This is a genomic window from Candidatus Lokiarchaeota archaeon, from assembly GCA_014730275.1.
GTDB lineage: Archaea > Asgardarchaeota > Thorarchaeia > Thorarchaeales > Thorarchaeaceae > WJIL01.
This window is the reverse complement of record WJIL01000132.1, coordinates 1-57,671: the sequence shown is the minus strand read 5'-3', so window position 1 is coordinate 57,671 and position 57,671 is coordinate 1. Positions and strand designations below refer to the sequence as shown.

Sequence of the window (57,671 nt, the reverse complement as noted above, 5' to 3'; positions counted from 1 at the left end):
TTTCCAGCCCCAGTTGCACCAAAAATACCAACATGCATTGGCAAATATTTTGCATCCATGTTAACTGGTACTTGAAGGGTAGATTCCCCAACTTGCAAATCTCCACAATAGATTTCGCCGCCTGTTTGGGATGCAAGCATATCTCGAACCAAGGGGTCTGATTTGCCCGATATAGGACGATAGACATCAGCAAGATGATCAGGTAGTCGTCGAGGGGAATTAAAGACCCATTTGCCTCCACGCTGTTCTGCATATCCTAGTAGTCTACCTTCAACAGAAAGAAGCATGTTTCGTTCAATACCTGACAAATATGAATCGCCCTCGACCATGAGTGTCCCCGCTACTTTGGAGAGGTTCTCAACTTGTCTTAGGTAGTTTTCTAGCCCCAGCACACGGAAGAAGAAAATGCGTTCGTTATTATCACGGGAAGAATACACCATGAAAATCTCACCAACGGCAATGTCTCGGTTTGTTCCCATAATTCCCAAATGTGTCTGGTTGCCTGTGCCAACCTTACCAAAATGTTCACCCAGTTTCGTTTTGTCCAATTTCATTATCTCGCACCATCAATAGCTACAGATTATAGTCATCTCGCATTGGAGAAGTCTTCTCTGAACCCAACTCCATTTCATGCCGTACTTCCCTGCATACCTCTTGAGCAAGCTTCACATCTTCATAGCGAAGTTTGCATTTCTCATGGGCTAGGGCAAGTGGCACGGGGTACCCATACCAGCGGGCGTCCCGGGACATAAACTCGATTTCTCTGAAGAGTTCCTTCTCATTCTTTCGGGTAGTGACAGGATCACCTTTGACAAATATGTTCTCTAACCACCACATTCTATCGAAATCGATCCGAGAGGGGCGATTCTCGGTAGAGAAGCTGTATAGATAGGGAACGCCCAATCGTGGTGGGATATATGTTCTGTCAGTGTAGATGTGCAAACCACCACCAGGATCTTCCTCGCTAGGAAGACGACAGAACCATTTTGCATTTGGTCCATACTCCTTTCTGGCAATCATAGCTATACGATGCGCAAAGGGAATGGTATGATGTTTGCTCACGGCACCCAAAATAACACCCTTCTTCCTTGCAAGTTCGCAGAGTTCTCGCAACATGAAACCACTTGGCATAGAAGGGAATCGCTTTCGAGGGTGCATATAGACGTACAATGCCCCGTCCAGCAACAAGAATTTTGGTGAAATTTCGCTGGTCAAAACATGTCTTGCGGCGGCATACTCAGAAGACTTGCGCAATTCGTCGTGCACAAAAGAATTCGAAAACCCACGTTCTCCAGAAATGAGAGCATGCATATTTCGCAAATCTGGCAGGTATTCAGCGTATTGTGTTCCTCTTAGGTCAGAAACCGACTGAATGTTTTCATCATAGTAGTCCCTAAAAAAGGGTAAGACCAATCCGCTCATGAATTTACTAGGATAAATGTCTTCAAGTTTTTCGGCCATCTTCTTTTTGGCATCACCGCGAATGCCTGAATGCCAGTGCGGATCTAGATGCGGTTGATCTCCCAATTGCGGTTCGATTGTCTCGGAATCAAGAGGCTCAAAAGGCTTGCCACTTAAAGTGTTTGTATTAACAACCACCGTCGCAGTACTGAGCAGATGGATTCGAACATCATCTAGTTGCATGAGACTATCTGTTCCCGAGCCGTCAACAGCTGCAACATAGTAATCTTCATCCAACTCTGTGGCGGAGGGAAAAGTTTCGATGACATCAAGTAGTTCCTCTCTTATTCTTTCTTCGTCATGAGCGAATTCCTGCTCGTCACGACGATCCAGTTGATTCTGAATATCTGTAAAGAGGGTTCTAAGCGTCCGTTTGAAGCCATCGGTAAGTATTTTCTCAAGCATCTGGTAATCCCCTGCTATGAAGTGATTTGCTCGCTTGCCCCACACCGTGTATTCGGTGCTCAATCATAAAAAGATAGCACTCGGAATCCGCGAGTAAATACCCACCGAACTAGTTCAGATTAAGTATCAATCAAATGGGTTCATTTGAATTTGTTCGGTTACAATGTATTTGCGAAGGTAAATTGCTACGGCGATAATGATTATACCTAGTCCTGTTCCAGTAACGATAACCAAGAGCGTTGAAGATTCAAAAGGGATATCGTAAGGACCCACTTCAAAGGCATAAATGGCCAATTTCTCTCGCTGACTTGACGAAAATGGTATGTATGCCAATCCGGTGCTGCTTGACTGGATTGTTGGTCTAGGATGCCAATCAGGGGCCCAAGTTTCATCTTCGATCATCTTGTCCCAAAGGAAATGACCTTCACAATTGAACTTAACTAGATGATAGTTATTGTCAGAATGTAACCCCTTCAGCATTACAACTGTACTTCGATTTCGTCCAATAGCCATGTCTCTGCATTCAAAAGACCAATAGGTTCCATGCTCAAACTCTTGAGAGAAGCTTGAGTTCCATACCTGAGTTCCATGGGAATCCCATTTACTAATTACAAGCTCAGCCTTCTCTGTCTGATTCTTTGAGCGCGTTTTCGCCAAATAGATGTTCCCTGTGTCGTCAACTTCCCTGACATTCGAGTGAAAACTGATGTTCCAGAGTGGTTCGCAGGACAAATCACGTTTTTCGACAATTTCGGTATGTGTATACATGGAATCGTTCCGTATTACAAATTCACCCCGCGAAGCATGAGACTGGATAGTGCTTGTCTTGTTCCACAACAAAGAACCAGATGAATCAAACTTCAAGAAAATCGAATTGTAGGGAAGGGGACAACGTAGGTTGAAATACGTCAACCAAACATAAACGCTATCGTCGGGAGCAATTGCTATCGCTGGTGGTTGACGAACAAGTATCTGAGACAAAACAGATTGCCATATTCTCTCTCCCCTCAATGCCCACTTTGAAACAACCAGAGCAATGGTAGAAGCACCGTTTGATATATGGGTCCCGTATTTCGCAGTATAGATGAATCCATTGTGAATGGTCATCATACTGGGACCGGTTTGGTTGTCAGTTATTTGGGTCCAGATAAGACGCAGCTGTGCATCGTATTTGAGCAGTAACTGATATGAGAAATATTTTCCTTCGGCTTTGTAATACTCATAGCTTGAGGATACATCACACAGGACATATACAAAACCATCAGCATCAGTTTTCAAGTCCCGAAACATTATTGTGGCATTCTCGAATTCAGGTGGAACATCAGGAAAAACGTTGCGCACCGAATATCTCCAGGTAGTATCATAGAGTGGTTTCAGGGACTCTGATGAATCATTGCTCGTTATTGCCATATTCAAGCCATCCACCAAAAGTAGTTGAGTAGAAGCAAGCAATATTGCGATACTGATAACTAGCTGAGTGCAGTCCCGTGACATTGTAGTAACCCTCAAGCAAGTGAAATTCGAAGCCTTTCAATCGTCTTTTGCAAACATAATCGTATTCTCTATTCAAGTGGCTTTTGTTCTACGCCGAAAACCAATTTGTTGTGTACATGGGAAAATCACTGAAAATCTGGTTGAGAAGGAAATGGTGAACGTAGCTGTACTAAAAGCAACAGCATTCAACAATTCAAGAATAGGCAAATTTTACAAAAATCCTAAAAAATCGGAGTGAAAAAGTGTAAGATTTGTATAAAACTTCTTGAAAGCACTATTTTCACGTCGAACGAGGGGACCTTATTAGGCCCAGTACGGAACCCGGTTCAGTAGGACTAGGCAAGTGGGCTAGTGCTCTGACACGACGCGCGCGGCCGAAAGCTGCAAGGAAGACCCGTTCCACTAAGCAGAAGTCCCCACTCTCCCGCAACGGGTCTCCATCAGACCGGGGAGAGTCCGCGGCTGTTCACCTCGCCTGTAATGGGCCTCCTTGGCGGCGGTGACAATGTTGAGGTGGGTAATCATGACCACGCCGTGGTAAGAACTGTGGAAGACCTCACTGTCGCCGGAGTGATGATTCGGAGTAACGACAGGAGACAGAAGCCAGGACCGCGGGAGGAATTCTATTCCGGTGAATGCGGACAAAGCCCCTGCTGACTCACGGGCCTACAGGTATCGTGGGGGCGGCAACGCTGGCAGGGGAAGGGTGGAACACAGAAGTTTCATGCAGTTCCTAGAACTGTAAGAAATGGGTTATCAAGAATCTGCATTCATGCTGTTCCATCCTTAGCTCAACTGTAAAAAAGGTACATTCTCTATAGATGGTTAGATGACGTTGATTGACTGTTTGGCTTGAGGGTTTTGATAGGAATGTTGTCCACAAGGGCCTCTTGCAGAGAGAACGTAATGGTACCGCTCGGTGCCTAACCTGTGGACATCAATGCATAATACAGGAAGGAGAACGTGGATTCTGTAATACCAGAGGGAATTCCAATGGATCAATCTATACCTTCGTTTACGGTAGTATCTCATCGATTAGCAACAACCGCATTGAGAAAAAGCCAATCTATCATTTTGCCCCAGGTACTAGGGCACTAACCGTGGGCAGCTGGAGCTGCAATGCAACTTGCGGATTCTGTCAGAACTACAGGATATCCAAAACAGAACCCACACCAGAGAATAAGAATTTCATGGCTCCCAAGGATTTTGTTAAGGAAGCGGAAAGACGAGGTTCACAGGGAACATCGGTCTCTCTAAATGAAGCTGCAACTCTTATGTTAGAATGGAACATAGAGATGTTTGATGCTGCAAGAAAGGAGGGGTTATACAATACGATTGTGACTAACGGCTACATGAGCAAAAAGGCAATCGAGTTGATGATAGATGCAGGACTTGATGCAGCCAACATCGATATCAAAGGCTGTGAAGGAGTAAAGGAAGAATGTGGAATCGACGTAGAACTGGTGTGGCAGAATGCGATACGGATGAAACAGAAAGGCGTTCATGTTGAACTCACCACCCTGATGGTCCCAGGATTGAGTGACAACTTCTCCTGCATTGAGAAAATTGCGAAAAGAATTCACAATGATTTGGGAGCCTCTACGCCTTGGCATATCAGCCGGTATTTTCCTGCTTTTAAATACGATAAGCCACCCACCAGAATCCAAGATTTACTTGCTGCGAAGGAGATAGGTAAGGAACATGGACTCGATTACGTGTATGTTGGGAACGTGCACTCACGAGACCTGCAGAATACAGTTTGTCCATCATGTGGTAGCCTATGCTATGAGCGATCCAGTATGAAATCCATAAACAAGGGAGTAGCTAAGGGCGGTTGTTGTGCCTCTTGCGGTACGGACCTTAATTTCTCAGGACTTCACGGTAAGTGGAAACGCAAGTAATTCGTGGAGGAATAGTGAGGGTTTCAGTGATTAGGTCTCGTCTTCCAGCTCTTCTAGTTCTTGCCGAGTTGCTTCAAGTTCGGCATCTATGTCATCCAACGGAATGTATTCGTCTTCATCGTCTGCTCGATGTGTATCTAGTGTATACATGACATTGAAGCCTGACAATGTCTTGTGAAGGGCATCGCTAGTTTCCAGAATAGCTTTGGTTATATCATCCTGCACATCTTCGTGGTGGCTGTACACAAAATCGTAAGCCCCGCGTACAGGTGTAAATCCCAGTTCCAGTAGCTTATGAATAACTTCACTTGGAGCTGCACCTTCGCTATTGAACCAAATGCTTACTTTCGTAATGAATTTCTCAGACATTTCCTAACACTCCGGCTTTTCTGAACAGGACCAAGCTCTCTGCTCATCCTATAAGCATTTGCTACACAACCTACTCTAATGAGCAATGAATGAGATCAACCATCAGTATTGATTCATGATTCATCGGCCATGAATAAGCAACGAAAGCTCTTCATGTTCAAGAGAATGCATCCAAGAATGCTGACAATCGCAATCAAGAGTAGCCAGTGATTGAGCATCTTGAGTCAATGAAAATTTGCTAATCGCCTTTGAGAAAGCATCGTCACACATTCCACAATTATGCGGGCCTCTTCGCTTTCCAGGAGCGACAGGATCGCAGATTATTCGTACATCAGGACTTACATCCTGTCTTGCACGTCTCAATACTTCGGAGACAGTCCAGAGCCATGGCGGTCGATAATCTCGCCGATACCAGAGCCTCTCAACCACCGTGTCTTTCTGAACTGCTACCGGATTGACTGAGACAGTATTTGACCCCAAATCAGCGGCATCTTTGATACTCTGAATACCGTCCAATAGCGCCTGTTTCTCTGTGAGAAATGGCGGCTTAATCAAGACATAGGATCGGATGTCAAGACCAACCGAAAGTACAAGGTCGACGGCAGCTTTGAAATCCTGAAAAGTGAACCCCTTGTTGATATAGACTTCTCGTATAACATCACTACTGCTTTCAAGACCAATTGCTATCTCGATAGTCCTCTCACCAAGCTTCGTCTTGATTTCCTCAAGAGTAGAGAGTTGGATAAACTCTGGCCGTGTTTCAATAACAACTTCTTGCACTCGGTCATCGTCTGAGATTATGTCAAGTATTTTCACTCTGGCGTCCGGAGGGATTTCTTCCGTATCAAGAAAACTGCCACTCGTGTAAATCTTCACAGACAGAGGCGGTTCCTTGTGTTCTAGCCTCGACATGGCTTTTCTAAACTGCTTCACAATGTTGCTGGAGCTTATCTGCTCTGCAGCTCCGTCGAGCAAATAGCTGCACATGGTACATCCGCCATAGGGCCCTCGTGCATGAGAACAACCAACGGTCGCGAGAACAACAGAAAGCGCATATCCGAGTTCTTCTTCAATTCTAGCTTTCGTAACCCATGCTGCAGAAGGTTCAGTCGGATTTGAATGCCGTCTCTTCGATAATGATCGTTCCCGCTCTTCCAATGCGGCTCGCGTCACAAGTTCATGCATCTTATCCAATGGTTTCGTCATTGTTCTCAGCTCCTCTTATGTCTCAAATGCACCGCCAACCCATTTTCAAACTCGCACATCTCACGGCCCGACATTTCGCTTTTTCCGACAGCGATGACTCGTTGATCAGGGTCAAGAACTATGACTTCATCACCTAGGCGGATTGCATCGTCAGCTTCCTCGATGCCAACAGCAAAGAGCGAGCTTCCTCGCAACTTGGAACCATCAAAGCCGATTCTGACCCAGTAAGCGTCCAGTTCCGAGAGTCTTCTTCCACCAGCATTAGTTAGAGAGAGGGACCCATTTGAGCCAACAAAGGTACAAACCTGCTCGCCTTCCACTTCACAAACAACTGTACGATACAATCTACCTCGAAAATCAGCATTATCAGGGACAAGTAGTTCTCCAGCACCAGCCCCAAACTGATAATCAGCTGTCGCACGAAGAGTATCTCTGAACTCGGTTTGTTCACGAAACTCGATATTTAGAACCTCATGCATATCATGTAGCGTCTCACTCAGGGCATTGAGAGAATCCCGTCTTGTGGGATGGGCATCGGAAATGGAGTAGATTATACTTTGCGAAATCTTAGACTCAGCTGCTTTCACTGCATCAGCATATCCGCCAGAGACATGCGCAACTACAACTACTGAATCGTCATATTTCTCAAGAATCGCAGTAAGCGCATCTGCAGCAATATCAAGCTCTTCTTGGTCCCAGTCACCTGTCACAGGAATATCATACTCTGCAACAGGATATGCTCGTTCAAGCTCACGAGGAATAACACCCAAAGGAGACGTTAGAATGATCTCAGAAAGTGCACCTCTATTCCTTCCCAAACCTGCTTGTATGGCTCGCTGAAACCTTCTGTGAGATCTAGACTCCGAATAAGGCTTCCTAGCAGAACAAGGCAATAGGAGCGCCAATTGTTTTCCGTCTGGTGGGAAATAGCGTGAAATGATAAACTCCCTGAAACGTTGGACTGTGGGAGCGTAATACGATTCTGAACCAATTAGATTCAGCGTCGCATCCCCTGCAGTCGGGGTAAATTCTTCAAGATAGTTGTAGAGTTTCTTGTTGGCCCGTCTAAGCGTAGCTGCATAAGCAGGACTTGAATGTGTAAAAGACTCGACAAGCCACCTGAGCTTCTCTCTGTGAAGTGCATCAACAGCCTTTGACATTGTCTTTCGGTAGGTGTTGAGGTTGTGTCTCAGAAGCATATCCTCGAGCTGAGAGTCACTCATGTTGTTAAAACCCGTAATTCCGCTACAGCCATCACATGGACAGAATCGTAACGGAATATGTTCTTCGATTTCTTCGGCAGCCATTTCCCAGAGCCGGGTTTTCTCCAGTGCAGCTTGATGTGCATACCCAATGTCGAAAACGTCTATTCCGAAGTAATAGAGAAGAGGTACTAGCCAAGGTTGGATTTTTCCAAGACCAATTGTGAACCAGCAAGAAGGCATTTCAGCTCGAAAGCGTAGTGCATTGAAATCCCTCGGACCCAGATTCCCGTTGAATAGGAATGCTGCAGACCGTATACCTTCTTCATGAAGATCCTCAACTACAGCCAAGAGGCCAGCAGTGCTCGCATCTGGAGGTATTCGAAGAATAAGACGACCCGGGTCGATTTTTCTACTCCAGTCCATTGCTAAAGCCTTTTGACGCTCTAGCAGGGATTGAGCCATACCAGAAATTGAATCGGATGAGTATGGCACAGAGGGAAGCAAGATCATATGCTCGTGCTCTTCGAGAGATTCCACATCGATTTCTTTGTGAAACGGTAATGATAGAATCCCTGAATCCACAGATTTCACATTTTCTTCTGAATAACTAACATGATGGAAACCTTGTATCTCACTATTTCTGGAAGTAAGAAGGGCTGGGAGTTCAACACGGTTTTTTCCAGCTTGGAATTCGCCAATTCTAGCGGGCCCATCATGGCCTTCGCCAATAAGGAACTTATTCACCTCTCTAGCCTCCGATTAATTAGACCAAGGGTTCGTATCCACGATAGCCCTCGGTATCCACTTGTGTATCGGTTCCAGCAAGTATCTGCCGAACGCTTTGCAAAGCCCCCTGTTTGAACAGTGGACTGTTATTGTTACCACATTGATATGAATAGGTACAGAGGGGGCATCCATCGATAGTATCACAATCACACTTGTTCAAGATGGTTTCAGACCGCTTTAAGGCCTCTTGAAGTCTTGTAAACAACAGCTTTGAGGCACCATTTCCTCCAGGGCAACCGTCATAGACGAATATGATGCCACTGTCACCCATCGATACGCCACCAATCTCTCTTGTACTGCCGCCAGTCAACATATCACTTGATTCTATCACTACATGTTCCAATGCATGGAAAGCTCCACCGTAAAGGTCTGCAGGTCCCATTCTGGGACCTTCGGCATTTCGAAACTCCCCTGAGAGGTACTTATCTACTGCGATATCAGGTTCTGGTGCCGCAAAAGCAAAGCCCTTGGTTTTATAGGTGTAATCCAAGGGATTTTGCAACTGGGTCATATCGAGAATGTCACCGCTCCCGGTCTCCTTTTTTACATAACCATCCACAGTCTGTTTCATTTCAAGATCGCAGTATACTACATCCATTCCAAGTAAGTCTTGATTCTCGTTTATCTTAACAATCCGAGGCATTGTAACATATAGCGGTTTAGTGTAAACATTCTTCTCATCAATTTGTACTACTCTGGCTCTGCCCAAACCCGAGGTGTAAGCGAATTCCACTGACTTGTAGTTATCCCCTCCATGAAGATATATGGCTCCCGGATGTAGCTCTTGTGCCGCCATCGGCATTGAGCGACGGCCAATAGTCTTCTTTCCAGACTTTATTTGGACTGTGTCGCCAATTCCGCGTATGCTATAGCCCCTCCACTCCTTCCTCGCTCGCTCATAGTCAGCAACTCGTACTTCACCATTCTCAGTCACAGATAAAATGCCTTCCCGCTCCAACTGATTGAGGATATCCTTCTGGCCAGGAAAATGTGAAGTATGCAATTTGCCACTCATAGCTGCAGCAATGAGCTGAAAATAGCCTACGACCTCATTTTCTGGCTCCATGTAGGCTGCATCAATATCAGTGAAGTACTTCTCAGGTTGATGCCTATAGAATGACGAAATCGGATCATTATCACGGAGAGCCAGAACCGCAACACTCTCTTGGCCTTGCCTTCCCGCCCGTCCAATTCTTTGAGTCAATCTCGTAATTGAGGTAATCATGCTAACAACAGAATCAAGGTCCCCAATATCTACACCAAGTTCAAGAGTTGGGGTGGACACGATAATAGGAAGGTCACCTGATTTGAAATCCTCCTCGACATCATTTCGGTATTTTTTAGACAAGCCTGCTCTATGAACCATCGACTTGTGTCCGCTATCGTTAATCATCATATTGAGAAGCTCAGCTTCAGTATGCGTGTTGCCAAATACAAGCGTCTTGAAATCTCCTTGTTGGAGCTTATCGACAATATCAACAATCATGCTGTATTTGCTTCGCTCTCCGGGATAATACATCAAGAAATGTATTGGGCCGCGTTTGGCACGCTCTGACGCAACCAGTTTTACATCTGTATCGAATATGAGTTCAGCAAATTCTTTGGGATTCGCGATTGTTGCTGAAGCACCAATTTTCTGGAAATCACCACAGGCAAGTGCAAGTCGTTTCAGGATGTAGAAGAGGTTCGCGCCCATAGAGCCAGAGTATAGATGGATTTCATCCAGTACGACAAAATCAACTGTCTCCAAAAGCGGTACCAGTCTAGATCTTTTCCATCCCAAGTGGTAATGAAGTATGTCAGGATTTGTCAGCATAATGTCCGGGGGATTGGAATATATTTTCCTTCGTTTGTGTTGTGAGACATCACCATCAAAGATAGCTGCTGTTAAACTGCATGCATCACACATTGCGGATATTTTCTCGTACTGGTCTCTTGCAAGGGCTTTCGTAGGATAAACAAGTAATGTTCGTACACCGGGATTCATGACAGAATCACGGATATTGATTAGCAGTTTCTTCATAATTGGAAGAATGAAACCTTCCGTTTTGCCCTGCGCAGTAGGAGCAGAGATAACAACATCATGTCCGTCCATGATGAGATTGTAGCAAATCTCCTGAAATTTGTAGAGCCGTTCTATCCCTTTTTCTCTCAAGAGCTCCTTGAGACGGGAAGGCAATTTGATATCCCCAATATACGATCCATACTCAGCATCTGTTTCCTCCATGTGCCTGTAAGTCACAAGATAGTCATTTCCACGACGGGCAAGGTCTTCTAGCCCCCCAGGCAGTTCATCAATTTCGGCTCCACCTTCCTCGATTAGCCTCTGAACTTCCTTGAGAGACTGTACTCGCTCCTTACCGGTCTTCTTTCTTCGTTGGGAAGAGCGGGAGCGAGATTTTCTCTTCCAAGACTTCCGTTTTGGTGTGGAACTACCTATTTTACCACTCTTTATTGCCTCTGAGTATGCCTCATATGCGTCAAAGAGGTCACCACCTTTCCGCTTCAGCTCAGCATTGCAATGGTTACAACAAACCGTCCAAATACGCCCTTTTTGAGTGATATCCAGCTTCGAGCCGCATTTGAGACAGTGAAGTACAGGCATTGGACTCTACGAAACCTCTTGAAAAGGCTGATTTACGCCGCTTATCAAATTTTGGCAGTAGTCCTACAAGAAATCATAGGAATGCGATATTCTTTTTTGCCGCTTGCGGAAGCTTATAAACGGTTGTGCATTTAATCTTCACAACCGATTCGGTGGTTAAACCGGAGATATTACTCATGGTCGAAGACATTAACGCAGATCAAATCCCAGAAATAGTTGAAAACAATCAAGTTGTATTCGTTGACTGCCATGCCGTCTGGTGTCAACCATGCAGAACACTTGGTCCAATGCTTGAGGAAATCCATGAAAAATACAATAGCAAAGGACTACGAGTGGTGAAGTTAGATGTGGACAAGAACCGCGAATTTAGCACCAAGAACCAAATCACCGGAGTACCCAGTGTACTAGTGTATGCTAACGGACAGCGTGTTGTATTTGACGATGGCAATGGCAACAAGATGGATAGACTGGTTGGCGTAATGCCAATGGAGGTCTATGACACTATAGCGAATGAATTACTTGGCGAAGCATCCTAGAAGAAAGACAATTAACAAGCTTGATTAAGGACAGAAAACTGTACCTTGCAAAGGAGAAAGCAAATTGGTCAGCGATGTAACCCCACAGGAAGTTGAGCAGGCCAAGAATAACGCCAGTATTGTCCTTGTGGATTGCTGGGCGCCGTGGTGTGGTCCCTGCAAAGCTTTGAGTCCAATCCTCGAAGAGCTAGAAGAGAAATACGGGGATAATTCAGCTGTTAAGTTCTTCAAAGTCAATACTGATGAACACAGGCAGTTTGCCTTGGAGAACCGCCTTACAGCGATTCCCTGTGTTCTGGTCTACAAGGATGGGGAACTAGCAACCTACGAAGATCCGCATAGAGGAGGGAAAACGGATCGCCTTATTGGATTACGCCCGGCAGAACAGTATGAACAGGTAATAGATGCCCTTCTAGAATAGACTTTTTTCGGGTTCATAGGTTATGGGTTTATTAGATACAAGGCCAATTCCCAGAACAATCAACTTGTAGGGGTATGAATATTGCCGATACTGCCCTTTGGAGATACAAAGCCGGATATCGATCCAGAAGCCTATATCAGCACACAAGCAACCATTGTAGGTGATGTTACGATTGGTGAAGGTGTGAGTGTTTGGCCTGGAGCTGTAATCCGTGGAGACCGCGCTTCAGTTAGTATTGAAAAGAACTCGTGTGTACAAGATAGTGTTGTTATCCATGCACATAACGAGGACAACCCAGCCATGATTGGGAGTCATACGGTAATCGGCTCAAGCTCGGTCTTACATGGTGTATATTTAGGCGATTCACTTGATATCGGAGATGCATGTGTGGTCTTTGACGGTGCAACCTTAGGAGAAGGAGTAAAACTTGCACCGGGTTCGATAGTGCCTGAAAATGTTGTCATCCCGCCGAGAAGCGTCAACTCGGGTTCACCAGCTAGTCAAATACGAGAACTATCACAGAAAGAAGTAGAACGTCAGAAGGCCAACGCAGAAGTCATAAGCCAAGTATTCCAGAAGCTTCGGAAATGGCAGTTTCAACCATAGTCATAATGTCTCTCGTGTCATATCTGTAAGGCGAGAAGAGCCGTTCTCAGTAACGAGGAGCATATCGGCTATTTTAGCGGTTCCCACTTTTTCATCGTAGAAAGTAGGATGAATGGAAAAAACCATTCCTTCGCGTAGAGAATAGGTACTATTCGACTGTATCTGTGGAGGCTCTCGCAAATCTAATCCAATTGATGAACCTAAAACTCTCCGCTTCTTTGTGTTTGGTATTCCCTCAATGGATTTTTCTGCAAGTTTGGAAATGCGCATGTGAGGAGCCATTAGATTCTCTAGATTCATTGATACGTTCAAAACACTATCAAACAATGATTTTTCGTTCCTATCTGGGCTTCCCGTATGTAGTGTTCGTGATATCTCAGCAAAATAGCCATCATGACTTACCGTTATGTCAATGAGAGCTAGTTCATCATCACCAATTCGTTCTGCACTAGGTTGAACGAAAGGAAAACTTCCGTACCGCTCAGACAATACAGCTGCCCGGATGCCTCTCTGTTGTCCACCAGATCCTCGCATTGCCGCTTCGATTTCAACTGAAGCTTCTTCTTCTGTCTTACCAGGAACCACGATTTCTAATGCGGTTCTCAAGCCTATCTCAGCTATTTTGGTGGCGGCCTTAATAGTTTCAATCTCAGAAGGATCTTTTATCTGGCGTAATCGCCATAGGTTCTTAGAAAAATCACAGAACCCAGCTTTAGGAAGAGCCTTTTTTAGAACATCGAATTCCAATACTGAGACCCAGTCTTGCTGGAATCCAATCATACCACTCTCCGCCCCCATATTTCGAATTTCTCCGATGGCAGATTTCCACATCTGAGGACTATGAGCCAAAAACCATTCTGGGGAACCAATCTCGGGAAAAGTAACAACCTTTGCCATTACTAAATCCAGAGATAATGCTTTGCTTTGTGTTTCAGAGACAATCAAATGAGGCTGATGGCCGTCAACAACAACACATGCAACAGGAAGGTCACGCAGTGGAGGTTGGTAGCCAGTGAGGTATTGAACATCAGGCTTCCGAGTAACAATGATAGCATCGATTTCTTCGGCTCTCATTGAACGATGGACTTTCTCTAGCCGTTGGGGGGTGAATTGCATGATTGAAACCTCCGAAAACAGCCTACTTGCTTCGAGAAGCGGTCTTCGTGATGATTGTAGTATTTCCCCTTCTACGATGATTTAAGACTATAGATAATGCCTTTGAGACACCCAGCTGAAGGATAGAAGAGTGCATGTGAAACGCCATCTAATCACCGAATTTCAATCAGGCAGTACTACATGGATTAAGAATTGAATATGGCGGGACCGCCCGGATTCGAACCGGGGATTACCAACTCCGCAGGCTGGTGCCTTATGTACCTCTTCCAGAAGATTGTCCTCTGAAAGCCCAGGCTAGACTACGGCCCCTAATTGAATCCACCTAGAGTTTCTTATAGACCCTTCGCTGGCGAATGAATAAAATCAGTAAGTGGCAGGAGGAAAAGGTAATTACGGAACAGGGATTTCAACCAAGGCTACCTCGGCCCGTCCATTGCGCTTTGTGACCCGAAGCAAGTAGTCCGATGTGTCAATCAGGAAGCTTTCACCCTCGTTTAGATACTCAAGAACCGAATCTCCGGGACTGCTATTCAATTTCTTTTCATATTTAGAGATGACTTCTTCCAATTTAGAACCCATTAAGGTCAACCGCCCATATTGCTAGTTAGTTGCATTTCAAAGATATAAAGTCCTCGAAAAAGAAACACGAATTAGAATTGGATAATATTGGCGGGACCGCCCGGATTTGAACCGGGGGAGCCCAGCTCCGGAGGCTGGTGCCTTATCCAGACTAGACTACGGCCCCACCGCTTCACGTTCTTGCAACCTTAAAGCATTTGCCACCTATTGAGTGAGTTTGGTATTGCAAATGAGCCACCAAGCCCCTTGCTTCCCGTTCCGCAGTCCCTTCTCATATTCCAAAACTTGGGACCCCACTACATCTTCTGCCGATTCATTCAATCTATGAATTCTGTCCAAAATAGTACGACGCTTGGATTCACTTCCGAGCAACTCTTCAGCAAGTTCGGGTGTAGTTGCACCCTCATGCTGAACGAAGTATGTCAGTATCTTCCGGTCCAATTCATCGCGGCATATTTTCTGCTTGGTTACTGAGCTTAATTGGTTTCTATACATACTCGTTGATTGTTGTGCTTCAAGATATTCCACCCGGGCGTGGAGTTCTTCAACTTGATCTACTAGCCTATTCACGATGGGAGGAAGCTCCTCATCAAGCTTGGAAAGAATGGCATCTCTAATGAACCGCTGGCGGCCATGCTCACCGGCTGCTCGATCTACTCTCTTTAGAAGCTCAGGACTAAGTCGTATTCTAATGCTTACATCGTCTCGGTTTGAGGAGGACATTTGAAGCAACCACCGATTTAGTAGACGAAAAGTGATATGGAGATATCGATTTCTTTGTGTATTCGACACAGTTATAAAAACAGCTTCCCGGACTGGACCGAAGCACTGCGGTGAGAAAGATGGGCGACAAGGAGAAAGCTCTAGAAAGAGAACGAGCAAGGTTACGAAACGTGCAGAATCCCTCGGTTACTAATCAGAAGCGTAAGAAAAGATTGCGCAGTGTTAATGCCAAGTATTGGAAAATCAAGAAAACAAAGGCAAAAAGAGAGGGACGTGTTTTTGAAAGGGAGGTTCCAGAAGCCCCCGAAAAGGAACCGGAAATAGAGGAGATTGAAGAGGGGCCGGAAGACCGGCTAGTTTCCGATGAAGACCTTGATGAGCTCTATACTTATGATGAGGAAATTGAAGAAGAAGAATAGTGTTAGATACTGACTACTAGTTACAAATCTTCTTCCAAAAGGTTCTCAGCCAGTTGACACTCTGTCTAAATGAAACAGCTTATGTAGGACAAGTGTAAATATGTAATTGGTTGAGTGTTGATGAAAAAGATTGCTCTGCTAAGTTTCTTTCTTCTATTGATGCTAACAGTACAGGTACCAACTGCGCATGATGTGTCAACAACATCAGATGTGCCGAACATAGGGAATTCCCTTTCCAGTTCTGGTGGGGGAAAGGTTCTAGTTGACGAGTCACATACTGGTAACGCATCAGAAATGTGGACGCCAGGAAATGCATCCATGTTTGGTTGGATACTCTCCGAACATGGGTACAACATGAGCATGAACTGGAATGCGTCGCTTGATAGTGGCATCCTCAATGATTATGATGTTTTGGCTCTATTTTTCCCATACATTGCTCTTACATCAGGGGAAGTTGATGCTATTCATACCTTCGTTGAGAATGGAGGCGGATTGCTGCTAGTTGGTGTGGAGCCCCTAGAGGGGTCTTGGGGATACAGTATCGAGAATTTGAATCCAGTCTCTACAACATATGGGATTGAGTTTGATGCAGAAAGATGGCGAGGTCGTGTACTTAGAAGCGAAGGTGAGATAGAGGATCATCAAATAACGACAAATGTAAACTCATTCCATTCAAATGCAGATCAGCTTAGTGGCTGCCCGCTCTCGATTAGTGGTTCAGCTACATCATTAGCAACAAGTGATTCTGGAGATACCCTTGCCATTGCAGAAGATGGAAGTGGTAGAGTAGTAGCAATAGGTGCTCTTGCTCCATTCACGCAATACAGAAAGAACGTCGGGTGGCAGGTAAATGATGATGACCACTCACAGCTAACGGTAAATATCTTCGATTGGTTGGTCGGAGCTGAGCAAAGAGCAGTTAATCTTCCCGAGAAGGCAGTTATCAAGGTCGGGCACGGACCAGATCTGAACGAAACAGAAATTGCCCAGTATGAAATTTTCAATGGGGCATATCATGACCATACAACAGCGAGTGATGGGCAGAACACGCCTAGTGAGATGGCAATAAGGAACGTGGAAGTCCATCAGGATTTCTTTGTCATGTCAGACCACTCCTATGATAAGCCCTCTACTAATGGCATCTATGGAGCACTAGCAGTCAGAGAATTCACAGAGACATATGGTCTAGATTCGGAGATTTTCATTGGAGCTGAATTGTCTGCAATCCCACATACAGTTGGCTTTCCACTTACCGAACAAATCTATACAGACAGTACGCAAGAAGCTGTGAATGAAATACATGCACAAGGAGGCATAGCAGTATTCTGTCACCCAACTATAGGATTTCCGTACGCAGCAGTATGGGAAAACTTCCAGGACTACGGTTATGATGCATTCGAAGTAGATAACTCCGGATATATCCATGGATTGGGAGAGCAAGCATATTTCTGGCCATTCATGGGAGCCTCTGATGGGCATTCTGCTAAAAAACTCGGTTTGACCAGAAATGTGGCGTTTGTAAAGAATCCAAGCGGGCCAGGTGGCACAATCACGGCCGAAGATCTCATAGATGCAGTTTTGGATCGAAGAATAGTCATTCTTGACAGGTACAATAATCTGGTTTTTGGTCAAGGTGTCTGGGTTGATCGTTTTCTCTCAATCCAAGAAGAGGCGGAAACCGCTGTCGAGAATGCTGAAAGCGAAATTGAGGGGCTTGAGAACGGTGGATATAACGTATCCCTTTCGCGGCTTTATCTTGACCATGCGAAGAGTGCATTGGACTGGTGGAATCCATCACGAGCTATAGCATATGCAGAAGACGCCACAAGTGAAGAAGTCACAGGTATTGATTTAGAGGTCTCACAGAGTATTGGGGTCGCTGAACCAAATAGTGAGACCACGGTAAGCCTGTCTATGGGAAATAGACTTGAAACCGGAGTTAAACTCAACGTTACTCCATTTGTAAGTACAGCCTCGAGTATTGAAGAGAATTGGCAATCTCTTGCTGCAGCTGCCGGCACAACGGGAACCATTGATTTTGGTGTTCAAACCGACAGCTACGGATACATGGAGATTGCTTTCAATCTAAAAGACTTCAACACAACTGAGGATTTGAAACCTGTTACTCTATTGGCAGGGGGAATAATTGATAGTGTTACCTCTTCAATCGAGTCTACCGACGAAGGATTGATGTTGATCGTCGAGCTCCCACAGGATATCGGGAGCAAATCTTTGATTACATCGGTAAGCCTGACCTATTCAGTAGACGAAACAGAAAATACAGTACCAATGGAATATGTCGGTGGTAAGTATAGCGCTGAAATTGGCCCATACTCGGATGGAACAAATGTGACTATCCAAGTATCTGTTGGAGATCAACTGGGCAATACGTTCTTCCTTGAAAGCAAGACGATTACCATCACCGGAGTCACTTCTCCTACTTCGCCGGGGATGTTTAATCCTCTAGTAATTACTGCAATAGCTATAAGTGGAGTCGCGATTATTGCAGTTATCTTGGTTGTTATGCGGAAGAAAGGTATGATGTAATTTGATATGGCTGGGATGTAGTTTCTGATACGTCCCAGCCAGCTACCGAGTGAAAAAAGAAGGAGAGAAAAGATGGCTACTCTGTTTGACATAATCCAATATTTGGAAGACATAGCTCCAAACAGACTTGCTTTTGCCAAACGAGGAAGCTACGTTGAAATAGGACCTCAAACGACATCCGAGCAAATCAAAACCACCGTGAATCGAGTTTTGGTTGCATCATATCCCTCTGCAAGAGTAGTGACTAGTGCTACACAGCAAAAAGCAAATCTTTTGATATCAAATAGACCAATTTTCACCACGCCGAAAAATCACCTTGGTGGGTGGGATTTAGATCGAGTGCGATTATTGAGTAAGAATTACATATCAACATACGTCATGAGCTCCGCTTGGATAGGGGCTGAAAACGGACTTAGTGATGCACTTGTAGAGCGACTAGGGTTGACACATAAACAACAGTTCATGACGAAGGGAGAACATGAACCAGTAGTTCCAACAGGCCGTATAGTCAAGACCATCGAGCCAATGAATCACTCTCGATTCCTCAATTATCTGGCAGACAAGCTGAACCTTGGTTCAATCAAGTTTACTGGTGAACTCGATCAAGAAGTGGAAAAGGTTCTCGTCCTTCCGGGTAGTTTTGTTTCAAGAGGGGAAATCCTCAGTGCCCTTGAGAAGGAAGCTCGTACGATTGTGACGGGAGATGTAACACCACAAACAAGAATCATAGCAAACGAACGAGGCTGTAATCTGCTCGAATTAGGTTCGTTTGCTACAGAAAATCCGGGTATGGAACGACTCAACAATTATCTTAATCTAGAGTTCCCCGGATTGAAGGTGTCCTATGTAGAAGCCAAACCATACACCAAAACATTCTGTTTCGAAAGAGAAATGTAGGTATCTACTGTCGTATCAGAACAACATTCTTGTCACGATCGACCCCAACGTGACGCGCTACGGGCCAACATTTGGTCCGAAGTATATGTACGACGGGACAAAGCTCACTCGTGTCAAATTCGGTCATGCTCTCATAGTTACCCATTCCTTTAGCTACAATCAATTCAGCTGAAAACAGTAATTGCTTGAAATCCTCTGAATCGCGTTCTAGATTGACGCCTATAGCCGGAGCTCCAGTATCTACAACCTGATCTGCACATTCATCCAGTCCTACCGCTTCTGCATCAGCCATGGTAGCATCATTGAGAATCGGCCCACCTTTAACAACTGCAGTCACTTCTGGCCCAACGTTCTGAATTTGCTCAATAAGTACCATATCCAAGACAATTTCGCCGGCGTTATCCATCAAGTATACAACTTCACTGACCTCGTGACACAGTTCATAGAATTCATCGACCTCATCGATAGCCAAATCAGATTCTACATCAGCTACCAAGTCTCGGAGAATCTCCAAGTCGAATTCCCGCCCCGAAACATCGAACTCAATTGCATTGGCTGCTGCTGCGATAAGAGCAGCTTTTCTGAATCTAGCAGCGGGATGGGTCTGTTCATGTACTAGACTCCGAAGCGTTGGAAATAGCTCAAGGGCTAGCTCGTTGGATTCTTCTTTGAGATGTGCGTACGGGTCCCTGCCCGTTATTTCTTGAACAAGCAAATCTCGATCCGTGCCAATATGACTTGGAACAGAATTCTCATTTAGATCCATACCGAACAGCTTGGTAACCGCTTCTACGACTTCCATCTGTTTTTCGGGATTGTCAGTAGCAAGCTTAGCTTGGTTTACTGCTCGTTCAATAAGACAATGAGCACATTCAAGGTCGACTTTCAATGGTATCGCCGATTCTGTAGCGATTCAAGTGCCTGAAAAACCAAACGGAATAGACACTTAGGCGATGGGCTGAGCTAAATCTCTCAGAATCTCGACTGGTTCCTCCGCCTTTGCAACTGCCGATGCAAGCAGAACACCCTGAGCTCCAAGATTAAGTGCAGACTCAACATCATCACCACTTGAGATGCCGGCTCCACATAAGATGTCGACTTCTTCGTTTACTGCACGGATTTTTTCAACAGTACCGCTGATAATCTCTGGCTGAGCCTGAGACACCGAGATACCGGTACCGATGAGTTCTGGAGGCTCAACTGCAACAGCTGAAGGATTGAGAGCTGATGCAGCAACACTCACCGCCGGATTGTTGGTACATACGATAGTATACAGGTGATGATCTTCAGCAGTCTGGATAGCAGCCTCGATGTCAGCAAGTTCCATTCTGTTCTCAGAATGGTTGAGTATTGTTCCAGAGCAACCTGATTCTACAAGTGCATCGCCAAGAACGTGCCCGGTAAAGCGACCCGGAGAGCCAGGATCCATATGCTGTGAGAACACAGGAATATCCACAGCCCGACTGACCCGGTAAAGGTCCGTAACCTGAGGGGCAACTATAACAGAAACGTCGTATTCCTTTGCGACTCGTTCACAAGCCTGTGACAATAGAACAGCTCTCTCACCGTTGGCTTGTGGATATGTTTTGAAGTTAATCACAATAGCTGGTAGATTGATATCCTTCATTTTGTACGTTCCCACCATTAGGTGTAAATGAAGTGGTGTCTCCCAGCCTAATAAGTGCCTATGATTAGGCTTGCCAAGTTATCTATCAGGGACGGACCTGTCCAACCAAGAGCCGTAATATAGGTACTCTAACATAACCTCGCTTGTTCAATTCTTCAATCGGTTTACGAAGATCGATTTTCACGTACTTGTCAGATTCCGATTCTCGGTAATACTGCATGTAGGTGTCTGAGAATTCATCAAAGGTAGCAGCATCAAGCAGATTCTTGGCTACGGTGTTTGAGATTCGAATGAATACATCTTCATCAGAAGTGGTTCCAGACTCAATCTCGACAGGACCCATTGAGTCCTTTGTTACATTGAATCGTTCACCCATAACCATGAACTCCAGTGAGAACTCATCTGGAGCCTTCATGTCTCCCGCAGTTTCCTCGTTATCAAATAAGAATTCCAATCTTTTCTGAAATGTATCATGATATGGAATAGTACCTTTTCCACGTGTAGGAGGCTCCTCTAGAGCTTCTTCCTCAACCTCAGCCTCTTTTTTGGCTTCGGTAGGAGGTTCTTCCTCTACTTCAGTTTCAGCTTCGGTTTCAGCTTCAGTTTCGATTTCTTCCTCTTCCTCTTCTTTACCGAGGAATTTTTTGATGCGATCCATAACCATTTTCATAATTCTCCCGAGTTCATCTGAGCTAAATGGGCACTCAAGCACCACTCCTACTAGACTACTAAAAAAGATAGCTTGGGGATATTAGGGAGGAGTTGTTTCTTCGGTGGGAGATGTCTCCGTTAATTGCGAAACAAGAGGGACAGAAGGACGTTTTTGTGCTCGAGACCCCCACAATTCATCAACAAGCATATCCCGGATTGCGATTCGGATTGCTTCAGATCGATTAGGATATTTGCTCTGTTCTACCAAATCCTCAATACCTGAAACGTATCTCTTCGGCAAGCAAATCGTCACGACTTTCATCTTGGCTCGTTTGAATTGTGTGGCAAACCAGATAATGAATTGGTGTCTCACTCAGGTTACAATTGGGATATTACTCACTTAGGACACATATCTCCACCAATGACCCATATTTAACCTTGAAATGATTTCACTAGTGCTTCTTGAAAATCAGCACCATCTTCAAGTATCTTCGTAGGATCATCGACAATGATAGCAAAACCGAATCTTGTGCCATTGTAGTCATTGGTGCTGTAAAACATCTCTGGCGGCTCAAGGAAACGGTTTTCCCATTCTTGGACAACACGCTTCATGTTTTCTCGAGCTTCACCCACATCATAGGCTCGATGGGCAAATATCTCAAACGTGTAGCGATATACTTCTTCTCCGGTTGTCAGCTCTTTGAATTTGCTCATCGCGCTCGACAGCCGGCCTTCCTCCGTTGTTTCTTGCTCTTTCTTCATTCCTCTAATGTTCAAATATTGATCAATCCTGATGCGGAAGTTCACCAATTTCTCTTCAACAATATCTGAATTGGGTATTGCCTCAATCGTATAATCAGGTTTTACTATTTTCGTGTAATTGAGGGTAATATCACGGACAATTCCTTCAACTGATCCAATTCTGATGTAGTCACCAATGCGGAACGGGCGTGAAGCAAATACATAGAGGCCACTAACCATGTTACTTAATGACCTTGAAAACGCAAGACCCACAGCTGTACCTGTTAGGGCACCAAAGGCAACAACTCCCTCACCAGCTATTATCTCTGTTATGGTCAAAGCCGCAATAACCGCAATTCCGAAGAAAATTAGACGGACAATGAATATTACGCCTGTGGTAGCTTCCCGTGGTAAACCAGCCCTGCGGAATGACACACGAATTGAACGCGCAACAATGAGATAGGCAATATAGAGTATTATCAAAAATGGCACAATGGCTATGTATTGTGCATAGGGATCCAGGCCGAATGGCTGAAGAAGTGAAGCTATGAAGTCTACAAACATTTGAAATGGATCAATCTGAATTTTGGTTACCCCACATGATATTGAGGGTTTTAACGATGATTAATATTTGGTTTCTGGGAAATGCTTACTTCAGAGATACAATAACAGCAAAAATCGCAGCAACTTTTTCTTCGAAAACAAGCACTTATAGAGGGAAGGGAATCACGGAAAACAGGATAGACGGTGATATAAATGGGAAATCAAGGAAAAGTCAGAGCAAGCCACATTCTTGTTGACAAGCATAGTAAAGCTCTTGAAATTATAAACAAAATCAAGGAGGGTGCTAGTTTCAAGAAGATGGCAAAGGAACATAGCGAATGCCCAAGCAGAAAAAAGGGTGGGGATCTCGGATACTTCGCAAGAGGGCAAATGGTGAAACCATTTGAGCGAGCAACATACAATCTCTCTGTTGGCGCTATGACACAGGAACCAGTTAAGACGAAATTCGGCTATCACATAATAAAGCGGACTGGCTAGACCCATAGCCATTAATAGAGAAACAATAAAATTGGACCAGGGCCCGTAAGAGGGCCCTAGAGTCCAAGAACAAGGTAAATTAACTATTCCTTTTCTGGACGTATTTCTTCTTCAGTGAAACGGCTTTCACATTTATCTAAGACACCAGGGAGGGTTGTGTATTCCATCGCGCCGTCATCTAGCCGGTGAGGCATAAAGGGGCCATGTCTCCTGAGATACTCGACAGCATCCATTGCCCGTTTTCGGGTCACATCGAATGCTACATCTGCAAATAGGTCAACAGGACCAAGCAACTTGCCGTTAGCTACGTGGAAACCTAAACCGATTACACGCGGAGGACCATCAAAACGTGTGCATCGAGAGTCCTCCAGACTAACTGGCATCAGGGGACCAGTATGAGAACCTCGCATCCAACCTGACACAAGGTGTGGTATTGTAAAGCCCTCTAGGATTTCACCCATTGCTGGAAGACCTGAATGACCCCTAACAATAGCTACAGGGTCGTCCTTGCCAATATACTTCCCTGCAATCTGATGCAGTTTGTCGGTGCTTACTGCAGCTGCAGGCATCCCGTCCTTTCGGTAGATTTTCTTGATAGTATACCGACCGGTGCTACCCAACAGAGCCAGAAGATCATACATCTCCTCCGGGCATTTCATTTCAAGGTAACAGGGTATCTCCTTTTTGATATCCTGTACAACGAAACTGAAACCCTCATGGAAACTTGGATCTATTACCAAACCTGCAGTATTGAAGGGATCTGCAAAGATGCGGAACAAGGGTAGATTGAATGCGCCAGGTTCCGTCTTATCAGCACAGAAAATCGCGAAGGGATCTGATTTTCGCTCTTCAATGGTCATTTCTGCAGATCCAGGACCCATACCTTTGACATTACCACTGAAGGTGTCTTCAAGCATATCCTGTCCTGCTGCGTAGATTTTCCGTTTCCTAGCTTCTTTGGTACCTTCCATGAAAGTGTTCCATGCAAGCTCATGAACTTCCTCATGGTCCTCACCTTTATCATGGGTCATGATGAGTTCCAGGTCGTCACCTGCATGAGTAACATAGTAATCGTTGATTATACCATCTTCCACACCCTCTTTCAGAGACTTACGAGCAATCTCCATTAGAAAATCGGGTACTATAACATGTCCAGCCAGTGAACCGATATCGGCCTTTATTACGCTGAGAGTCGTCTTTACCATTCACAACTCGCTCCATTTATTCTCGGTTTTTCAGATTCAGGAAACCCCCACCTAAGGACCCATAATAGGGTTTTCGGACTAGCATAGGAGGTAGGCACCCTTCTCGAGTGCTCACTATTATACATGCATATAATAGTACCGCAAGAGTAGGTATTGTATTATTGTATTATTGCCTAGCATTCTTCATGAGTTTCTTGATTTTAGAGGTCATGTCAAGTGCGTCTTCCCAGTCTCTTTGCCAGATGTTCCTTCCGAAAATCAGTCCTCTCGCACCGTTTTCCATGCATATTTTGGCTCTTTTGAGAACGTCTTCATCTCCAATTTTGCTCCCACCAGAAAAAATAGTCATAGTCTTCCCGGCAGATTCGACAACTTTTCTTACTCTCTCGCCATAGTCCAGCTCCATCGAGTCATAGGGCGATGGCTGGTCTGCCTTCTTGCTAGGATCAGTAGCAGGAACATTCAGCTTCACAACATCTGCACCGAGTTCGTTGGCGACTCTAGCCGCATAATCAACCGCGTAAAGTGAATCTCTTCCACCCTTCAATTCAATGGCTCTACCACGAGGATAGGACCACACAATCAGTGGCAGACCAAATCGAGTAGCATCCTGTCTCACCTGCCGTAGTTGCGTAAAATCAGCAACCTGATTGGGAGATCCCACATAAAGGGTATATCCAACCGCATCTGCACCCATACGAACCGCATCCTCTACCGATGCAGTCAGCGGAGAGAGGGCTTCATCGTCGGAAGGGATATTCGTTTTCCCATTCAACTTCAGTACAATAGGTATTTTCCCAGCATATTTTCCTGCGTATTTCTCGGCAAGACCGATATGTAGAGCAATCGCTGAAAAACCACCCTCCACTGCTAAGCGAAACTGAAAGTCTGGATCGATGCTCTCAGGATTTGCAAACATATCAATCGGACCATGTTCAAGACCTTGGTCTATTGGCAGAATCAGAAGCTTGCCATTGCCGGGTCCAAAATCATACATCATACGATGTAGCCGCGTTCGTTTTCCCATGCAAAGATGTTCAAATTTCGTATCTTCCAAGGTCATCGTCAAATTCACCGATAATGAAGCTTCATACTACGCCGTGTCTGATAAGTCATCAGATGAGGCGGCCCTTATAGGCCAACTCCCAAGTCGAGATACCCACCAGAAGAGGACAATACCAGTGTTGATAGTAAGCACCCAAATTGCAGCCACAAGGAAGAACTGTGCAATGGCTAGGTAATCTCCTTCAGGAGGCCGTCCGTACCAAATATAGGCAAAAAACATAATCACTTGAATAAGTAGCCCAAGCAGAATCATGATTTGAAAGAAAAGAAGCGTCTTTTGCTCAGTAACGAAAGTCTTGAAACGACGCCGTACACTCAAACTCTACATCCCACAAATCTATACACACCCCTAGATTTAGACCTTTTGTAGGAACTGGAAAATGGGCTTTTCTAGTCATCCATATCACAAAACAGGCAGATTCCAAATTATTTAGGGCCCCATCAGCAATTCTACTCACCTATTACAGAACAACTTCACACCTTTCCCGATTCTGCCCATTCATCATGAAGGTTTTCGAAAAGAACTGGAATTACCTGGGGAACAGCCAGTATTGCCTTGAGAACCTGATGGCCCATTCTGTATGCTATTGACTCATTATTAGGCAGAATCAAATCAGCAATTCTTCCGCCTTTGAAGAAATAAGACTGTCCGGGAATGAAGCGGCCCTCGAATATTGGAGCTGCAAAAACTTCAGTTAGCCGTAGAATGAACTTCCGAATCAACGGCATTCTTAATCGGCGGGTAAGTCGACGAGCACGAAGCAGTAATCGCAGAATCCGCTTCGCCTTATATGTCAGATAGCCTCTTTCAATCGCCTTCTTAATGAATAGTTTGTCTCTTGGATTCAAATCGATGCCAAGAGTTTGCATCTCTTCTTGAGTGATATTGATGTATCCGGCGTCCTGATCTATCAGAATGTCAAGCATATCATCGAGCATGCCAAGGCCCATCCCGAGCAGATATGAGAATTCATCAAGGTAACCCCCCAGATCCAACCGACCGAGGATAAAATACAATTTGAAGAAACTTCTGGCCTTCTTGTAGAGTAGTCGATCCATTTCGTTCTGAGAAATAATCCTGTTTCGGCGGTTTACGTCACCCCAAGCACTATCATAGAGGTCTCGGACCTGCTGAAGGGCCCTTCCCGAATAGAATGTATTTTCATTATCAAAGAACTGTGCAAGCCAATGATGACGTCTGGGTGAGTTCCTACCTACTCTCAAGCTCCCGTTAAACCCTCTTTCTACTACTGACTGCTCATTTTCCAGTAACGCTACAGCCTGTGTCTTGTTGATAGTTGGAGAATCCAGTAAATCATCAAATCGCCGGATATATCCCCAAGCAAGCGACCAAGTTTCTGAACCAAGTGGTTCCGGTAGTAGTTGTGATGCGTATGTCAAAAAGTCTCTCTTACGCAAGTAGTGTCTTGCGGAGTTAACTGTTATAACGTATCTATTCGAGCCCCTTCTCGAAGGAGTGACAATGGAGGATTCCATGGTGTACTTATCCCGACAAAGCCATATGTTCGTTTCCCCATGCTGTCAGTGGACAATCCATCTCAGATTGAAAATGGGTGTGCGATATCATGAAAGAAGGAAGAGTATCTGCTGAGAGACCCGAAACACAGGAACGAGAACAGTATCATCTTGAAGTAAAGGAGGGTGATGTTGCATCGAGCGTGATATTGCCAGGAGATCCTGGCCGCGTTAAGAAGATTAGCAGCTTCTGGGACAGTTATGAACAAAAAGGAGCGCACAGGCAATTCGTGACGCATACAGGGATATACAAGGGAACAGAAATTTCAGCGTGTTCTACCGGCATAGGCGGGCCGGGTACGGCAATTGCGATTGAAGAGCTTGCTAATGTAGGTGCAAGGGATTTTCTCCGAGTGGGATCTACAGCTACGCTACAAGAAGAGATCAACATAGGTGATATTATCATATCAACAGGCGCAGTTCGCTTGGAAGGAACCAGCGACCAATACATCAGACAAGAATATCCAGCCAGTCCCTCGTACGAGATGGTGTTAGCAGCTGTAACAGCCGCAGAATCGCTTGGTATCACGTACCATCTGGGCATATCCGCATCAACCGATTCATTCTATCTTGGTCAATCAAGGCCAGGTTTTGAAGGATACAAACAAGACTACAGCGAAGCCCTGATTGAAGAACTACAAAGAGCGAAAGTTGTGAACTTCGAGATGGAGGCGGCCACGCTTTTCACTCTGGGTAACCTGTATGGATTCAGAACTGGGGCTATATGTGCGGTCTATGCAAACAGGGTCAAAGATGAATTCCGTGTAGAAGGGGAAGAGAACGCAATTCGTTGCGGCAACGAAACCATGCGAATTCTTGCTGAAATGGATGGGGAGAAAAGCAAGGCCAACAAGAACTATTGGTATCGGGGCATAGCATGAACTAAGAACTAGGAGGGGGAACCCCAGTAGTCACCTGCTGCCTTCTGTTTCTGGTCCATCTGAGAACCCTCTTTGTTAACTCGTGGCCGTCCAGTCTGGGGATCTCGTCTGAAGGTCACACCCATCTCTTTCAAGAAGGAGTTCATACCCTGTTTGACAGTTATGACCTGTGATGCATAACCATGCTTACCAGGGATACCATCAAAATGAATCATTGAATCACTCAGGTAGTCAGCCATGAGAATGGAGTGCTCAACTACAAAGGCCGTCTTCATGTTATTTCGGATGATACGTCCAATTGCCCGTGCGGATGCAAGCCGTTGTTCCACGTCAAGAAAAGCAGAAGGCTCGTCTAACAAGTAGATATCCGCGTCTCGGGCCAGACAGCCAGCAATAGCTACACGTTGGAGCTCACCGCCACTTAGATCAGGAACATAATTATCTAGTAGGTGCTCGAGGCCCATATTTCGAATAACCGTAGTCTTGAACTGTGAAGTGGCTTCTCTACCTTCGCCCACCTTTCGCAGATACATTCTAACTGTCCCTTCGTAATCAGCACTGATATACTGAGGTTTGTAGCTGACTTGTAATTCCATACCGGTTATTGTGGTGTTAGGGGCCTCACCCTCGTCTGGTTCCAATACTCCTGCTAACATCTTTACGAAAGTTGTCTTTCCTATTCCGTTTGGACCTAATATACCAATAATCTGACCTTTTGCCACTTCGCCAGCTTGAACTTCAAGCTTGAAGTCTTTGAATTCCTTGGTCATGTTGTCATAACGAATGAATGGTTGTGCACCTTTGAATTCTCTATCATCAGCAGACATCCCCTTGAAAGTAATGGATGTGTCCCTGAATCGCATATTTTCATCGGGAATATATCCATCCAAGAAAATGTTGATACCTTTTCTTGTTCCATGCGGATGAGAAACAATACCATAAGCGCCCGGATCACCGTAAAGCATGCAAATCAAATCAGAGACGTAATCCAAGATAGACAAGTCATGCTCAACAACGACCACGGTCTTTCCAAGGTCAGATAGGTTACGAATCGCTCTGGCAACTCTAAGGCGTTCTCGAACATCCAGATAAGCCGTGGGCTCGTCAAAGAAGTAAATGTCACCCTCTCGGACGATTGCCGCAGTGATTGCCACACGTTGAAGCTCGCCACCGCTCAAGTGTCCGACATCTCGGTCCCAAATATCCTCTAGATTGAGCTCCGTTTTCATTTCAGATAATCGACCTGAACTATCAGAAGACTCCAAAAGAGCACTGATTGGTTTTCCAGCAATCGATTCCATTTCTGACAGACCAGTTATGTTCTGAGGCTTATGGATTGGGACAATGGAGCCTTCCTGGATTTTTTCAAAGAATGGTTGAAGTTCGGATCCTCTGAACTCGCGGATGATTTCATCCCAGTCCGGAGGATCTTCAAAGCGACCAAGGTTAGGTTTGAGTTCCCCGGCTAATATTCGAATAGCTGTGGTTTTACCAACGCCATTAGGGCCAATCAGACCCAAAACCTGTGATTGCTTGGGAGTCGGAAGCCGAAATAGCTTGAATGCATTAACACCATACCGATGGCTTGTGTCGGTATCAAGTTCCTCTGGCAAGTTGATAATCTTGATTACAGCGCCCTGATGATTATAGGGACACTTCTTCACGCACATACCGCAACCTGAACAGAGATCTTCAACAATTGTGGGTGGTTCATCCTGTCCATCGGGAAAAATAACAGCATCCACACCAGTTCTTACCTGTGGACAAAACCGTCGGCATTCATGGGTGCAGTCATCTGGCCTGCAAGCGTCTTTGTTTAGGATGGCTATTCTCACTGTATTGCAGCTCCACTATTGTCCAAGTTTGGCTTTGTCTCTCCGTATTTAGCGCTTTGGCTACGAATGGTCCATTCATTGGATTAGGAGAAATTCCCCCGTGTGACATCTGCAATGTTGCAAAGGCTTTTGAGTTCATTCGCACTGGAAAACATGAATGAGAATGAATATTCTGGATCGGCTTCTTGAGATGTTCAGTATCAACAAGACCTTGGGATCTCACCCATCAGAATCAATGAATCTTCTCAAGCATGTCAGAGCGGTTCGAGCAAGAGCATTTCAAAAGATAACAGGCAAGAAGCTGCGTTCTATCGATTCTCTCGATTCAGAAGAAAAACTAAGTAAGAGCGGCAGATTATCCTTACTTAGGAGATTAAGGCGATAGGAAGGAGATACTTCGTTCTCTTATTCGGGTAGATTCTATTCTTATATCTCAGTTTAGATTCCTAGTACACCAGCTTCTTATTAATGGCATACCACACAACTAATAGCCAGTAACTAGGAAAGGAAAATCAGAGGGAAGATTGACTCTGCCACCTTTCGAATGTAATCACAACGGGGATTGCGACGAAGTGCGCATCTGCTGTACAGAAACAGAAATGACACTAACCAAGAAGGATGTCAATCGTATCAACTCTCTTGGCTATTCCCGCGATGATTACGCCAGAAAGGCTTCAGATGGTTTCATTGAGCTTAGGAATAACGATGGATATTGCTATTTCTATGACAGGGAATCCAGATCATGCAAAATATATGATAAGAGACCTGAAGGATGCCGATACTATCCAATCGTCTATAACCTACACCTTGGAACCTGTGTAGCGGATAGGGACTGCCCTTCAGCTGACACGGTGACAAAAGAAGACATCCGCCGGATATGTCCAAAGGTGAAGGAATTGGTGCGACAGCTACGAACGGAGGCCATCTACGACGATTCAGAGAGCTGATTTGCATCTACATTCGAATGTGTCTGACGGGATTCATACACCCAGCCAATTGGTTCAAATGGGTGCAAGATTAGCTCTTGGAGCAATCGCTCTTACTGATCATGACACTATAGACGGTAATCGTGAATTTGTATCTGCCAAGACATCTCAAGACATCGTCAGAATACCTGGCGTTGAGATAAGCACAGAGTACTGGGACAAAGAAGCACATCTGCTTGGATACTTCGTTCCGCTTGAATCACAGAAACTAGAAAACAGACTAGAGGAACTTGAAGAAGCAAGGATAGAACGAATACCAAAAATGGTCGCCAAACTCGAGGGGCTTGGAATCCAGATTGATAATCGGATTATCAATCGGATACTAGAAAACGCAACAACCCCTGGAAGACCTCATCTTGCTAGAGCTCTCGTAGAGGAGGGAGTAGTTGAGGATGTGGATCAGGCATTCAAACAGTATCTAGGAAAAGACAAACCCGCATATGTCAAGAAGGATCGAATGCAGACGGATGAAGCAATTGAATTGCTGAAATCTGAGGGGGCAGTACCCGTACTTGCACACCCACTAACGATAGAGACTGATGACTACTCTACGTTCATTGGCAATCTCGTTGACAAGGGACTGCTAGGCATTGAGACAGAATACAATTACCAACATCTTGTAGTTGATGGCAGCACACATGAGATAAGAGAAATCGCGAGAGAGTACAATCTCATTGAGACCGGTGGAAGTGACCATCATGGGGATGATGTTAGAAGCCTTATTGGAGAAGTGACGGTTCCGATGAGAATTGTCGAAGAATTGGCGGCCAAGTCAACCGGCCCTAGATAACGGCAATTCCACATAGTATCCGCGTTATGTTGGTTGAAACAAATACGGAAGGGTTGGGGATTGAGACTAGAAAGCTGTTAAGAAGAAAGAGTAACCAAATGCAATCAATAGCGAAACAAGGGCAACTAATACAGCAAGCCGTAAATAGACAAGTTCGGCGAGATTCTTTTCTCGTTCTCTAATGTCAAGACTTACGAACAACAGAGCCACCGCCATAGCAAGAAACAGGCTCTGAATGAAGTCCCCAAATACGAATGTGTAGCCAAAACCAGTGAGAGAGAAGAATAGCGGTGTCAAAAACAGATAGAGAAATTCCTTGCGAGTAATAGGAAAGAGAACCCATGAGAAGACAAAAACAGCCAAGTAGATACAGCCAAGCAATGAGAAACCTATCAATCCTGAAATCTGGAATGCGGTAAAGGCAGTAAGGCCCGCAAGTATCACCCATATTGGTTTCTGTAAGATTAGAGGTGGAATTCGGACATGAGTTGAAACAAGTAAGAGGGATGTACAGAGAATTGCAGATAGTAACATGCCCAATTCATTTCCGTGTGTTACAGGAACAAAGTACTGAATCCCGTAGAACAGTATAGCTGAAAGACAGAATGGAATTGAAATCCACGAGGATATTTTGAGAATATTGAGATTATACCGAATGAGGTTGAGTGTAAATACAGACATTGATAGAATCAGGGCAAATGACAGTACAGCAAACTCTGGAAAACCACGGTCGAAAAGCCATACAGTTGAGGTAATTGAGGAAGTAATCACAACTATCCCAATTGAAAAAATGCCAAAGGAACTACGCACACGTCTTCGAGCCAAAGCCACTACTAACAGAAGACAGCCCATGATAAGAGCGGGTACAGATAGGCTCGGTATGCGGTAAAGAAACCCTTCAGGATCCATAGCCACAATATCGCTAAACAGAGGAAACGTAAACCAACCTACCGCAAAAGAAGTGATAATGGAAAAAGAACTCTGAAATGGCAAGGAAGAGTAACAAGTTACGGAAACTACTGAGAAAGTGGGTTGTTAAACCTGCGCTGAGACTGGCAGAATTGTTGTTGCGTTAAGCGAGTATCAAATCAACTTGAGAATATATGCGCTTCACAAAGCTAGCGTGAGGAAGGCTAATCAGGAATTAGCTAGCAGTAAATGATGGGTACATCTCTTGTTAGTAATCGATACACATGTGCATATCTGGACGAGTGAAATCATAAGCAAGAGTGATCTTGAAGCTAGGAAGATTGCCGCTGAAAAAGCAGGAATAGAACCACAAACAGATTCCACGGTTGAAGATCTGAAAACCGCGATGGCTACAGCTCAGATTGAAAAGGCAATCATTCTTCCGATTGATAGTGGACTTAACCAGAGAATGCCCTTATCGCTTCAAGAGAAAACGGACTGGCATACAAATCAAATCAGAGATGAGGATTCGCTTTCAACATTCCTTGGTCTTGATCCTCGAAGAGGTGAGGAAGGTCTTGCCGAGCTCGAACGTGCTGTCAAAGAGAAAGGCTGTATTGGTTGGAAAATGTATCCACCCAACGGTTTCTATCCGGATAACCAAGACTTCTACCCATACTATGAGCTATGCACCCAACTCGATATCCCGGTAGTAATTCATCAGGGCTTCACTTCACGGTTCAAACACGTCAAATATGCACGTCCAATATTCGTTGATAAGATGGCTGCTGATTTTCCGTCACTTCAAATCGTCCTTGCTCATGCAGGAATTCCGTGGGTTGATGAATGTCTGCTGGTTGCATCCAAGAATCCAAATGTCTTCATTGACCTCTCCGGATTGCAGCTCTATGCTTCCACCGTGCCAATGAAATTATACAAGTTAATAGCAGAAGCTAAACTCTCCGGTGTGTTTCCCGAGAAGGTTCTCTTTGGCAGTGATTTCCCACTCTTTGAACACAGAATGCACATTGGTAACTGGGTTGAATTCATGAGTGGTTTAACTATACCTGAGGATTTCACTGACCAGGGATATCCACAAGTCACATCAGATGAAATTGAACTTGTGATGGGAAAGAATGCAGCCAGAGTTTTCTTTGGTGAAAACTGATGGATTTCATTGTAGACGCGATGCTCGGAAGACTAGCTGTATGGCTCCGCCTTACAGGAAACAATACAATCTACTCTGCAGATATTCAGGACGAGGAACTTTTGGACAAAGCGGAAAATGAAGATAGAGTGTTATTGACAGCGGATAGTGAACTTCACCACTTAGCCGAAAAGAGAGGAATTGAGTCTATGCTCCTTCAGGAATCCGTTCATAAACGATTAGCAAGAGTATTTCACGAATATGGCATTGAGCCTTATGTAAATCCCTCACAATCGCGATGTTCCAAATGCAACGGCAAACTCAGAGAAATAGAGGCTGACGACAAAGAGCAAATCAAAGATTTAGTGTTTGAACAGACTTACAATCACTATGATAGATTCTGGCTATGTGAAAATTGCCACAGTGTCTACTTTCAAGGAGGGTACTGGTCCAATATTCAGCAATACATGCAAAAGATTCGAGAGATTATGAAATGCAAATTTGGAAACGGAAATGCTAGTACCCATCAAGAAGGTTCTGCAGATACCGGCCAGGATTAGCGAGTTTCTTCTATCTCAATATCATATTCGATGGGCACGCAATCTTTTGTAGATCGTGTAAGTGGGCAATATTTCTTCGCCAATTCTAGGCATCTTTGACCAAGGTATAATTCACTTTTAGCCACCTCCAATTTTCCGGAGATACGCAGCTTGCTGATAGAGTAGCCTTCTCCATCGAATTTGACAGTCAGTTTCGCTTCAAGAGCAAACCCAAACATATCCAGATTAGAACGACGCTTCACATCAAGTAATGTATTGTTTAGACAGCCAAGAATGCCAGAAAGGAACAGCCTGTAAGGACACAGTCCTTCCCCTCTTCCACCATATACCTTCGGAGTGTCAAAAATGAGCTCAGATTCTTTTAGTTTCGCGGTTCCTCCCGTCTTACCGTCCCACTCTGTCGCTGTGACATATTCCATGGTCTCAGGATACTTCTTCCGAATCTTCATGATACTTGCCTCACGGAGCTTACTCTAAGGGTCTTGGCCACTCATTATTGTACCCGGTTATGTCGATTTTGCTATGGTAGGTGTCAGTTCTGAGGAAGGGATTTAAGCTTGAATCATCATGCCACAACGGGGTGGTCAGTTGCCCGAAAAGATGATGGCAGCCCTGTACTACGGCGTTGGCGATGTTAGAGTTGAAGAAACCGACATCCCAGAGATTCAAGATGGCGAACTCCTGATTAAGATTGGAACCGCGCTTACCTGCGGTACAGATGTTAAGACCTACAAACGGGGTCATCCGCTACTAATTGGCAAGACTCCAGCACTTTTCGGTCATGAATATGCTGGAACCGTTGCGAGAGTTGGAGCAGGAGTCGATGATTTTGAAGAAGGGATGCGAGTTGTAGCTACAAATTCAGCACCGTGTGGTACCTGCTTCTTTTGTAAAAGAGGACGACAGAACCTTTGTCCGACATTGAAAGCTAGTCTTGTAAATGGAGCATTCGCTGAGTACATACGAGTGCCAAAACAAGTCGTGCGATGGAATACGCACAGAATTCCCGACGATCTCCCCTACAGAGTCGCTGCACTCACCGAGCCTCTTGCGTGTGTTGTTCATGGAATAGAGGAGGCAAACATTCAGCTGGGAGATACTGTAGCCATCATTGGGGCTGGACCAATTGGACAAATGATGATTATGCTTGCGAAACATAGTGGAGCCAGTACTGTGATATCATCAGATCTCGAGTATCTGAGAAGACAATCGGCGAAAAAGGCAGGAGCAGATATAACAGTGGATCCAAACGAGGAAAGTCCTGTTGAGCGTGTCAGAGAAGAAACCTCAGGATACGGAGCTGACGTTGTCATAGAGGCTGTAGGGCTAACACAGACCTGGGAACAGGCAGTAGATATGACGCGAGACGCAGGTACTACAGTTTTATTTGGGGGTGCCAAAAGCGGCACTGAATTTCAAGTGGATACAGAGAGGCTTCATTATGGCGAACTCACGATCAAAGGTGTATTTCATCTCACACCACATCATGTGGAAGAGGCTCTGAAATTGCTAGAAGCTGATATCATAGACTCGAATTTGCTCATTACCCACGAAATGTCACTAGATAGGGTAGCTGAGGCCATAGAGATGATGGGGGCGGGAAAAAGCATGAAAATAGCAATCAAGCCATAGGATCTCTATACTGTTCCAAATGAAAAACAGGAGAACCAGAATTGTACTGGAAAAGCAATGAGAAACTGGAAGAGTATGAGAAGAAACTCATAGAAATTCTGCAGACGCTCGACGACAAGTACGAGGATTTCATTATCATTGTAGAAGGAAAACGAGATGAACAGCTGCTTAGGGATTTCGGGGTGGAGGCCCCCATCATTCGAACTCAAGCAGGAAAATCTCGGTTCCAGCTGGTCGAAGAAATTGCTAGAAAGGCGGGGAAAGGAGGAAAAATTCTGATTCTAACCGACTTTGACAGCGAAGGCATAGAGATTGCCAAGTCTCTTAGTAGAGCACTTGAACGGTATGACGTTCGTGTTATGAGAAGGCTTCGGCTAGTAATACGCAAATACATGGGGCCCTACAGAGCCATAGAAGAGCTAGTTGCCCTGTTCAAGAAGAAGGATTTCCCAAAATAGAACCTAGAATCCAGGTATTTCATTGCCGCAGATACCTACGAGACGCAGATTCCAAGATTAGAATAGTAGGTACAGCCATCAGAAGAAGATAGGATCCGATCCCATTACGAACTAGTGAAACAGTTCCCTGTATTGCGAAGAAACCAGAAAAGAGTATAAACTCTATCACAAACACAACAAGTAGAGGTAACCATCCCGCGGTTATGATTCTTAATGGTAATTTGTGTCTAAAGCTCGATAAAGCCAAAGTGATGCATATCAAACCCAGAACAACAGGCAAAAGCCACCCTCCGACCAAGAAAATATGTCCATATTGTTCTATGAAATCAACTAATGAAAGACCCGTTCTACCCTCAATTACGATGAAAGGTAACACAAAACCAGCAATAGTCAACAGCGAGCCGGTAATAATTGGAATTTCCTGTTGAAGATTCAATGAGCTAAGAGGATAGTAACCCGAGTAGATTATCCAAGACAAACTAAGAGCAGCTAATAGACCTATAAGCATCACACCGTAAGAGCCAGCCCGAGTCGAGGCTGTTGATGTACTGACATAGTATGAGTAAGCACTTCCCGTAGTCACAAAGAAAGTAACCTTTGCAGGAATTGCGGGGAAAATACTGGCATAATACCTGTTAGCACCCTCATGGGTCATCGGGGTTGTCAACCAAGTAGCCCCGGGTTCACTAGTCCTCCAGCATAGTATCGCTGTTTCATTTTTAGATAGTTCTGAGTCAACACGGATAGTGTTACCGACAGGAATCAGAGAAACGGTATATGACATCGTTATGAAGGGGAGGGTTTGTTCGTTATATACAGAGTCGAGCCAATTCACTATATTGGTGGTCCAGTGCTCTTCAACTCGATGTCCATGATTTGGTCGGATGCACAAGGACAATTCTGAGTCGATGCTATCAATGGTATCTTCAAATGAAGATAGAGTGAAGTATTCGTCATCAGTCCCAAAAAGCAGGTAAACAGGATGCGTAATCATGGGAGTATATGCTAGGGGATCAAACCATCTGATGATGAGTTCTACTTCATACGATGTAGTTGAATAGTCAGGATTGATTACTCCGTTGAGGAACGTACCTGCAATAATGGAATCTCGGAAATTCCCGGCTGCCAGCATAACAACAGATGCTTCAATCCTAGGATCTATTCCTGATAGAATGTACGTCTGTAGGCCGCCCATTGAAATACCGATTAGGGTAGTGCTTCGATTGTCAACATACTGCAAGCTTTCGAGTATTGTTAATCCTCTTGTTGCAGCAGTTACTGAATGGTAGAGATGGGCACTTTGGGGGCCGTCAGAAATATTCAGAAAAGTATAAGGATTCAATAATGGAAAATCTGTAGAATCTCCTACACCAGGAGCATCAATAGCCATGGCGACATAACCTTCCGCAGCAAAATGCTCCATCATACCTTCAAGATCATCTATTGTTTGACCGTAACCATGCAACATGAGTAGTCCAGGCATGCTTTGTGAATGATTTGCTTTCATCATAAGCAAAGCATTAATCCAAATCTCTATTCCCGAATAAACGTGGCTGTAAAACTTGAAATTCCACTTCGTGACATTTACAGTTTCGCCGTGATTTGCAACGGTCTCATAGTGTAGCGAGGTGTTTTCTATGATCCCAATGTCACTCCTTACACTGCTTAGATTCCAGAAATCGGTTTGATAGTACTGTTGAGGAGGAGGCGATTCATTTCGAACTGGATAGTGAGCGCCGAAAGAAACCCAAGAAGTGACCAGAGATATCAGAACCACTGCAATTAGGAACGCAACAATACCCTTTTTCTGGCGCTTCGTTGCCAGAATAACCACCTAAACCGTGCTTCCGCAGTTACTGCAGATAAAACTGCCGGGTTCAATCTCATGCCCGCATACCCTACACGTTCGAGTCTTCTTCACTCGCATCTCATCAACAACACCAGCTTTCTGTGGTTCCAAAATAAATCTGTCTTTATCATCTTCATACGTAATCTTGAACTCACTTGGATCTCCTGCGGCTTCAAGTAGGTCAGTAGGCATAGGTAATCGGTAATTATTGTCAAGCTTAACTACGCGTGTGTAGTCAAGCGTGTCAAGGTCAATTCCTGCCTGATGAAATCCTGAGATGATACCGTCACGGATTTCGACCGTAACATCCGCCTTTGATGCTACTTGTTGACTGTGAGTGACAATGAAGAAGGATGTGCCAAGAGTGTCATTTAACTCCTGGAAAAGATTCAGAATACGCTCTGCAGTCTCAGGATCTAGATCGCCTGTTGGTTCGTCACAAAGAACAAGTCCATGACCCTCAGAATCGATAAGGTTGACCAAAGCACTGGCAATAGCTACTCGTGAGCGTTCACCACCGCTGAGTGTGGTTGCCTTGTTATTACGCCGATCCTCTAATCCAACAAGTCTGATGAGACGGTCTACTCGTTCCTCTCGAATATCCTTTGGAACACCAGCAATCCTTGCGGCCAATTCAACATTCTGCCAAGCATTCAGATGAGGTAAGAGGTTGTTGACCTGGAAAACGAATCCGATGAAGTTCCGTCGTGCCTGTGTTAGAACGCGTTCGCTCAGTTTCGTTATATCGGTCTTAAGATTGGCCCAGTAGACCTTGCCCACTGTAGCTTTTGTGATGCCCCCAATTATGTTCGTTAGTGTTGTTTTGCCCGAGCCACTTGGACCAACAACAGCCATGATTTTTCCTCTTAGAATCTGTAGAGAAACACCACTTAGAGCCACCACTTCAAGATCATGTGCTTTGTAAATTTTGTATACGTTGTCGACGCTGACAACAATATCTTCAGCGAAATCATCGTAGATATCGATTCCTTCGTGGGGGGCTGTTGAAGTCATACATCTCATCGCTCCTTCCAATTAGATAAAACTATTGAGAGGCGCATCACTCGCTGATGCGATTCTTCTTTGAATATTCTAGGTGCCATGTGGTACTCTCTTCTCATAGTGTCAACTCGGAGTTTCATGTTAGAGATTCCTCAATACAACAGCTGGATCTACTGTTCCTGCTTGCTTAGCTGGGTAGTAGCAGCTAGCCAGCATAATGCCACTTTGAAATAGCAGAAGCATTGGAAGAGTAATAATCGGGAATGAGAAGGCAACTGGGAGTATCGGTATGAAAGGAGAGATTCCAACAGTTAGAATACTCATCACATAGCCGAATACCAACCCCATAACAAAGCTAACAGCGATAACGACGATTACAGAGCCGGCAAATTCACCAAAAACCATCGAGACAACTTGCCGCTTCGTGGCACCCATTGCTCTGAATATCGCGTATTCGTGTTTTCTTTCACGTACTGCAGATCCAAGGAAGAGAGCAATTGCCGTGAATCCCATAGCAGCACACATCAAGAAGGAAATTGTTGCAAGTCCTTGAATACCAGAGAGGAAGAGGGCTATGGAGGTGCTCTCCTGAGCAATGTCGAAAGTCTGCTCAGTGTATACCGCAATTCCTGTTTGTTCGTCCAAATCCTCAATCAGAGTAGTTGAATCGGCATCGGGTAACAAATCAACCAAGAATAGCTCGCTGGTTTCCATATCAGTCTCTGATGCCAAGTAATCAAGGTTGACAATAGCAAATCCACCCTGACTTACTTGGAAGCCAAAATGGGATGCTAACGATAATCCACCCATGTTTTCTGTTGAGGCCATCCCGAATCCAGGAGCGCTCTTCATGATTCCAACAACTTCTAAGCTAAACGAAGTACTGCTCGAATCGGTTTCTACATCAGGGTATATTACATCGCCAATTTGTAGGCCCCATAGTTTCTGATAATAGCTGCTTATGATTACGCCGTTCCGATCATTCTCCAGCTCTTCAAATACGGATTGAGGTGTTCCACTTACCATACTATCCTCGGTGAGATAGCCTATATCCGCATACTTCTCTGCGTCTACACCTTCCAGGAAGAACGAGTTAGTACCAACAGTAGCAAACACCTCTAGCACAGGAGTTGCATCACGGACAGCAGGATACCCTCGAAGGGTATTAGAGAATGCAAAGGCAGTTGGTGCACTTTCTATCCGCATATCCGCTCCTATAGAATATCGAAGCTCAGTGCTGACTGTAGACTGGAAGCTCGAAGATTGGATTACCATCATCGTTGTAGTGGTCAGAGTGAGAGTTAGTATAACCAACAGAGGAATGAACTGACCTTTCCGTTTCCGGAGGCTCTGACTAACATAGAGACTGCTTTCTCCAAGGATAGAGTCTGAACGGTCGGATAGCCGAGCAGTTACAAGACGCATAACTCGCGAACCAAGATACGCAGTTCCAAACAACAATAGAGTAGCAATCAGAAGCTCTCCTACAGCCTGTACCCCGACAGGGGGGATTAGTCGAGGCATTATCAATAAAGCACCCAGAATGGCTGCGAGCCCAACAACATAAGGCCATATGCTTACTTGTTCAGTACTCTCCTCGGGTAATTCAGTCATTGGTTGACCTACTTCTGATACATCGATTTGTCGAGCAACATGTAGGAGATACGCAGCAGGCAAGTACATAGCAATAGCTCCCGCTATTACAAGTCCCAAGGGGGGAATTCTGAGACGGGTAAAAAAGGAAGCGTAGCTTTGGATATCAATTATGAATAGACCAACAGATGATGCAATAAACGGAGCCATAACCATAGCAAGGAGAATACCCAATACAAGTCCTGCTAAGCCGAGTAATATCGATTCCCACATGAAAGTGGAGAATATTTGATTGAAGGAAGCCCCTTTGGATCGTAACGCGCTCACTTCGCCACTACGTCTAGTAACTGAACTTTCAGATGTAAATACAGTGAGCATCATGCTCATTATCATAACAGGGAAGGCAATGACTGTTAGAACCTGGCTTTGAAGATAGGTTTGAATATTCGTATCAAGTTGCTGTACTTCTTCCGTGCCACTTACTTTTACCCTTTGAAATTCCTCTTCAATCTGGGCCTTGTAAGCTAGAAGATTATCTGGGATACGTTCCACCCCATCTTTCATGAGAGATTCCTTTGAGGCTCTACAGAAAACGACAGGATCGAAGAAACCTCTCCCAGTGACCCGAGTATTGACCTCACCGCTGACTTCATCTCTCAAAATCATAATGGAATCGCGTATACCTAGTACCGGTTCTTTGTTAGGATCAAACGGATCCCAGTTTTTGCGCCTTAGCTCGATGAAGGATTCAGAAATTATGGAAGAACGGCCAGCCAAGCTATAGATTCCCATAACTTGGAGTTTGCCTACTCTGGTGCTTCCTAATTGCTCGGGAGTGCGAGATACATCGAAGTCAACACCATTCTGTAATAGGTCGAAGCTGATATTGCTGCCTACAGTGATTCGCACATCATAGACATCACGAGTGTAGTTCACAAACATCTCTGAAACAAGAACCTGACCAGTCTCCAATGAGAAATTCCCTTCACAATCAAAATCCTCTGACCAAGTATCCAGTATTTCATTTGTAACAAAGAGAACCCGCATATCCTTGATTCCCTGTGCGTAATTCAGGCCATAGGCCATATAGCTGGTCCAGCCTAGAGAGAACCAACCCCGTAGAATGCCAATAGTAGATGAGACCTGCTGGGTATAATCAGTATACTTGTTTTCATCAAGTGCGTTCTTGGCGCCTTGTAAGTTAGAGGAGAGATAGGATTCGCCATTGCCAGGTTTCACAGTAAGATGATATGGTTCTTCTGAGAAGTATTCATCCACTGCTATGGTAGTTCCTGTCCGTGTCCAGATGAAAACAGTAGATGGAAGAGCGATGCCAATAGCCAGTATAAGTGCAATACCCATGTTTCGTATTGGTGAAGATTGAAGAGATTTGAAGGCGTAGGATGGAGCCCATAGGCTATTTCCGCTGAGTTGTCGGGTTTTTCTAGTTTCCATTTCTAAAGCATCCTTCATAGGTTACGTAGTACAACAGCTGGGTCTATTTTTGAGGCATCACGAGCTGGCATGTAGGCTGCTAAAATCATTATGAATATTTCAAGGAGTAACACGCCTGTCAAGAATCCGATGGGGAACACAATTGCTGCTTGTAGAATTCTCGAGAACGGACTCATCGAGAATACAAGCGTTGACATGACATAACCAAATACTGTTCCCAATACCAGACTGAGAGCAAGTGAAGCCAAAACCACACCAGTAAATTCTGAAAGAACAATTTTCGTAACTTGGCTTTTTGAAGCACCAAGGGCACGTAAAATCGCATAGTCCTTCTTACGTTCACGTACAATTGAACTAAGGAACAGTGACATCGCAAACAAGCTAAGAGTCAAGGACATCGTGAATCCTATAGAGAAAAGACCTTCAACTGTATTCAAAAATAGGGCCGTACCAAACGAATAGCTCTTGAGATTGAATTGCTCGGGTGTTGTTGCTCCAACACCGGGAAGATCTCTAATTGATCGGAGAACTTCCTCTTGGTCAGTTATGCAAACAAGATCTCCAAGAAAGAGCTCGGCAACTTGGATATCAGTCTCAGAGGACAGATAGTCAAGATTAGTGAAAGCAAAACCTGAGAACTTAGTCTGATAGCCAAAAGCCGCACCCAAACGCGAGGGGGGAGTATCTTCAGCAGAACTGTAACCAAAGCCGGGTGCGCTATGCACCATACCGGTTACTGTAAAGGAAACGGGAGTAGAATGAAGTCTGCCACCCACCTCAAGGTTGATTGCATCACCTATGCTCTTGTTCCATCTGTCGGCATGATATTCGCTCAGGATTATTCCGTTTTCTACCGAATCAAGTCCAGAAAGCACAATGCCGGGATCTTTCCCATTGAAACTGCTTGGGTCGAAGTGGCCTATGAGGGAATAATCTATTGCATCTGTACCTATCAGGGTAATTCGTTCGTTCCCAACTCCAGCCCATGTCTTCATTACAGGTACTGCTTTCTTCACGCCAGGATATCTCTCAAGAGTGTCATTGAAACTGAAAGGTCTGGGTCTACAACTGACACGCAAGTCGGCACCAACTGCATACGAGATTTCTTTTTCCAAATCTGTTCGAAAACTTTCTGCTTGGACAGAGAAAGCTATCGTGGAAGATAAAGTAAGGGAAAGGACTACCATCAGTGGTACTATGCGTCCTTTCCGCATTCTTAGATTCCCAGCAGATACGCGGTTCTTCTCGCCCAAAAGGAATGACGCCTTGCTTGAGAGTTTGGCAAACCCAACACGTGTAATCCGAGAACCATTGTATGCCATGAAGAACCAAGCAGCAGTACCCAGAATCAATTCAATCATGAATACCAAGGGATGATTGGGTAGCAAGAAAATCGCTCCCAAAACCAAGGCAAGTAGAGCAGTAGAGGCACCAATTGTAAAACCATAGGATTCGCCACCTGATTCCATCATCTCGGTAGAATCGACAAGAGTTGAACCTATCTCAGTATGAGCAGCTCGTCGGGCATAAGCAAGAATGAAGAGGAGCGGGGGAAGGATGCAAATTCCAACAGCCGCAACCACTGTTTGTGGTTGAATGACGGTCTGGGAGAGGTAGAATTGATATATAGTCCAATCGAAAACCATGAACGCCTTGGTTGAAGGAATAAGGGCCGCAAATAGAACGCTCAATCCCAATCCAAGAACAAGGCTGATTATCGCCATCAAAACCGATTCCGCGATAAACACACCATAGATTTGACTTGGGCTAGCCCCCTTGGAACGGAGGACACTGACCTCTCGCTGTCTTGCAGCCATGAATGTATTGGCGGCAAAAACTGAAAGAAACAGAGCCAGAATGAAAATGGGCATGTTTAGCAACGACAAAGGCATAGTTTCCAAATAGGTATCTACCAGATGTTGAAGATAGAGAATCTCATCTAATCCTTCAACAGTGACATCAAATTGCTCCTCTACTCGTGCTTTCAGAGTCTGTAGATTATCAGCCATGGATTCCACCCCGGCTGACATTAGATTCTCTGCAGAAGCTCGAATGAATGAGCGAGCACCAAAGAAGCCCTGTTCAGAAAGCTGACTAGCGTCCACCGAGTCAGCGGGAAGCATTATGCTGTCATGAATGCCAAGTACAGGTATTCGATAATGGAGGTAATCATAATTGGATCGAAGAATGGACGGAAAACCCGCGGCAAGAAGAGACCCGCCAGTATTAAGTTCGTAAATGCCTGCAATCTCCAAGGATCTGATGCTAAGACGGCCAAGCTCTCCAATGGGGGCGGGCATATCGGCGGCTTTCCGTTGGAGAACATCAACATCGATTGTTGAGTTAACGGTTAGTGTCACACCGAAGACTTCGTAATAATATCGCACGAATTGCTTCGAAACAAGCGTTTGTCCCTTTTCGAGAGTTAGTACTCCTTCTACATCAAACTGGCTCGATGCCTGTTCCAAGAATTGTTCTGTAACAAAGATAACCTCGCAATCCTTCATACCATACGTGTAGATGGGTTCGTCAGTTCCATATACGGTGTCATTGGGAAGAGCGCTCGCTGAAACAAGACCCACCGTGGAGTTGATTCGATGAGTGGTCTCAATAATCCGGCTTGTTTCAACGTAGTTCTCAGCGGCCTCCACTTGTGCGGTACCACCAACGGGGTTCTCGACTAGCATCTGGAATGAATTTTCCTCGAAGTAGTTATCCACTGTAACATAGACCCCGGTATCAGCCCACACAAAAACAGATGACACCAATGCAACGCCTAAACTCAAGGTCAGAGCCAAGCTCAATGCTCTGGAAGGATATGAGCGCATCGAGCTTAGCGCATAAGAAAGGGGGTATATCCGGTTACCGTTGGACTCTTTGGCTGACCTCCTATCTGACAAGGTATCACCCCTTAGCGGAAACGTCAGCATCTCTCGTTGCTTTGTCTGAAGGGGTTCCTACATCCACACCGCTGTGTTTGAAGAAAGCCGCAACGAGTTCCTCAACTAATACACCATCTCGAAGGAGCAGAATCCTGTCAGCCATTCGAGCAACTTCAGGATCATGCGTTACGGTGATAACTGCGCGATTTCCCTCTCGCGCCAAGTCCTTCATGAGCTGGATGATTTTGCCACCAGTTTTATGATCCAAATCACCAGTAGGCTCGTCGCAAAGTAGGACAACTGGATCATTTGCTATTGCACGAGCAAGGGCGACTCGCGAACGCATGCCTCCAGAAAGTTCATGGGGCATATGATGGGCCCTATGATCTACACCAACTGCCTTTAGCAATTCCATGGCGCGTTCGTATCGTTCCTTCTCGCGTATCTCATCAAGCAGCATGGGCACTTGTACATTCTCTAATGCGGTGAATATAGCCAGCAAGTATTGATCTTGGAAAAGCACTCCAATATTCCGACGTCGTATTTCAGACAGTTCATCATCGTTAAGTCTGGTAATATCGGTTCCATTGACGATGATTTCTCCGCTAGTGGGCTTATCAAGTCCGCCTATAAGATTCAGAAGAGTTGTTTTGCCTGAACCGGAAGCACCAACGATTGCTATGAACTCGCCCTTGTGCACTTCTAAGTCGGTTCCTCTAAGCACACGAATAATTCGAGTACCGTCTTGAAACTGTCTATGTACATCCTTGCAGCGTACTGCTACGTCATTATCGATATCCAAGGGAGACCTCACTCGATTTTGCAGAACGACACCCACGATATTTAAGGTTGCTACTGAAGCAAATTGTGTCCAGTAATAGTAGGCCTATTCGACATCATCCATTATCCGGATGAGTCAGAAGGCGGAGGTCGTAAACTATAACTATAACTCGGTTTCATCATCGTATTGAGAGCCAGACTAGTATATTGCATTTCACAAAATAGTGAATCTGGTACAAAAGACACGAACAGCACTTACCAAAACCACTTACTGAATCAGTGATAAAGCTTGGAAACCAGGCTCCTCAAATGAAGGAATAAACAACATGAAGCATTGCATTGCTAGAAAATCACAGAAATGCAGAAAACTAATCGTAGTGGCGGCTATTCTAGTATCATCTCAAATTCTAATCTCCATGGCTTTCTCGCCAGCTTCTGAAAAAGGGATGCTGTTTTCTTCAGCTCGGAACAGGCACGAAACCGCAAACTCCGGAGATTTCATGGATGTAGCAGAAAGATGGGAGAATATATGGGACATCGATTCGGTCAATGTGATTCGAAACCTCACCAAGACAATTTCAGAGGTCTACCCCAGCAGGATTTGGCATCAAGAGAATATGACACCATCGACAAATCTGGTTGACGCTTGGTCATGGGCTAATGACACATTGTTCAATGTAACAGGAAATGGACTCGTATTTCGACAAGTCACAGAGTATCAACACTTGATTGCAGTGAAAAATGGGACGAATGAGAGTACCAGACCAACTTTTCTCATTACTGGCGTTATCGATTCAGGTAGCAATCCAGGAGCCAACGATATGGGTGCAAGTGTAGCAGCCGTTTTGCAGATGGCCTCTCTACTCAGTAACTTCACATTTCCTTTCGACATCTATTACGTCTTGGTAAATGGTTATCATAGCAATCTGGACTACGACCCCGGTAGCAGAGAATTCGTATCATGGCTAGATGAAAAAGATGTTCACACGATTAACGCGTTGAATTTTGACAGGTTACTCTTTGATCATCCGCAATACCTTTTCGCTAGCAAAATAGCTCTTCGTATCTCTTCAGTTAACAGCATATACCAAGACATAGAATGGATACCAGATATGATGCTTAGTCAAGCATCCAGTTATGGTAACGGTAGACTCATTGAGGTGCCTAACATAGGTCCAGCAGACGTTTCATTCGCTCAGGAAATGTGGAGAGTCGGAAGACCGGCTGTTCATGTTTCCCAAGGCTATTGGCCGGATAGCTCGAGCGGGACAGAAGAAGATGTATGGAACGATGTAGATTATGGCTATGAAAAAACTGCAGAAACCGTTGCATCTGCATCTGCAGTATTATGCTACATGGGTGCTCTGGGCGAAGGTGAAAACCCAGTCTTTCATAGAAACGAAACTCTAAGCGGCGGAGAGGTCTTGGAAGCTGACGTTTTCATAACAATCACAGGTTATCTGAACGTGACGATTTCCTGCAATACCAGTTGTAGTATCAGGGCATCAATAGAAGACATAGATGGAGAACAAACAGTCTATCAGCGAACCGAGAATGATGGACTAATCAAACTGCGGTATAGATCATCATCCAAGGGCTTCTATGCAGTTGAAGTAGAGAATCTCGATACGAATGCAACCAATTGTCAAATCAATACAACTCTTAGAAACGACTGCGATGGAGACGGGATTGCTGATGCTGAAGAATCGCAACTAGGTACCGAGATATTCCTTCGTGATAGCGACTTTGACGGTTTAGAGGATCAATTTGAGATTAGTATTGGAACTAACCCCTGTTTGAACGATACGGACGGAGATGGAGCATCAGACTCACAGGAATACGAGTGGGGCTCGAGCCTAACGGCTAATGACACTGATGAGGATGGTTTATCGGACGGATTGGAAGGCGTGCTTGGAACAGACGCAACAAAAGAAGATACTGATGCGGATGGTCTCCATGACTTCGAAGAAGTAAACACATACAATACGAATCCCACAAAGGAGGATAGCGATGGAGATGGCCTTGGGGATGGATTCGAAGTCTCGTATGGACTCAACCCATTATCTCAAGATACGGATGGAGACAGTCTCACTGATCTTTTCGAAATAATAAACCAGATAGATCCTCTTTCTGCGGATTCAGACAATGATGGCTGGGGTGATGCCTATGAGGTGGAATCATGCATGTCTCCAACCAATAGCGATACAGATGGCGATGGAATTCCAGATGGAATAGATTGGGATCCACGATCTCATTGGATAGTTATTGTATCGCCAGTATCGGTTGTCACCATTACTGTCCTGGTTGGTGTATTTGGCATGTTGAAGTATCGAGCTTATAGCCGAGATTAGAATCTACCGGAAAGACCCGATAGCAAAAGACTCATCTCATAATCCACATTTCACTGGTGTTTATGAAAGAAATTCGAACCCCCGATTTTTCACTCCGAGCTACAATTGAATGTGGACAAACGTTTTGTTGGACCAAGTTTGACAAGGGGTACCTCAACGCAGATGTTGGACAGGTCGTATATGTCGAACAGCAAGGCGATTCCCTGTTCTATGAATCGACAGATACAGATGTTCCATTGAGAGAAATGCTCGGGCTGAGACACCCGATTGGTCAAATCTGGGATAGTCTTCCTAGTGATTCATTCCTAAAGGAAAGTATGCAGTTTGCACGAGGGTTACGAATTGTAAGAGATCCATTCTTTCCCTGTCTTATCTCGTTTCTCTGTTCAATCTGGAAGAGTATTCCTTGTATCCAAGGTCTTGTAGCATCAATTCGTCAAAAGTATGGTCCAAAATATGAAATCAGAGGAGAACAGGTTTACGGGATGCCAAGCCCTCAAAAGCTCGCAACCGTAGAAATCGACTCCTTGAAAGATTTGGGTCTTGCCTGGCGAAGTGAGTTCATTGCAAGATCTACACGCTCGATTCTAGAAGGTCATATTGACCCTGATATCTTGCTGGAGATGCCGTACGAAGAAGCCCACCGAACCCTCAAGAAATTGCATGGGGTTGGAAACAAGGTAGCAGATTGTGTGCTTCTGTTCTCACTTGGGTTCCTTGAAGCATTTCCCATGGACGTGTGGATTGAAAGAGTAATCCAAGAGCATTATAGCCTCTTCACAGAAGAAGGTACCTCATATGCAAAGAAATCTACAGCAGCAAGAGAGTACTTCGGCGAGTATGCAGGATATGCACAGCAGTATCTCTACTACTATTCACGCGAGAATAACTGTAAAAAATAAAGAGACGGATTTCCTGAGATTAGAAGGTCTGTTTCTTCTGCTTCTTCTGTGCGTACCAATCGTGTGATTCAACATCGTTCGATACTTCCCACGCTCTAGTCTGATAGAACGATAATGGATGTAGAATATATTCACAGAGTGGATCCCATGCTTCTCCAAGATACACCGGACACAAGCTGCTACCCTGTAGTTTCTTGCAACCAGGAGGTGTATATCCCTCCCCACCCGATTTCGAGGCTATTTGACCAACTTGATACTCAGCAAGGCCTCTAGCAAAATCAGGAGCAGCCTTGAATACACCGATCACTTCCTCCTTGCTCATGCCTATTTTCAGCAGGAAAGATGCGAGTGCAAACCTTGCATCATGGGCAAGGTTCTTTCCTTGGGTTGAATCATCATACATACGAGCAATACACGGTGGAAAAGCAGCAGTGATGTCACCCGTGATCTCAACTGGGTCGCTTTTTTTGATTCGTCCACGTAGCTGGGATTCAATTCGTTGTACCGCCTCCGTCAAACGTTGAGGGAGAGTTGGAACATCAAGACTACTTTCAAGAATAAGCTGCTTGGCCTTTCCAGACATCAATCGATCCAGTTCTGACCGTTTTACAAATACCCAGCCCTCATCAACATAGCGGTTTATCAGCTTCCACACAGCCTGATGAAAGGACGGGGCAACTTCAAGAAAATCTTCGAGGCGCATCTTGAAATCGAAAGTGCGAAGGGCTAAAGGAAGTTGCGCACGGTTCGCAATCTCACCAAGGGATCTGATGGACCAGTTAAAAGAAGAATCAGCGAGGTGCAGAACAACGCCATTTTTCTCAGACCCTAGGTGTCTGTTAACAGCCTTTGATTCAGCTTCTGCTTGATATTGTTTCAACCGAGAATGATTTATTTTCTCAACAATCAATCTTGCAGTCGGATAGATCAATATATCTCGAGAATCACCATAATCAGGGAGTTCAATCTGATTGCCCTTGAGCTCCGCAGCTACCCTTTTCTCTGCTTCTTCAACGAGATACTCGTTCTCTTCGGAAGACACGAATTCAATTAGTGCCCGAACATCGCGAGCAAAATCCTGTGTAGCTTGACGAGCCTCCCGCGAGAACGGATATTTCAGCAGCTGCCTTCGCGTAAGCAAGAATCCCCCCTCCATCAGTACGTAGGACTATAATCCTCCACATGACGTTTATAGAATTTCTTATCGCAGGAACCGCATTTGAACACTTGGGCCTCTTTCATTCGACTGATATCTTCAAGAATTCGGTAGATATTACCGCTGCCACAACGAGGGCACTTCAGGCCATCATCAGCACACTTTTTCTTCTGTTTTTCTTCTTCATCCATCCAAAGCTCACTGACCTACGACTTTTCTCTTTCCCCTATAATAATTCCTAGAACATTGTTAATCGTTTTGGAACCAAGGATTGTGAATCCAGCATCTTGAAGGAGATGCTTCAAATCTTCAAGGGAGTGTTTACACATACTAGGATATTTCTCATGAGCTCGTTTCTCTGACCATCCAAGATTCGTCATTCGATTAACAAAAGCCTGTTCATCACCAGAAATGAAATCGTATACCGCATACAAACCATTTTCATCCAAGACCTTGACTATCTGTTCTAGGAGATTCAGGGGATTCATTAGCTCGTGAAGCAAGTAGCCTGAAAAAGCCAACTCTATACTTCTTGACTGAATCTCTATCTTCTGGAAATCGAAATCCAATTGTCTAAGTGATATCTTCTCGACGTCAACTTCGCCTGTAAGAACCAAAGTAGCCGTCTGAAGCATACGAGAGCTCTCATCGAGCCCGTATATCTCTTCGGCTTGAAATTTCTTTGCGGCATCAGCCAAGAACAGCCCCGGTCCGCAACCAAAATCGGCGATTGTTCGACGTGGCGAATCACCGACCAATTCTAGAAATGGTTCCCAGAATGCTTGGCCATATCGGTCACTATATAGCTCCACCAGTTCTTTAATCTCATTGTCGTCTTCCCAGTCCGCTTTTGCAGGATTTGTCATTGTTACACCTGCAATAAATAGTCGGAACGAATAAGAAGAGGCATTAATTCACTCAAACTTTGGCGTAGGATTTCGGGATCGCTATACAAGCTCTTCAGAAAATCGCGCCTGTCATCTATGCTTCCAGCTTGTTCATGCAGTGTACGATAAGCAGCATTGGGGCGCTCAACCCACCGACAGAGTTCTTGATTATCTTTGTTCAGGAATAAGACCACAGGTGTCTTTCTCTTGCCGTTCACGCGGTAATTCTGATGCGCCTTAGCGTTATCATCACTGTCCAGTACTCGGAGATGTACTCGAGAAGAAAGCGAAGCCATTCTAGCCAAAACTGGGAGATTCCCCGCTGTATCATTGCATCGGTCGGTACCAATAACTAAGATGTGAATCTCATTCTGAATGGCAGCCAATTCCTCCTCTTCTTGTTCATTAAGCATCAGATCATTGAATCTAGCCTTCATCAGCTCAACATTCTCGCGGGCTGAATCCAACCACTTACTGTGTTCGATGGCTTGTTCCCAAAGGGCAGTTTCAGACATATGTATCACGTCAATTCTTAGTAGAATCGTACCGGCTGCCGGCAAGCTGTAAGTATCAAGCAAGTAATAAAAAGAATATGCGTATTGGCCGCCATGAGATTCTACCTTCCTGTCTAACAAGAGTATAATAGACAATATCGTCAAATGCAAAATCGAGTATCTCTAGGATACTTTCGGCTATCTGTTGAACTTATTTTGGCTTGTATGACCATGAAGAATGTGTGACTGGTGAGAAGGTCCGGCGTAGCTGATTTGAAGCTTCACGGGGGAAAAGCCCCTAGATGGCTTGTAAAGCGCATGAAACCTATGGCGAAGGCCATCTGTAGGTTCATCGTAGAAGAACATGGTCCGCTTGAGCTTCTGGAACGCCTTGCAGATCCAGTTTACTTCCAAGCATTATCAAACGTTCTAGGGTACGATTGGGATAGTTCAGGTTCAACTACCGTAACTTGTGGAGTGTTGCGTTCTGTACTGAGTATTGAAGAACACGGTATGGCCGCTGCAGGTGGCAAGGGAAAAACGTCGATGAAAACACCTGAACATCTTCGGGCGCTTGAAGACTATGGCCTCGATGGAGTAGGCCTCGGAGAAATAAGCAGAGCAGTAGCCAAGGTAGATAATGCAGCAGTCCAGGATGGATATGCACTCTATCAGCACGTTTTCTTTGTTGATGTGGAAGAAAATTGGACAGTTGTCCAGCAGGGTATGGATGGAGATTCCGGAGATGCTAGACGGTACCATTGGACATCTCAGACCACTGAGCAATTCATTGAGGAGCCCCATACTGGAATGATTTCAGGTGCTGTTAAAACAGCAGCACTAGATATGACAGCAAAAGAAAGCGACAAATGCAGAGATGTCTCTGTGGATATTTCTCAAGAAGAGCCCATCAAAATCAAACGCCTTTTTGAAGATATCAAACCCTATGGAGAAAGCACACTCATTCCGTGGTTGGATGACTATAGCCCACGAGAAAAACTACCTTCCTACAAAGTCTTTCCAAACCGCATGAACTGGAATGCAGTTCGAGAAGCATATGAGAGACAACCGGGAGATTACGAAGAACTACTATTCATCAATGGGATTGGGCCAGCTACCATACGCGGGCTCTCATTGATTTCAGAGATGATTTATGGCGAGAGCCCATCCTGGGCAGATCCCGTTAGGATGACCTTCGCCTTTGGTGGTAAGGATGGTGTTCCATTCCCAATCAAGCGAAAGGAGTACGACGAGGCTATCGAGTTCCTAGAAACGGTTTTATGCGATGCAAAGATGGGAAGGAGAGACAAGGTTGTGGGCTTGAAACGGCTCAAGCGGTTTGCTCCTCCTATTCCAAGAGATTCAGAAAATATGACATCTGCAGAACAATGCGCATCTTGAAAACCGAAGAGTACAATTCAGCTGTTGCCCAATTATAGTTCAGCCATGATTGAAGAGATTATCGTCAATGAACAGGTCACTTGTATCAAGACTGGGAGCATCAGCTACGAAAACAGAACGATGTGGGCATGTCTTTACAAGGTCGAAAACGCTCTCATCGATTGCGGCTGTGCCAATGCCAAGGATGAATTGGTTTCACTCCTCAATGGGAAAAAGATCGATTTCATTTACGTGACACATGGACACGAGGATCATTACGGTTGTTGTTCAGCGTTTAGTGAAACGGCGACCATATTTGCCCCTCCACGTGCGAGAGACGTACTACTCAATCCTCCTAATCTGAATGAATTCTTTCAATGGGTGTGGGGACAACCAGAACCTGTAAAACAAGTTCAAATCACACCGTCTCAGTTCCAAGTAGGAGATCTATGCTTTGATACAGTCAAATTGCCCGGTCATGGAGAAGAGATGGTTGGGTTCTACGAGAAGGAGAAAGGGTGGCTGTTTTCAGCAGATGCAGTACCTCTTCCCTCGCACAAGCAGATATCGATGACTGATGAGAATATTCCACAGATGATGCGAACAATGGAATATATCATGGATTTGGATGTGAAAGTGCTCTTTGATGGTCATCTTGGACCAATCGAAACACCAGAGAGCCATATTCAGAAAAGACTGGATTATTTGAATAAGGTGCGAGAAACCGCTATGAGACTGCATGAGAAAGGATTATCATCGTCTGAAATCATTGCGGAGTTAGGATGGGAGTCCCCTTGGTACATGGATATGACTATGGGGCGGTTCAGTTTGGAGCACATGATCGATTCGTTGTTTTCCGAAAGAGCAACCGAAAAACCGTGACCTAGATGGACGCAAGCCTTACAAGCGAGAGGCATAATTCAGAAGAACATAGTACATAATTCAAGAAGGTTGGTGGCGAGAATCAACTCGAAAGTTCGAAGAGCGGCATTGATTTTGATGTTGACCCAGCTTGTTGTGTTAACTCCCTTAGTCTCGGCGACAACCGAATTGGAATGGGGCATCGAAGCAGGGGAGAACTTCACCTACGTTCTCCAAAGAAAACTTGTTGACCCGGAAAATGAAGGGTTTGTGGCGAGCTATCTACCGTTCATCGTAGGGCTTAGAGAAGGACAGAAAGCGATAGCCACATTCACTGATTTTGAAGAGCTACCCGATGAGATTGGTTCCTATGACGAATTGCCACGGTCATACTGCACCCTGAGCAGGAAAAACGATTCACACGTACTCACAGCAGGATATACCATTATGTCAGTGCCTGTCGGTAACTGGAGCCTACTTAGAGAGATCGCAGAAATCGAGTCAACACCGGGTCTCTCAGAGGTTGAAACAGATGATGAGTGGGGCACCATAAACAGGGGTCAGATAGTTGCGGGTCAAACAACCGTGGATGTATACGAAGAGATTCGCTATGAGAAGCAGAACGGTACGTTAAGCTACCTTCGGCTTCGGTTCTCCGCCCTCGGAAATGACTTGGTTGACATTGTATTTGTGCACTGGTATCCAGGAGTGCCAACCGTGTTGCCAGCTGAAATACAGCTCTCTACCATACTCGTGATTAGTATTGGTATAGCAGTAGCCATCATTGTTGCCATTGTCGTTTACATGCGTCGTAAGTAATCCCTAGGGCTTTTCTGCATATACAAGAGTGTAACCAAGGGCATGTGAGTGTGTGTTCTCATCATCCATAGCAGCATTCAGTTTGCGCAATCCAGTCTCATATTCCTGTGGAGAAATCTTGTGCAGCATAGAGAACCCCTTATTTCTCACACACTCAAGGAAATCTTTGTTAAGACCACGAGATGGGAGGGTTAACTCAGCGGCACCTATTTCGACAAAGCCCACCTTAGATAGCGAGGCCTCCAGTTCGAATATTTTTGGATAACGTTTTTGATCAACTTCCAGTGTAGATGGAAAAAACCGAGATGTCATGCGCTTCTCAATCTGGTTATGGGACTGTGTAGCTATGCACAGCTGTCCATTCTCCTTTAGAATATCTAGGATTGCCTGCAAAGTAGCATTCTTGTTCGAGAGATGATGGATGGCTTCCGTCATGATTACATGGTCGAAGCAGCCAGTTCGAAAAGGAAGAGCACTTGCCTCGCCTCGAACAAGTGAGCTAGAAGGCAACTTAGAACGAGCTTTGCAAAGCATCTCACGCGAGAGATCCAATCCAATGATCTGAGCTGCTGTTAGCTCGGCAAATAGCCTTGTATTAATCCCCGTCCCGCAGCAGAGATCAAGAACCAAATCACCCATAGAAGGGGAAAGATTGTCAACGACTGCCTTCATCAGTTGCGGAATCCCATTTCGAATATCATCATATCTCTCCGCTACTTCTTTGTAATCTATGGTATTGGCGCGTTGTCCACTATCTGTTTTCATACCCTCCACCCGCCTGCATGATAACGGAAGAGTACGGACTATCTGGCCCTGTTGCTTACCCGAAATAAAGGCAGCTGCTGCAACGCACCCATTGATACCCCCATAGCGTCTCATGAGCCATCGATTTTCAGCTAACCAGCGATTTTCTATGACAAGGGCCTCTTTAGAATCATCTATAAGGAAGGCAAGACTTCTGACAACTCACCCGACAAATCACAGCATCAGCGAGGTAGAGAAAAATGAATTTTGAAGAAACAGACGAGCAGAGGATGTTTAGGGAAGCTGTTCGTGACTTTGCAGAACGTTATGTAGAACCTGCATGGCGTGACTATGACAGAGAACACGAGATTCCCCGTGACATCATCAAGAAGATGGCTGAAATGGGACTGTGGGCTCCAACCGTTTCCGAAGATTATGGCGGCTCAGACCTGTCCATGACCATGGCCTGTATAGCTGCAGAAGAGCTGGCAAGAGCAGACCTCTCAATTGCACTTCCAGTCATGTACCTTGTCGAGGCTTCATGGGCCTTCGTTTTCGACAGGTATGGTACTCACGAAGCAAAGAGCGAAATCCTCCCAAGAGTTACAGATGGTGACCTCTTCTTCGGTATCGCAACGACTGAGCCAACGGGCGGTTCAGACCTTGTTAACACCACCAAGACCATTATCGAACCAAAAGACGACAAGTTCGTAGTCAACGGTGAGAAAGTCTACATCAGTGGTGTGAATGAATCAGAGAAGCACGGCGGCGTCTACTGGACACTCGCCAAAGAAGATCCAAAAGGCGACCACAAAGCTTTCACCGCGTTTATCCTGCCTCTCAACATGGGAGATGGTGTTCACCCCGGTATTACCACAACCCTCTTCGAGGACATGGGGCGAATGGGTGTCTCCACAGGCGGTTTCAATATCGAAAATGTCGAAATACCAGAACACTACATCATCGGTGAGCGTGGACGTGGCTTCTATATGGCCATGGAAGGTTTCTCAGCCGCTAGAGTACTCATTGCCGCCACGACGATTGGAAGTGGTATGGCTTGTCTCGATTTAGGCATCGACTACGTGAAGCAGCGTAAACAGTTCGGTAGACCACTTGCAGCTTTCGAAGGTATCCAGTTCGAAGGTGTCGATTCTTGGATGGCCCTACAAGCCGACAGAGAATTGACCTACAAGGCAGCATGGATGATGGACCAGCACTACCGCGAAGACAACCCCAGTATCTCCAAACTGGATGTCGCCAAGTGGACCGCTGCTGCCAAGTACCGTGGACCACACGACAGTCTTGACGCGATAGAAACAGCTATGACCTGGCATGGTGCCTTCGGGTACACGAAAGAGTGTCCACTCGAAGCAGCCTACCGCGGCGTCCGATCATACACGGTTGGTGCAGAAGGTGGGTCGCATGTGCAAAAAATTGTCATTGCGCGGGAGTTATTTGGTCCCGAGAACCTGCCTTATCGTCAAGACAAGCAGATGTAGAACAATCACAGAAAATGGGGCATTTTGTTCGCCCCATTCGTTCTTCTTTCTTGATTTGTTTCCATTCAGCCATTCATATTTCATTTCACGGCATGTTCAACTGTACTGATATCCCACGACTCACCAGTCCGGTGGAAAATCTCTCGTGTGATTGCTCCATAGGATAATCCACTTCCTGGCAAATCGCTGCAAATAGGATGACTCTGTGGACTAGCCTTCGCCCCTTAGGATTCAGGCATAATCGAGGGGGCAGATAACACTCAAATCTGGTTATGGAAGTATTAGCTAGGACCCCTTTTCTTTCTGCGCCTTCTTTCTTCCCTCTTTCGTTTGTCAGCTCGATAGAGGTACCAAAATGGCGAGATAATAATGGCAAACACAACTGCATATGGTACAGCATTAATTAGAAATCCCAAGACATCAATATTAGGTATAACGAAGTGATTTCCGTTCCCAGTTGTCGGACTGATGTGTTCCTCAATGAAGTCATAATACGCTTGGGGAGTGGTATGTTCAGGATAGTCGATAACACTGAGTTCCTGTTCAAAAACATCCAGCCTACCTAGCAAGCTCAATATGTGGCAAGCAGCTCTTGCCCATTCCAACCGTTCGTCAAGCCAGTCGGCCCGGGGAGAAGATAGAAAGGCTCCATGTTTTGAAGATTGACAGGACAGCAC

The 57,671-nt window shown here is 45.0% G+C and carries 54 protein-coding genes and 2 tRNA genes (1 of these 56 running past the window's edge); 22 read left to right on the top strand and 34 right to left on the bottom strand.

The genetic code is table 11. The features are described 5' to 3' along the window. The 3 genes from GF309_14500 to GF309_14490 form a co-directional block, all read right to left on the bottom strand. Positions 1-554 carry the beginning of a DUF87 domain-containing protein gene (locus GF309_14500; GenBank protein MBD3159987.1) on the bottom strand. 1,204 nt of this gene lie to the left of the window's left edge, so 554 of the gene's 1,758 nt are visible here — the first part of the coding sequence; its start codon is at positions 552-554; its stop codon lies off the left edge, out of view. A gap of 19 nt (positions 555-573) precedes the next feature. After that, positions 574-1,866: a hypothetical protein gene (locus GF309_14495; protein ID MBD3159986.1), complete on the bottom strand. Its 1,293-nt coding sequence runs from the start codon at positions 1,864-1,866 to the stop codon at positions 574-576. 126 nt (positions 1,867-1,992) lie between these two features. Continuing rightward, positions 1,993-3,360 carry a hypothetical protein gene (locus tag GF309_14490; protein ID MBD3159985.1) on the bottom strand — a complete coding sequence of 456 codons (1,368 nt, stop codon included), beginning with the start codon at positions 3,358-3,360 and terminating at the stop codon, positions 1,993-1,995. A gap of 839 nt (positions 3,361-4,199) precedes the next feature. Between GF309_14490 and amrS the strand changes: the two genes are divergently transcribed. Next, positions 4,200-5,261 carry an AmmeMemoRadiSam system radical SAM enzyme gene (amrS, locus tag GF309_14485; GenBank protein MBD3159984.1) on the top strand — a complete coding sequence of 354 codons (1,062 nt, stop codon included), beginning with the start codon at positions 4,200-4,202 and terminating at the stop codon, positions 5,259-5,261. A 30-nt stretch (positions 5,262-5,291) separates the two neighbouring features. Here amrS and GF309_14480 read toward each other — a convergent pair whose 3' ends face one another. The 4 genes from GF309_14480 to GF309_14465 form a co-directional block, all read right to left on the bottom strand. After that, complete coding sequence (locus tag GF309_14480; GenBank protein ID MBD3159983.1) at positions 5,292-5,630, bottom strand: hypothetical protein; 339 nt, start codon at positions 5,628-5,630, stop codon at positions 5,292-5,294. A 120-nt stretch (positions 5,631-5,750) separates the two neighbouring features. Continuing rightward, positions 5,751-6,836, bottom strand: a complete 1,086-nt coding sequence (locus tag GF309_14475; protein ID MBD3159982.1) for a TIGR01210 family radical SAM protein — start codon at positions 6,834-6,836, stop codon at positions 5,751-5,753. A gap of 5 nt (positions 6,837-6,841) precedes the next feature. Then, the gene (locus GF309_14470; GenBank protein ID MBD3159981.1) at positions 6,842-8,785 is read right to left on the bottom strand and encodes a hypothetical protein; all 1,944 of its coding nucleotides are present in this window, start codon (positions 8,783-8,785) and stop codon (positions 6,842-6,844) included. A gap of 19 nt (positions 8,786-8,804) precedes the next feature. Beyond that, the gene (locus GF309_14465; protein MBD3159980.1) at positions 8,805-11,432 is read right to left on the bottom strand and encodes a DEAD/DEAH box helicase; all 2,628 of its coding nucleotides are present in this window, start codon (positions 11,430-11,432) and stop codon (positions 8,805-8,807) included. A 176-nt stretch (positions 11,433-11,608) separates the two neighbouring features. Here GF309_14465 and GF309_14460 point away from each other — a divergent pair, with 176 nt between their 5' ends. From GF309_14460 to GF309_14450, 3 genes are all read left to right on the top strand, one after another. Next, entirely contained in the window at positions 11,609-11,968 is a 360-nt protein-coding gene (locus GF309_14460) for a hypothetical protein (protein ID MBD3159979.1), read from the top strand. Positions 11,969-12,032: 64 nt separating this feature from the next. Then, positions 12,033-12,389: a thioredoxin gene (locus GF309_14455; protein MBD3159978.1), complete on the top strand. Its 357-nt coding sequence runs from the start codon at positions 12,033-12,035 to the stop codon at positions 12,387-12,389. Between the two features lie 81 nt (positions 12,390-12,470). Next, a complete protein-coding gene (locus GF309_14450; GenBank protein ID MBD3159977.1) occupies positions 12,471-12,995 on the top strand; it encodes a gamma carbonic anhydrase family protein in 525 nt (174 codons plus the stop codon). Here GF309_14450 and GF309_14445 read toward each other — a convergent pair whose 3' ends face one another. The 5 genes from GF309_14445 to GF309_14425 form a co-directional block, all read right to left on the bottom strand. Then, on the bottom strand, positions 12,996-14,111 hold the full coding sequence (locus GF309_14445; protein ID MBD3159976.1) for a M24 family metallopeptidase: 1,116 nt from the start codon (positions 14,109-14,111) through the stop codon (positions 12,996-12,998). A gap of 199 nt (positions 14,112-14,310) precedes the next feature. Next, positions 14,311-14,420 (bottom strand) — tRNA-Arg (locus tag GF309_14440). A gap of 81 nt (positions 14,421-14,501) precedes the next feature. Next, a complete protein-coding gene (locus tag GF309_14435) occupies positions 14,502-14,690 on the bottom strand; it encodes a hypothetical protein (GenBank protein ID MBD3159975.1) in 189 nt (62 codons plus the stop codon). 88 nt (positions 14,691-14,778) lie between these two features. Then, positions 14,779-14,856 (bottom strand) — tRNA-Arg (locus GF309_14430). Between the two features lie 38 nt (positions 14,857-14,894). Then, entirely contained in the window at positions 14,895-15,413 is a 519-nt protein-coding gene (locus tag GF309_14425) for a hypothetical protein (GenBank protein ID MBD3159974.1), read from the bottom strand. A 119-nt stretch (positions 15,414-15,532) separates the two neighbouring features. On the opposite strand from GF309_14425, the gene GF309_14420 reads away from it, so the two are divergent. From GF309_14420 to GF309_14410, 3 genes are all read left to right on the top strand, one after another. Continuing rightward, entirely contained in the window at positions 15,533-15,832 is a 300-nt protein-coding gene (locus tag GF309_14420; GenBank protein ID MBD3159973.1) for a hypothetical protein, read from the top strand. A 120-nt stretch (positions 15,833-15,952) separates the two neighbouring features. Continuing rightward, complete coding sequence (locus tag GF309_14415; GenBank protein ID MBD3159972.1) at positions 15,953-18,379, top strand: hypothetical protein; 2,427 nt, start codon at positions 15,953-15,955, stop codon at positions 18,377-18,379. 72 nt (positions 18,380-18,451) lie between these two features. Next, the gene (locus tag GF309_14410; GenBank protein MBD3159971.1) at positions 18,452-19,276 is read left to right on the top strand and encodes a hypothetical protein; all 825 of its coding nucleotides are present in this window, start codon (positions 18,452-18,454) and stop codon (positions 19,274-19,276) included. 4 nt (positions 19,277-19,280) lie between these two features. Here GF309_14410 and GF309_14405 read toward each other — a convergent pair whose 3' ends face one another. The 5 genes from GF309_14405 to GF309_14385 all read right to left on the bottom strand — a co-directional run bounded on the left by GF309_14405 (position 19,281) and on the right by GF309_14385 (position 22,859). Further along, positions 19,281-20,189 (bottom strand): DUF89 family protein, encoded by a 909-nt coding sequence (locus GF309_14405; protein MBD3159970.1) that lies wholly within the window; start codon positions 20,187-20,189, stop codon positions 19,281-19,283. Between the two features lie 33 nt (positions 20,190-20,222). Continuing rightward, positions 20,223-20,903, bottom strand: a complete 681-nt coding sequence (gene tpiA, locus GF309_14400; protein MBD3159969.1) for a triose-phosphate isomerase — start codon at positions 20,901-20,903, stop codon at positions 20,223-20,225. A gap of 85 nt (positions 20,904-20,988) precedes the next feature. Continuing rightward, positions 20,989-21,567: a hypothetical protein gene (locus GF309_14395; protein ID MBD3159968.1), complete on the bottom strand. Its 579-nt coding sequence runs from the start codon at positions 21,565-21,567 to the stop codon at positions 20,989-20,991. Positions 21,568-21,654: 87 nt separating this feature from the next. Continuing rightward, positions 21,655-21,876, bottom strand: coding sequence for a ribbon-helix-helix protein, CopG family (locus tag GF309_14390; GenBank protein MBD3159967.1), 222 nt, complete (start codon positions 21,874-21,876; stop codon positions 21,655-21,657). A gap of 110 nt (positions 21,877-21,986) precedes the next feature. Continuing rightward, entirely contained in the window at positions 21,987-22,859 is an 873-nt protein-coding gene (locus GF309_14385; protein MBD3159966.1) for a mechanosensitive ion channel, read from the bottom strand. Between the two features lie 192 nt (positions 22,860-23,051). Between GF309_14385 and GF309_14380 the strand changes: the two genes are divergently transcribed. Continuing rightward, positions 23,052-23,336, top strand: coding sequence for a peptidylprolyl isomerase (locus tag GF309_14380; protein MBD3159965.1), 285 nt, complete (start codon positions 23,052-23,054; stop codon positions 23,334-23,336). A gap of 83 nt (positions 23,337-23,419) precedes the next feature. Here the strand turns inward: GF309_14380 and GF309_14375 are convergent, their stop codons facing one another. The 4 genes from GF309_14375 to GF309_14360 form a co-directional block, all read right to left on the bottom strand. Next, on the bottom strand, positions 23,420-24,541 hold the full coding sequence (locus GF309_14375; GenBank protein MBD3159964.1) for a fructose 1,6-bisphosphatase: 1,122 nt from the start codon (positions 24,539-24,541) through the stop codon (positions 23,420-23,422). Positions 24,542-24,707: 166 nt separating this feature from the next. Further along, complete coding sequence (locus GF309_14370; GenBank protein MBD3159963.1) at positions 24,708-25,604, bottom strand: fructose-bisphosphate aldolase; 897 nt, start codon at positions 25,602-25,604, stop codon at positions 24,708-24,710. A 30-nt stretch (positions 25,605-25,634) separates the two neighbouring features. Further along, complete coding sequence (locus tag GF309_14365) at positions 25,635-25,925, bottom strand: hypothetical protein (GenBank protein MBD3159962.1); 291 nt, start codon at positions 25,923-25,925, stop codon at positions 25,635-25,637. 155 nt (positions 25,926-26,080) lie between these two features. Further along, positions 26,081-27,007 (bottom strand): hypothetical protein, encoded by a 927-nt coding sequence (locus GF309_14360; protein MBD3159961.1) that lies wholly within the window; start codon positions 27,005-27,007, stop codon positions 26,081-26,083. A 185-nt stretch (positions 27,008-27,192) separates the two neighbouring features. On the opposite strand from GF309_14360, the gene GF309_14355 reads away from it, so the two are divergent. Beyond that, positions 27,193-28,023: a uridine phosphorylase gene (locus GF309_14355; protein ID MBD3159960.1), complete on the top strand. Its 831-nt coding sequence runs from the start codon at positions 27,193-27,195 to the stop codon at positions 28,021-28,023. Between the two features lie 8 nt (positions 28,024-28,031). On the opposite strand, the gene GF309_14350 is transcribed toward GF309_14355, so the two are convergent. Next, positions 28,032-29,858, bottom strand: coding sequence for a ribosome biogenesis/translation initiation ATPase RLI (locus GF309_14350; protein ID MBD3159959.1), 1,827 nt, complete (start codon positions 29,856-29,858; stop codon positions 28,032-28,034). Between the two features lie 157 nt (positions 29,859-30,015). Between GF309_14350 and GF309_14345 the strand changes: the two genes are divergently transcribed. From GF309_14345 to GF309_14335, 3 genes are all read left to right on the top strand, one after another. Next, on the top strand, positions 30,016-30,243 hold the full coding sequence (locus tag GF309_14345; protein ID MBD3159958.1) for a hypothetical protein: 228 nt from the start codon (positions 30,016-30,018) through the stop codon (positions 30,241-30,243). A gap of 214 nt (positions 30,244-30,457) precedes the next feature. Next, positions 30,458-30,805: a YkgJ family cysteine cluster protein gene (locus tag GF309_14340; GenBank protein ID MBD3159957.1), complete on the top strand. Its 348-nt coding sequence runs from the start codon at positions 30,458-30,460 to the stop codon at positions 30,803-30,805. After that, positions 30,792-31,634 carry a PHP domain-containing protein gene (locus tag GF309_14335; GenBank protein MBD3159956.1) on the top strand — a complete coding sequence of 281 codons (843 nt, stop codon included), beginning with the start codon at positions 30,792-30,794 and terminating at the stop codon, positions 31,632-31,634. Before GF309_14340 ends, GF309_14335 begins: the two co-directional genes overlap by 14 nt. Positions 31,635-31,700: 66 nt before the next feature. On the opposite strand, the gene GF309_14330 is transcribed toward GF309_14335, so the two are convergent. Beyond that, complete coding sequence (locus tag GF309_14330) at positions 31,701-32,627, bottom strand: hypothetical protein (GenBank protein ID MBD3159955.1); 927 nt, start codon at positions 32,625-32,627, stop codon at positions 31,701-31,703. A gap of 181 nt (positions 32,628-32,808) precedes the next feature. On the opposite strand from GF309_14330, the gene GF309_14325 reads away from it, so the two are divergent. Next, entirely contained in the window at positions 32,809-33,711 is a 903-nt protein-coding gene (locus tag GF309_14325) for an amidohydrolase family protein (GenBank protein ID MBD3159954.1), read from the top strand. Continuing rightward, positions 33,711-34,250: a hypothetical protein gene (locus tag GF309_14320; protein ID MBD3159953.1), complete on the top strand. Its 540-nt coding sequence runs from the start codon at positions 33,711-33,713 to the stop codon at positions 34,248-34,250. Before GF309_14325 ends, GF309_14320 begins: the two co-directional genes overlap by 1 nt. Here the strand turns inward: GF309_14320 and GF309_14315 are convergent. After that, positions 34,247-34,699, bottom strand: a complete 453-nt coding sequence (locus GF309_14315) for a hypothetical protein (protein ID MBD3159952.1) — start codon at positions 34,697-34,699, stop codon at positions 34,247-34,249. The genes GF309_14320 and GF309_14315 overlap by 4 nt on opposite strands. Before the next feature lie 118 nt (positions 34,700-34,817). On the opposite strand from GF309_14315, the gene GF309_14310 reads away from it, so the two are divergent. Further along, complete coding sequence (locus GF309_14310; GenBank protein ID MBD3159951.1) at positions 34,818-35,882, top strand: zinc-binding dehydrogenase; 1,065 nt, start codon at positions 34,818-34,820, stop codon at positions 35,880-35,882. A gap of 41 nt (positions 35,883-35,923) precedes the next feature. After that, positions 35,924-36,340: a hypothetical protein gene (locus GF309_14305; GenBank protein ID MBD3159950.1), complete on the top strand. Its 417-nt coding sequence runs from the start codon at positions 35,924-35,926 to the stop codon at positions 36,338-36,340. A 19-nt stretch (positions 36,341-36,359) separates the two neighbouring features. On the opposite strand, the gene GF309_14300 is transcribed toward GF309_14305, so the two are convergent. From GF309_14300 to GF309_14280, 5 genes are all read right to left on the bottom strand, one after another. Next, a complete protein-coding gene (locus GF309_14300) occupies positions 36,360-38,174 on the bottom strand; it encodes a hypothetical protein (GenBank protein MBD3159949.1) in 1,815 nt (604 codons plus the stop codon). Next, positions 38,175-39,212: an ATP-binding cassette domain-containing protein gene (locus GF309_14295; GenBank protein MBD3159948.1), complete on the bottom strand. Its 1,038-nt coding sequence runs from the start codon at positions 39,210-39,212 to the stop codon at positions 38,175-38,177. Positions 39,213-39,332: 120 nt separating this feature from the next. After that, positions 39,333-42,257, bottom strand: coding sequence for an FtsX-like permease family protein (locus tag GF309_14290; protein ID MBD3159947.1), 2,925 nt, complete (start codon positions 42,255-42,257; stop codon positions 39,333-39,335). Beyond that, positions 42,254-45,169 (bottom strand): FtsX-like permease family protein, encoded by a 2,916-nt coding sequence (locus tag GF309_14285; GenBank protein MBD3159946.1) that lies wholly within the window; start codon positions 45,167-45,169, stop codon positions 42,254-42,256. Before GF309_14285 ends, GF309_14290 begins: the two co-directional genes overlap by 4 nt. After that, positions 45,144-45,917 (bottom strand): ATP-binding cassette domain-containing protein, encoded by a 774-nt coding sequence (locus GF309_14280; GenBank protein ID MBD3159945.1) that lies wholly within the window; start codon positions 45,915-45,917, stop codon positions 45,144-45,146. The genes GF309_14285 and GF309_14280 overlap by 26 nt, the downstream gene beginning before the upstream one ends. A gap of 310 nt (positions 45,918-46,227) precedes the next feature. Here GF309_14280 and GF309_14275 point away from each other — a divergent pair, with 310 nt between their 5' ends. Both GF309_14275 and GF309_14270 read left to right on the top strand, forming a co-directional pair. Continuing rightward, a complete protein-coding gene (locus GF309_14275) occupies positions 46,228-48,252 on the top strand; it encodes a hypothetical protein (protein MBD3159944.1) in 2,025 nt (674 codons plus the stop codon). Between the two features lie 62 nt (positions 48,253-48,314). Next, positions 48,315-49,154 carry a hypothetical protein gene (locus GF309_14270; protein MBD3159943.1) on the top strand — a complete coding sequence of 280 codons (840 nt, stop codon included), beginning with the start codon at positions 48,315-48,317 and terminating at the stop codon, positions 49,152-49,154. Positions 49,155-49,173: 19 nt separating this feature from the next. On the opposite strand, the gene GF309_14265 is transcribed toward GF309_14270, so the two are convergent. From GF309_14265 to GF309_14250, 4 genes are read right to left on the bottom strand one after another with little or no spacing between them, the layout of a single operon-like run. Beyond that, entirely contained in the window at positions 49,174-50,310 is a 1,137-nt protein-coding gene (locus GF309_14265) for a hypothetical protein (protein ID MBD3159942.1), read from the bottom strand. After that, a complete protein-coding gene (locus GF309_14260) occupies positions 50,310-50,501 on the bottom strand; it encodes a hypothetical protein (GenBank protein ID MBD3159941.1) in 192 nt (63 codons plus the stop codon). The genes GF309_14265 and GF309_14260 overlap by 1 nt, the downstream gene beginning before the upstream one ends. 15 nt (positions 50,502-50,516) lie before the next feature. Beyond that, the gene (locus tag GF309_14255) at positions 50,517-51,176 is read right to left on the bottom strand and encodes a methyltransferase domain-containing protein (GenBank protein MBD3159940.1); all 660 of its coding nucleotides are present in this window, start codon (positions 51,174-51,176) and stop codon (positions 50,517-50,519) included. Between the two features lie 2 nt (positions 51,177-51,178). Next, a complete protein-coding gene (locus GF309_14250; GenBank protein ID MBD3159939.1) occupies positions 51,179-51,712 on the bottom strand; it encodes a hypothetical protein in 534 nt (177 codons plus the stop codon). Between the two features lie 225 nt (positions 51,713-51,937). Here GF309_14250 and GF309_14245 point away from each other — a divergent pair, with 225 nt between their 5' ends. The 3 genes from GF309_14245 to GF309_14235 all read left to right on the top strand — a co-directional run bounded on the left by GF309_14245 (position 51,938) and on the right by GF309_14235 (position 54,751). Next, positions 51,938-53,092, top strand: coding sequence for a DUF763 domain-containing protein (locus tag GF309_14245; GenBank protein ID MBD3159938.1), 1,155 nt, complete (start codon positions 51,938-51,940; stop codon positions 53,090-53,092). Positions 53,093-53,116: 24 nt separating this feature from the next. Beyond that, entirely contained in the window at positions 53,117-53,953 is an 837-nt protein-coding gene (locus GF309_14240) for an MBL fold metallo-hydrolase (GenBank protein ID MBD3159937.1), read from the top strand. 72 nt (positions 53,954-54,025) lie between these two features. After that, positions 54,026-54,751 (top strand): hypothetical protein, encoded by a 726-nt coding sequence (locus tag GF309_14235; GenBank protein MBD3159936.1) that lies wholly within the window; start codon positions 54,026-54,028, stop codon positions 54,749-54,751. 3 nt (positions 54,752-54,754) lie between these two features. Here GF309_14235 and GF309_14230 read toward each other — a convergent pair whose 3' ends face one another. Next, the gene (locus tag GF309_14230; GenBank protein ID MBD3159935.1) at positions 54,755-55,630 is read right to left on the bottom strand and encodes a methyltransferase domain-containing protein; all 876 of its coding nucleotides are present in this window, start codon (positions 55,628-55,630) and stop codon (positions 54,755-54,757) included. A 125-nt stretch (positions 55,631-55,755) separates the two neighbouring features. Between GF309_14230 and GF309_14225 the strand changes: the two genes are divergently transcribed. Further along, the gene (locus GF309_14225) at positions 55,756-56,994 is read left to right on the top strand and encodes an acyl-CoA dehydrogenase (GenBank protein MBD3159934.1); all 1,239 of its coding nucleotides are present in this window, start codon (positions 55,756-55,758) and stop codon (positions 56,992-56,994) included. Positions 56,995-57,671 lie beyond the last annotated feature (677 nt).

What these genes read in the sequence shown, in the direction of transcription:
- GF309_14495 (MBD3159986.1), bottom strand. Translation starts at nt 1,866, where the DNA reads ATGCTTGAGAAAATACTTACCGATGGCTTCAAACGGACGCTTAGAACC.
- GF309_14490 (MBD3159985.1), bottom strand. Translation starts at nt 3,360, where the DNA reads ATGTCACGGGACTGCACTCAGCTAGTTATCAGTATCGCAATATTGCTT.
- GF309_14480 (MBD3159983.1), bottom strand. Translation starts at nt 5,630, where the DNA reads ATGTCTGAGAAATTCATTACGAAAGTAAGCATTTGGTTCAATAGCGAA.
- GF309_14475 (MBD3159982.1), bottom strand. Translation starts at nt 6,836, where the DNA reads ATGACGAAACCATTGGATAAGATGCATGAACTTGTGACGCGAGCCGCA.
- GF309_14465 (MBD3159980.1), bottom strand. Translation starts at nt 11,432, where the DNA reads ATGCCTGTACTTCACTGTCTCAAATGCGGCTCGAAGCTGGATATCACT.
- GF309_14460 (MBD3159979.1), top strand. Translation starts at nt 11,609, where the DNA reads ATGGTCGAAGACATTAACGCAGATCAAATCCCAGAAATAGTTGAAAAC.
- GF309_14445 (MBD3159976.1), bottom strand. Translation starts at nt 14,111, where the DNA reads ATGCAATTCACCCCCCAACGGCTAGAGAAAGTCCATCGTTCAATGAGA.
- GF309_14435 (MBD3159975.1), bottom strand. Translation starts at nt 14,690, where the DNA reads ATGGGTTCTAAATTGGAAGAAGTCATCTCTAAATATGAAAAGAAATTG.
- GF309_14425 (MBD3159974.1), bottom strand. Translation starts at nt 15,413, where the DNA reads ATGTCCTCCTCAAACCGAGACGATGTAAGCATTAGAATACGACTTAGT.
- GF309_14420 (MBD3159973.1), top strand. Translation starts at nt 15,533, where the DNA reads ATGGGCGACAAGGAGAAAGCTCTAGAAAGAGAACGAGCAAGGTTACGA.
- GF309_14415 (MBD3159972.1), top strand. Translation starts at nt 15,953, where the DNA reads ATGAAAAAGATTGCTCTGCTAAGTTTCTTTCTTCTATTGATGCTAACA.
- GF309_14410 (MBD3159971.1), top strand. Translation starts at nt 18,452, where the DNA reads ATGGCTACTCTGTTTGACATAATCCAATATTTGGAAGACATAGCTCCA.
- tpiA (MBD3159969.1), bottom strand. Translation starts at nt 20,903, where the DNA reads ATGAAGGATATCAATCTACCAGCTATTGTGATTAACTTCAAAACATAT.
- GF309_14395 (MBD3159968.1), bottom strand. Translation starts at nt 21,567, where the DNA reads ATGGTTATGGATCGCATCAAAAAATTCCTCGGTAAAGAAGAGGAAGAG.
- GF309_14390 (MBD3159967.1), bottom strand. Translation starts at nt 21,876, where the DNA reads ATGAAAGTCGTGACGATTTGCTTGCCGAAGAGATACGTTTCAGGTATT.
- GF309_14385 (MBD3159966.1), bottom strand. Translation starts at nt 22,859, where the DNA reads ATGTTTGTAGACTTCATAGCTTCACTTCTTCAGCCATTCGGCCTGGAT.
- GF309_14380 (MBD3159965.1), top strand. Translation starts at nt 23,052, where the DNA reads ATGGGAAATCAAGGAAAAGTCAGAGCAAGCCACATTCTTGTTGACAAG.
- GF309_14375 (MBD3159964.1), bottom strand. Translation starts at nt 24,541, where the DNA reads ATGGTAAAGACGACTCTCAGCGTAATAAAGGCCGATATCGGTTCACTG.
- GF309_14370 (MBD3159963.1), bottom strand. Translation starts at nt 25,604, where the DNA reads ATGACCTTGGAAGATACGAAATTTGAACATCTTTGCATGGGAAAACGA.
- GF309_14355 (MBD3159960.1), top strand. Translation starts at nt 27,193, where the DNA reads ATGAAAGAAGGAAGAGTATCTGCTGAGAGACCCGAAACACAGGAACGA.
- GF309_14345 (MBD3159958.1), top strand. Translation starts at nt 30,016, where the DNA reads ATGAGAATGAATATTCTGGATCGGCTTCTTGAGATGTTCAGTATCAAC.
- GF309_14340 (MBD3159957.1), top strand. Translation starts at nt 30,458, where the DNA reads ATGACACTAACCAAGAAGGATGTCAATCGTATCAACTCTCTTGGCTAT.
- GF309_14320 (MBD3159953.1), top strand. Translation starts at nt 33,711, where the DNA reads ATGGATTTCATTGTAGACGCGATGCTCGGAAGACTAGCTGTATGGCTC.
- GF309_14315 (MBD3159952.1), bottom strand. Translation starts at nt 34,699, where the DNA reads ATGAAGATTCGGAAGAAGTATCCTGAGACCATGGAATATGTCACAGCG.
- GF309_14310 (MBD3159951.1), top strand. Translation starts at nt 34,818, where the DNA reads ATGCCACAACGGGGTGGTCAGTTGCCCGAAAAGATGATGGCAGCCCTG.
- GF309_14295 (MBD3159948.1), bottom strand. Translation starts at nt 39,212, where the DNA reads ATGAGATGTATGACTTCAACAGCCCCCCACGAAGGAATCGATATCTAC.
- GF309_14290 (MBD3159947.1), bottom strand. Translation starts at nt 42,257, where the DNA reads ATGAAGGATGCTTTAGAAATGGAAACTAGAAAAACCCGACAACTCAGC.
- GF309_14285 (MBD3159946.1), bottom strand. Translation starts at nt 45,169, where the DNA reads ATGCTGACGTTTCCGCTAAGGGGTGATACCTTGTCAGATAGGAGGTCA.
- GF309_14275 (MBD3159944.1), top strand. Translation starts at nt 46,228, where the DNA reads ATGAAGCATTGCATTGCTAGAAAATCACAGAAATGCAGAAAACTAATC.
- GF309_14270 (MBD3159943.1), top strand. Translation starts at nt 48,315, where the DNA reads ATGAAAGAAATTCGAACCCCCGATTTTTCACTCCGAGCTACAATTGAA.
- GF309_14265 (MBD3159942.1), bottom strand. Translation starts at nt 50,310, where the DNA reads ATGGAGGGGGGATTCTTGCTTACGCGAAGGCAGCTGCTGAAATATCCG.
- GF309_14260 (MBD3159941.1), bottom strand. Translation starts at nt 50,501, where the DNA reads ATGGATGAAGAAGAAAAACAGAAGAAAAAGTGTGCTGATGATGGCCTG.
- GF309_14255 (MBD3159940.1), bottom strand. Translation starts at nt 51,176, where the DNA reads ATGACAAATCCTGCAAAAGCGGACTGGGAAGACGACAATGAGATTAAA.
- GF309_14250 (MBD3159939.1), bottom strand. Translation starts at nt 51,712, where the DNA reads ATGTCTGAAACTGCCCTTTGGGAACAAGCCATCGAACACAGTAAGTGG.
- GF309_14230 (MBD3159935.1), bottom strand. Translation starts at nt 55,630, where the DNA reads ATGAGACGCTATGGGGGTATCAATGGGTGCGTTGCAGCAGCTGCCTTT.
- GF309_14225 (MBD3159934.1), top strand. Translation starts at nt 55,756, where the DNA reads ATGAATTTTGAAGAAACAGACGAGCAGAGGATGTTTAGGGAAGCTGTT.